59 protein-coding genes and 1 pseudogene (1 of these 60 running past the window's edge) are annotated in these 53858 nt (G+C 70.9%); 24 read left to right on the forward strand and 36 right to left on the reverse strand.

The features are described from left to right. Nucleotides 1–222: 222 nt before the first annotated feature. Nucleotides 223–561, reverse strand: a complete 339-nt coding sequence (locus H8N03_RS12645; protein ID WP_187076553.1) for a hypothetical protein — start codon at nucleotides 559–561, stop codon at nucleotides 223–225. Nucleotides 562–1538: 977 nt separating this feature from the next. Between H8N03_RS12645 and H8N03_RS12650 the strand changes: the two genes are divergently transcribed. Beyond that, entirely contained in the window at nucleotides 1539–1979 is a 441-nt protein-coding gene (locus tag H8N03_RS12650) for a hemerythrin domain-containing protein (protein ID WP_187076554.1), read from the forward strand. A gap of 29 nt (nucleotides 1980–2008) precedes the next feature. On the opposite strand, the gene trhA is transcribed toward H8N03_RS12650, so the two are convergent. The 3 genes from trhA to H8N03_RS12665 form a co-directional block, all read right to left on the reverse strand. Continuing rightward, nucleotides 2009–2656, reverse strand: coding sequence for a PAQR family membrane homeostasis protein TrhA (gene trhA, locus H8N03_RS12655; RefSeq protein ID WP_187076555.1), 648 nt, complete (start codon nucleotides 2654–2656; stop codon nucleotides 2009–2011). A 113-nt stretch (nucleotides 2657–2769) separates the two neighbouring features. After that, nucleotides 2770–3417: an RraA family protein gene (locus tag H8N03_RS12660; protein WP_187076556.1), complete on the reverse strand. Its 648-nt coding sequence runs from the start codon at nucleotides 3415–3417 to the stop codon at nucleotides 2770–2772. A gap of 18 nt (nucleotides 3418–3435) precedes the next feature. Beyond that, complete coding sequence (locus tag H8N03_RS12665) at nucleotides 3436–4524, reverse strand: mandelate racemase/muconate lactonizing enzyme family protein (protein WP_187076557.1); 1089 nt, start codon at nucleotides 4522–4524, stop codon at nucleotides 3436–3438. A 65-nt stretch (nucleotides 4525–4589) separates the two neighbouring features. Here H8N03_RS12665 and H8N03_RS12670 point away from each other — a divergent pair, with 65 nt between their 5' ends. Together H8N03_RS12670 and H8N03_RS12675 are read left to right on the forward strand one after the other, a co-directional pair. Further along, complete coding sequence (locus H8N03_RS12670; RefSeq protein ID WP_187076558.1) at nucleotides 4590–5420, forward strand: aldo/keto reductase; 831 nt, start codon at nucleotides 4590–4592, stop codon at nucleotides 5418–5420. A 110-nt stretch (nucleotides 5421–5530) separates the two neighbouring features. Then, the gene (locus tag H8N03_RS12675; protein ID WP_187076559.1) at nucleotides 5531–6220 is read left to right on the forward strand and encodes a hypothetical protein; all 690 of its coding nucleotides are present in this window, start codon (nucleotides 5531–5533) and stop codon (nucleotides 6218–6220) included. Between the two features lies 1 nt (nucleotide 6221). Here the strand turns inward: H8N03_RS12675 and H8N03_RS12680 are convergent, their stop codons facing one another. Beyond that, a complete protein-coding gene (locus H8N03_RS12680) occupies nucleotides 6222–6689 on the reverse strand; it encodes a DUF3237 domain-containing protein (protein ID WP_187076560.1) in 468 nt (155 codons plus the stop codon). 16 nt (nucleotides 6690–6705) lie between these two features. Between H8N03_RS12680 and H8N03_RS12685 the strand changes: the two genes are divergently transcribed. The 3 genes from H8N03_RS12685 (at nucleotide 6706) to H8N03_RS12695 (ending at nucleotide 8434) form a co-directional block, all read left to right on the forward strand. Continuing rightward, nucleotides 6706–7305 carry a M15 family metallopeptidase gene (locus H8N03_RS12685; RefSeq protein WP_187076561.1) on the forward strand — a complete coding sequence of 200 codons (600 nt, stop codon included), beginning with the start codon at nucleotides 6706–6708 and terminating at the stop codon, nucleotides 7303–7305. Between the two features lie 144 nt (nucleotides 7306–7449). Further along, nucleotides 7450–8070, forward strand: a complete 621-nt coding sequence (locus H8N03_RS12690; protein WP_187076562.1) for a DUF938 domain-containing protein — start codon at nucleotides 7450–7452, stop codon at nucleotides 8068–8070. Nucleotides 8071–8257: 187 nt separating this feature from the next. After that, nucleotides 8258–8434 carry a hypothetical protein gene (locus tag H8N03_RS12695; protein WP_187076563.1) on the forward strand — a complete coding sequence of 59 codons (177 nt, stop codon included), beginning with the start codon at nucleotides 8258–8260 and terminating at the stop codon, nucleotides 8432–8434. On the opposite strand, the gene H8N03_RS12700 is transcribed toward H8N03_RS12695, so the two are convergent. From H8N03_RS12700 to H8N03_RS12710, 3 genes are all read right to left on the reverse strand, one after another. After that, nucleotides 8431–8949, reverse strand: a complete 519-nt coding sequence (locus tag H8N03_RS12700) for a hypothetical protein (RefSeq protein WP_187076564.1) — start codon at nucleotides 8947–8949, stop codon at nucleotides 8431–8433. The genes H8N03_RS12695 and H8N03_RS12700 overlap by 4 nt on opposite strands. 154 nt (nucleotides 8950–9103) lie before the next feature. After that, entirely contained in the window at nucleotides 9104–9757 is a 654-nt protein-coding gene (locus H8N03_RS12705) for a 3-oxoacid CoA-transferase subunit B (protein ID WP_187076565.1), read from the reverse strand. Nucleotides 9758–9759: 2 nt separating this feature from the next. Further along, nucleotides 9760–10407 carry a CoA transferase subunit A gene (locus H8N03_RS12710; RefSeq protein WP_187076566.1) on the reverse strand — a complete coding sequence of 216 codons (648 nt, stop codon included), beginning with the start codon at nucleotides 10405–10407 and terminating at the stop codon, nucleotides 9760–9762. A gap of 93 nt (nucleotides 10408–10500) precedes the next feature. Here H8N03_RS12710 and H8N03_RS12715 point away from each other — a divergent pair. From H8N03_RS12715 to H8N03_RS12725, 3 genes and pseudogenes are all read left to right on the forward strand, one after another. Next, nucleotides 10501–11609: pseudogene (locus H8N03_RS12715) on the forward strand (NADH:flavin oxidoreductase/NADH oxidase). A 6-nt stretch (nucleotides 11610–11615) separates the two neighbouring features. After that, complete coding sequence (locus H8N03_RS12720) at nucleotides 11616–12035, forward strand: hypothetical protein (protein WP_187076567.1); 420 nt, start codon at nucleotides 11616–11618, stop codon at nucleotides 12033–12035. Between the two features lie 20 nt (nucleotides 12036–12055). Beyond that, nucleotides 12056–12796 (forward strand): GNAT family N-acetyltransferase, encoded by a 741-nt coding sequence (locus tag H8N03_RS12725; RefSeq protein WP_187076568.1) that lies wholly within the window; start codon nucleotides 12056–12058, stop codon nucleotides 12794–12796. A 139-nt stretch (nucleotides 12797–12935) separates the two neighbouring features. Here H8N03_RS12725 and H8N03_RS12730 read toward each other — a convergent pair whose 3' ends face one another. From H8N03_RS12730 to H8N03_RS12740, 3 genes are all read right to left on the reverse strand, one after another. Further along, nucleotides 12936–13436 carry a nucleoside 2-deoxyribosyltransferase gene (locus tag H8N03_RS12730; protein WP_187076569.1) on the reverse strand — a complete coding sequence of 167 codons (501 nt, stop codon included), beginning with the start codon at nucleotides 13434–13436 and terminating at the stop codon, nucleotides 12936–12938. 28 nt (nucleotides 13437–13464) lie between these two features. Next, nucleotides 13465–14538 (reverse strand): AI-2E family transporter YdiK, encoded by a 1074-nt coding sequence (gene ydiK / locus H8N03_RS12735; protein WP_187076570.1) that lies wholly within the window; start codon nucleotides 14536–14538, stop codon nucleotides 13465–13467. Nucleotides 14539–14653: 115 nt separating this feature from the next. Then, on the reverse strand, nucleotides 14654–15142 hold the full coding sequence (locus H8N03_RS12740; protein WP_187076571.1) for a hypothetical protein: 489 nt from the start codon (nucleotides 15140–15142) through the stop codon (nucleotides 14654–14656). A 141-nt stretch (nucleotides 15143–15283) separates the two neighbouring features. Between H8N03_RS12740 and H8N03_RS12745 the strand changes: the two genes are divergently transcribed. The 3 genes from H8N03_RS12745 (at nucleotide 15284) to H8N03_RS12755 (ending at nucleotide 19098) form a co-directional block, all read left to right on the forward strand. After that, nucleotides 15284–17026, forward strand: coding sequence for an ATP-binding cassette domain-containing protein (locus H8N03_RS12745; protein WP_354005117.1), 1743 nt, complete (start codon nucleotides 15284–15286; stop codon nucleotides 17024–17026). Then, nucleotides 17016–18821 (forward strand): ABC transporter ATP-binding protein, encoded by a 1806-nt coding sequence (locus H8N03_RS12750; RefSeq protein WP_187076572.1) that lies wholly within the window; start codon nucleotides 17016–17018, stop codon nucleotides 18819–18821. Before H8N03_RS12745 ends, H8N03_RS12750 begins: the two co-directional genes overlap by 11 nt. A gap of 79 nt (nucleotides 18822–18900) precedes the next feature. Continuing rightward, a complete protein-coding gene (locus H8N03_RS12755) occupies nucleotides 18901–19098 on the forward strand; it encodes a hypothetical protein (RefSeq protein ID WP_187076573.1) in 198 nt (65 codons plus the stop codon). 58 nt (nucleotides 19099–19156) lie between these two features. On the opposite strand, the gene H8N03_RS12760 is transcribed toward H8N03_RS12755, so the two are convergent. Next, a complete protein-coding gene (locus tag H8N03_RS12760; RefSeq protein WP_187076574.1) occupies nucleotides 19157–19744 on the reverse strand; it encodes a flavin reductase family protein in 588 nt (195 codons plus the stop codon). Further along, on the reverse strand, nucleotides 19741–20196 hold the full coding sequence (locus H8N03_RS12765) for a MarR family winged helix-turn-helix transcriptional regulator (RefSeq protein WP_187076575.1): 456 nt from the start codon (nucleotides 20194–20196) through the stop codon (nucleotides 19741–19743). Before H8N03_RS12765 ends, H8N03_RS12760 begins: the two co-directional genes overlap by 4 nt. 52 nt (nucleotides 20197–20248) lie before the next feature. Here H8N03_RS12765 and H8N03_RS12770 point away from each other — a divergent pair, with 52 nt between their 5' ends. Next, entirely contained in the window at nucleotides 20249–20986 is a 738-nt protein-coding gene (locus H8N03_RS12770; RefSeq protein ID WP_187076576.1) for a siderophore-interacting protein, read from the forward strand. A 97-nt stretch (nucleotides 20987–21083) separates the two neighbouring features. Here H8N03_RS12770 and H8N03_RS12775 read toward each other — a convergent pair whose 3' ends face one another. Next, entirely contained in the window at nucleotides 21084–22067 is a 984-nt protein-coding gene (locus H8N03_RS12775) for a Bug family tripartite tricarboxylate transporter substrate binding protein (RefSeq protein ID WP_187076577.1), read from the reverse strand. An 81-nt stretch (nucleotides 22068–22148) separates the two neighbouring features. Between H8N03_RS12775 and H8N03_RS12780 the strand changes: the two genes are divergently transcribed. Beyond that, a complete protein-coding gene (locus H8N03_RS12780) occupies nucleotides 22149–24857 on the forward strand; it encodes a response regulator (protein WP_187076578.1) in 2709 nt (902 codons plus the stop codon). Nucleotides 24858–25060: 203 nt separating this feature from the next. Then, entirely contained in the window at nucleotides 25061–26644 is a 1584-nt protein-coding gene (locus H8N03_RS12785; RefSeq protein ID WP_354005118.1) for a phospholipase D family protein, read from the forward strand. A gap of 6 nt (nucleotides 26645–26650) precedes the next feature. Here the strand turns inward: H8N03_RS12785 and H8N03_RS12790 are convergent, their stop codons facing one another. The 3 genes from H8N03_RS12790 to H8N03_RS12800 form a co-directional block, all read right to left on the reverse strand. Further along, nucleotides 26651–27037: a hypothetical protein gene (locus tag H8N03_RS12790; protein ID WP_435531666.1), complete on the reverse strand. Its 387-nt coding sequence runs from the start codon at nucleotides 27035–27037 to the stop codon at nucleotides 26651–26653. Between the two features lie 76 nt (nucleotides 27038–27113). After that, nucleotides 27114–27491 carry a response regulator transcription factor gene (locus H8N03_RS12795; RefSeq protein WP_187076579.1) on the reverse strand — a complete coding sequence of 126 codons (378 nt, stop codon included), beginning with the start codon at nucleotides 27489–27491 and terminating at the stop codon, nucleotides 27114–27116. An 80-nt stretch (nucleotides 27492–27571) separates the two neighbouring features. Next, a complete protein-coding gene (locus tag H8N03_RS12800) occupies nucleotides 27572–28252 on the reverse strand; it encodes a response regulator transcription factor (RefSeq protein ID WP_187076580.1) in 681 nt (226 codons plus the stop codon). 219 nt (nucleotides 28253–28471) lie between these two features. On the opposite strand from H8N03_RS12800, the gene H8N03_RS12805 reads away from it, so the two are divergent. Further along, nucleotides 28472–30553 carry an MASE1 domain-containing protein gene (locus tag H8N03_RS12805; RefSeq protein WP_187076581.1) on the forward strand — a complete coding sequence of 694 codons (2082 nt, stop codon included), beginning with the start codon at nucleotides 28472–28474 and terminating at the stop codon, nucleotides 30551–30553. Between the two features lie 12 nt (nucleotides 30554–30565). On the opposite strand, the gene H8N03_RS12810 is transcribed toward H8N03_RS12805, so the two are convergent. Together H8N03_RS12810 and H8N03_RS12815 are read right to left on the reverse strand one after the other, a co-directional pair. Beyond that, nucleotides 30566–31492, reverse strand: coding sequence for an HAD family hydrolase (locus H8N03_RS12810; protein WP_187076582.1), 927 nt, complete (start codon nucleotides 31490–31492; stop codon nucleotides 30566–30568). A 19-nt stretch (nucleotides 31493–31511) separates the two neighbouring features. Then, the gene (locus H8N03_RS12815) at nucleotides 31512–32747 is read right to left on the reverse strand and encodes a hypothetical protein (RefSeq protein ID WP_187076583.1); all 1236 of its coding nucleotides are present in this window, start codon (nucleotides 32745–32747) and stop codon (nucleotides 31512–31514) included. A 111-nt stretch (nucleotides 32748–32858) separates the two neighbouring features. On the opposite strand from H8N03_RS12815, the gene H8N03_RS12820 reads away from it, so the two are divergent. Genes H8N03_RS12820 through H8N03_RS12840 form a run of 5 tightly spaced genes read left to right on the forward strand, consistent with a single transcriptional unit; the run spans nucleotide 32859 to nucleotide 37955 of the window. Continuing rightward, the gene (locus H8N03_RS12820; protein WP_187076584.1) at nucleotides 32859–33737 is read left to right on the forward strand and encodes a sensor histidine kinase; all 879 of its coding nucleotides are present in this window, start codon (nucleotides 32859–32861) and stop codon (nucleotides 33735–33737) included. Then, a complete protein-coding gene (locus H8N03_RS12825) occupies nucleotides 33734–34360 on the forward strand; it encodes a response regulator transcription factor (protein WP_187076585.1) in 627 nt (208 codons plus the stop codon). The genes H8N03_RS12820 and H8N03_RS12825 overlap by 4 nt, the downstream gene beginning before the upstream one ends. A 12-nt stretch (nucleotides 34361–34372) precedes the next feature. Then, a complete protein-coding gene (locus H8N03_RS12830; RefSeq protein WP_187076586.1) occupies nucleotides 34373–35137 on the forward strand; it encodes a DUF2092 domain-containing protein in 765 nt (254 codons plus the stop codon). 19 nt (nucleotides 35138–35156) lie between these two features. Continuing rightward, nucleotides 35157–35714 (forward strand): lipid-binding SYLF domain-containing protein, encoded by a 558-nt coding sequence (locus H8N03_RS12835; protein ID WP_187076587.1) that lies wholly within the window; start codon nucleotides 35157–35159, stop codon nucleotides 35712–35714. Nucleotides 35715–35723: 9 nt separating this feature from the next. Then, nucleotides 35724–37955, forward strand: a complete 2232-nt coding sequence (locus H8N03_RS12840) for a patatin-like phospholipase family protein (RefSeq protein WP_187076588.1) — start codon at nucleotides 35724–35726, stop codon at nucleotides 37953–37955. Here H8N03_RS12840 and H8N03_RS12845 read toward each other — a convergent pair. The 4 genes from H8N03_RS12845 to H8N03_RS12860 are packed head-to-tail and all read right to left on the reverse strand — an operon-like array spanning nucleotide 37931 to nucleotide 41011. After that, on the reverse strand, nucleotides 37931–39289 hold the full coding sequence (locus tag H8N03_RS12845; protein ID WP_187076589.1) for a hypothetical protein: 1359 nt from the start codon (nucleotides 39287–39289) through the stop codon (nucleotides 37931–37933). The genes H8N03_RS12840 and H8N03_RS12845 overlap by 25 nt on opposite strands. Then, nucleotides 39286–39696: a PAS domain-containing protein gene (locus H8N03_RS12850; RefSeq protein WP_187076590.1), complete on the reverse strand. Its 411-nt coding sequence runs from the start codon at nucleotides 39694–39696 to the stop codon at nucleotides 39286–39288. Before H8N03_RS12850 ends, H8N03_RS12845 begins: the two co-directional genes overlap by 4 nt. After that, on the reverse strand, nucleotides 39693–40742 hold the full coding sequence (locus tag H8N03_RS12855; protein WP_187076591.1) for a tellurite resistance/C4-dicarboxylate transporter family protein: 1050 nt from the start codon (nucleotides 40740–40742) through the stop codon (nucleotides 39693–39695). The genes H8N03_RS12850 and H8N03_RS12855 overlap by 4 nt, the downstream gene beginning before the upstream one ends. Before the next feature lie 35 nt (nucleotides 40743–40777). Further along, complete coding sequence (locus H8N03_RS12860; RefSeq protein ID WP_187076592.1) at nucleotides 40778–41011, reverse strand: hypothetical protein; 234 nt, start codon at nucleotides 41009–41011, stop codon at nucleotides 40778–40780. A 245-nt stretch (nucleotides 41012–41256) separates the two neighbouring features. Between H8N03_RS12860 and H8N03_RS12865 the strand changes: the two genes are divergently transcribed. Then, nucleotides 41257–41454, forward strand: a complete 198-nt coding sequence (locus tag H8N03_RS12865; RefSeq protein ID WP_187076593.1) for a hypothetical protein — start codon at nucleotides 41257–41259, stop codon at nucleotides 41452–41454. A gap of 19 nt (nucleotides 41455–41473) precedes the next feature. Here H8N03_RS12865 and H8N03_RS12870 read toward each other — a convergent pair whose 3' ends face one another. The 13 genes from H8N03_RS12870 to H8N03_RS12930 form a co-directional block, all read right to left on the reverse strand. Continuing rightward, nucleotides 41474–42445 (reverse strand): Bug family tripartite tricarboxylate transporter substrate binding protein, encoded by a 972-nt coding sequence (locus H8N03_RS12870; RefSeq protein WP_187076594.1) that lies wholly within the window; start codon nucleotides 42443–42445, stop codon nucleotides 41474–41476. 84 nt (nucleotides 42446–42529) lie between these two features. Then, complete coding sequence (locus H8N03_RS12875) at nucleotides 42530–43648, reverse strand: YeeE/YedE family protein (RefSeq protein WP_187076595.1); 1119 nt, start codon at nucleotides 43646–43648, stop codon at nucleotides 42530–42532. 217 nt (nucleotides 43649–43865) lie between these two features. Then, on the reverse strand, nucleotides 43866–45602 hold the full coding sequence (gene soxB / locus H8N03_RS12880; RefSeq protein WP_187076596.1) for a thiosulfohydrolase SoxB: 1737 nt from the start codon (nucleotides 45600–45602) through the stop codon (nucleotides 43866–43868). Between the two features lie 76 nt (nucleotides 45603–45678). Next, the gene (gene soxX / locus H8N03_RS12885; protein WP_187076597.1) at nucleotides 45679–46335 is read right to left on the reverse strand and encodes a sulfur oxidation c-type cytochrome SoxX; all 657 of its coding nucleotides are present in this window, start codon (nucleotides 46333–46335) and stop codon (nucleotides 45679–45681) included. 13 nt (nucleotides 46336–46348) lie between these two features. Further along, nucleotides 46349–47149 carry a sulfur oxidation c-type cytochrome SoxA gene (gene soxA / locus H8N03_RS12890; protein WP_187076598.1) on the reverse strand — a complete coding sequence of 267 codons (801 nt, stop codon included), beginning with the start codon at nucleotides 47147–47149 and terminating at the stop codon, nucleotides 46349–46351. A 49-nt stretch (nucleotides 47150–47198) separates the two neighbouring features. Next, nucleotides 47199–47510 carry a thiosulfate oxidation carrier complex protein SoxZ gene (gene soxZ / locus H8N03_RS12895; protein WP_187076599.1) on the reverse strand — a complete coding sequence of 104 codons (312 nt, stop codon included), beginning with the start codon at nucleotides 47508–47510 and terminating at the stop codon, nucleotides 47199–47201. 24 nt (nucleotides 47511–47534) lie between these two features. Further along, nucleotides 47535–47990: a thiosulfate oxidation carrier protein SoxY gene (gene soxY / locus H8N03_RS12900; RefSeq protein ID WP_187076600.1), complete on the reverse strand. Its 456-nt coding sequence runs from the start codon at nucleotides 47988–47990 to the stop codon at nucleotides 47535–47537. A gap of 72 nt (nucleotides 47991–48062) precedes the next feature. Continuing rightward, on the reverse strand, nucleotides 48063–49130 hold the full coding sequence (locus H8N03_RS12905) for a c-type cytochrome (RefSeq protein ID WP_187076601.1): 1068 nt from the start codon (nucleotides 49128–49130) through the stop codon (nucleotides 48063–48065). Then, nucleotides 49114–50466: a sulfite dehydrogenase gene (soxC, locus tag H8N03_RS12910; protein ID WP_354005129.1), complete on the reverse strand. Its 1353-nt coding sequence runs from the start codon at nucleotides 50464–50466 to the stop codon at nucleotides 49114–49116. Before soxC ends, H8N03_RS12905 begins: the two co-directional genes overlap by 17 nt. 93 nt (nucleotides 50467–50559) lie before the next feature. After that, nucleotides 50560–51024 carry a thioredoxin domain-containing protein gene (locus H8N03_RS12915; RefSeq protein ID WP_187076603.1) on the reverse strand — a complete coding sequence of 155 codons (465 nt, stop codon included), beginning with the start codon at nucleotides 51022–51024 and terminating at the stop codon, nucleotides 50560–50562. Then, a complete protein-coding gene (locus H8N03_RS12920) occupies nucleotides 51021–51971 on the reverse strand; it encodes an MBL fold metallo-hydrolase (RefSeq protein WP_187076604.1) in 951 nt (316 codons plus the stop codon). Before H8N03_RS12920 ends, H8N03_RS12915 begins: the two co-directional genes overlap by 4 nt. 61 nt (nucleotides 51972–52032) lie before the next feature. After that, nucleotides 52033–52374 (reverse strand): ArsR/SmtB family transcription factor, encoded by a 342-nt coding sequence (locus tag H8N03_RS12925; protein ID WP_187076605.1) that lies wholly within the window; start codon nucleotides 52372–52374, stop codon nucleotides 52033–52035. 33 nt (nucleotides 52375–52407) lie between these two features. Then, nucleotides 52408–52836 (reverse strand): DsrE family protein, encoded by a 429-nt coding sequence (locus H8N03_RS12930; protein ID WP_187076606.1) that lies wholly within the window; start codon nucleotides 52834–52836, stop codon nucleotides 52408–52410. Between the two features lie 97 nt (nucleotides 52837–52933). Between H8N03_RS12930 and H8N03_RS12935 the strand changes: the two genes are divergently transcribed. Together H8N03_RS12935 and H8N03_RS12940 are read left to right on the forward strand one after the other, a co-directional pair. Then, entirely contained in the window at nucleotides 52934–53746 is an 813-nt protein-coding gene (locus tag H8N03_RS12935; protein ID WP_187076607.1) for a phosphate/phosphite/phosphonate ABC transporter substrate-binding protein, read from the forward strand. A gap of 72 nt (nucleotides 53747–53818) precedes the next feature. Further along, nucleotides 53819–53858, forward strand: the start of a protein-coding gene (locus H8N03_RS12940; protein WP_187076608.1) for a YeeE/YedE family protein. The gene runs 1022 nt beyond the window's last position; 40 of the gene's 1062 nt are visible here — the first part of the coding sequence; the start codon lies at nucleotides 53819–53821; its stop codon lies beyond the right edge, outside the window.

The raw sequence follows: 53858 nt of genomic DNA on the forward strand, positions 1-53858 counted from the left end.
CCAGTCGTACTGCTCCTTCTCCACTGGGTCAGATGACCAGCCGCGAGCCCAACACTCCGCCAAGTACTCAAGCGGCCTTCCGAGCTCCTTGTACCGATGGTAGGTGTTCATGCCGTCTAACGTAAAGGTGACCGGCACGTTGCAGCAATGCGCCGCGAGGTGCAGGATAGCCAACGGCGCCTCGCGGCGCATTGCTGCAACGTGTCCGAGTCGACCGACCTGTTAGACCGCACTTGCCTCCCGATACCCAAATGAGACGAATACAGGAGTGTCGCGGTCGTGCTGCCCACGCGCAAGCACCCAATATCCGGAACCATGCGGCCATGCAGCGAGCTCGGTGGCTTCGAGGTACAGGTCGGCCGCCAGCTGCTGGTCAGAAATGCGGGTGAACAACGGCGGGCCAAGCTTCTCGCTCAATGTGCCAAGCCACTTCTGGAAATGCGCAGAGAACTCCGAGTGCGCCCGTTCGATTTCCTCGGGAGCGACTCCCGCCATCCACCCTGTTTCCTCGAGGAACACCTCGCTGCTACGGGCGGAATCCAAGAGCGTTTCAACATCCACGACGTTTCGTGCGGTCTAACGTAAAGGTGACCGGCACGTTGCGGCAAGGGGCCGCACGGTGCACGATTCCCAACGGCGCCGTGCGGCCCCTTGCCGCAACGTGTCCGAGTCGACCGACCTGTTAAGTCGCAGCGCGCGCACTTTCCGCCCCCTTCCGACTCCAGACCATGCCGCCAAAGAGCGAGCCTCCCACTAGGACGAGCAGGCCGAGGTAGTTGTACCAGGTGGAGGGCTCGCCTGAGCGAACCATCAGCAGGATGCCGACGACCCCAAGGATGCAAGCACTCGCGAGGGCGACGACGTTGGCCGAGCTTCGGGCCATCGCTGTCCCCGCCCAAGCGGCGACAGCCACGAGGACGAAGCGACTAAGAAGATCGGAGACAACAAACGCAGTCGATGAGCCGCCGCGCTCTCCGAAGGCTGGAAGCGCCAACCCGGCGAGTACCGCCTGGAGAAAGGTGGCGGCGCCGACCAAGACCAGTACAAGAACGGTTGCCGAGGCGATCTTGGGAAGGGAGGTTGGGCGAGACATCGGTTCTGCGATTTAACTGTAATTTCGAGCGCACGCACCCGCGCCATAAAACCTGCAAACCTGCGCCATAAGATCAACCGTGCGCCATAAGCTGGCATCGCAGTCGCCCGCAAGTTCCTGCCCCGATTGCTGCTTTTGCATGGGACGCGATTATTCAGGTCGAAAAGCGCACGTGCAAGCCAGGCATGGTTGAAGCGCAACACGCGCCCCACCCGCGGCCCCGCGCCTCCTTTGCCGCAAGGTTCCTCCACGGGGAAATATCACCACCCCAGGGGCTGCAATCCGTCCCTTGCCCCAGGCGGCAGTGCACGCCACAGGAGCTCAGCGGCCGCGGCCCCCCTCGCACGTAGGCCACCAACTACACCAACCCTCTCACAACCTTTCTCCCCCCGCACCCTCCCCCTTGCTACCTTCGTCCCATCACCGAAATGCAAGGAGAAAACCCATGGCTCAACAAGATGCGACCGTACTGCTCGACGAAGACCACAACGAAGTGATCCGCATGTTCGAGCAGTACAAGGCTGCGCACGATGCACGGCGCCAGCAGGTGCTGGCGTCCGAGATCTGCCAGTCGCTGCTGGTGCACATGCAGATCGAGGAAGAGATCTTCTATCCGGCCTACCAGCAGGCAACCGGCGACGAAGAGGTGTTGAAGGACTCGCGCAAGGAGCACAAGGAAGCGCGCGAGCTGATCGCCAAGATCGACGCGGACCGCCAGAACGCGAAGCTGATGCTCGATCTCGAGGACGCGATCCTGCACCACGTGAACGACGAGCGCGAGAAGATGTTCCCGAAGGCGCGCGCCGCGCAAGGCATGGACCTCATGCGGCTGGGAGACCAGCTGCAGCTGCGCAAGACCGAACTGATGGAAGCGCACCCCGCCTGAGGTGCGTCACGACGAAAACGCGGCGTCCTTCAGGGTGCCGCGTAGCGCAGCACCGCCACGAAGTGGCAGCCGCTCGCGCCCAGCACCAGCAGGTGCCACACGAAGTGCGCGTACGGCACGCGCTCGTCCAGGTGGAACACGATCGCGCCCAGCGTGTACAGCACGCCACCGCTCACGATCAGCGCCAGGCCTTCCTGCGGCACGGTGCGCAGCAGCGGATCGAGGATGAAGACCGACAACCAGCCCAGCACGAGGTAAGCGGCCGTCGACAGCACCGGATGCGTGAGCCGGTTGGCGCACTTGGCCACCGTGCCCGCCGTGGCGATCAGCCACACGAGCCCCAGCACCCAGTAGCCGCCGTCCTCCGCGAGGCTGCCCAGCATGAAAGGCGTGTAGGTGCCGGCGATGAACAGGAAGATCGCCGCGTGGTCCAGCCGGCGCAGCAGGTCCTTGGTCGCGCCGGGCGGCAGCCAGTGGTAGGCCGCCGAGACCGAGAAGAGGAGGATCATCGACGCGCAGTACACCGCGGCGGCCAGCCCGTGCACCGCGCCCGCGTCCAGCGCATGCTGGATCAGCTGCGGACTGAAGATCGCGGCGAGGACGGCACCCAGCCCGTGGCTGAGCGAGTTCGCAACCTCTTCCTTCGGCGACTGGGCACGGCATGCGGCGGTGGCCATGGAATCTCCCTTCTTGGACTGCATCCTTGCAGCCCCCGGGAGCCCACCTTGTCAGCCGCACGCTGGCAGCCCGCGTCGGAAAGCGGCGGTTGTCGGCGCCAGCCGCCCGCGAACTAGAACTTCCCGAATCGCCTGTACGCCTCCTGCGGATCCACCCCGCCCAGGATGGCCGTGCGAACCTTGTTCTCCGTGGCGATCGCCGCTTCCGCCTTCTCCAGCACGTCCTCCACGATCGCCTTCGGCACGCGCACCAGGCCGTCGCGGTCGCCAAGCAGGTAGTCGCCCGGCGCGACGATCACGTCGCCGATGCGGATGTCGACGTCCACCGCGCGCGGCAGCCAGTAGCCCACGATGTCGCGCGGCGTGAATCCGCGCGACCAGGTCTGGAACCCCATGGCGAGCAGGAAGTCGACGTCGCGCACGTAGCCGTCCGCGACGCAACCGAGCACGCCCTTGTTCTTCAGGGTCTCGGCGGAGAGCTCGCCCATGTGCGCCACCACGCGGTCGTTCGGCTGGCTCACCCACAGGTGGCCGGGCTTCGCTCGCGACAGCAAACCGGTCCAGGCGAGCAGCGTCTCGTGCGCATCGGCGCGCGGGTCCACGCGGCCGTCGATGGTGAAGGCCGGGCCCGCGAGGCGACGCTCCGGAAAGAGCGGTCGCAGTTCGGCGGGCAGCGTGAAGTCGCGCAGCCCCATCGCGCGCATCACGTCGTGCACGACGCCCGTGTAGCACTGGGCCAGGCGTTCGCTCGTTCTGTCCATGGCAGCTTCCTCCTCCATTCAGGCGCGGATCGCCTGCAGCCGTTCCCAGTCGAACGCGATGCCGTGGCCGGGGCGGTCCGGCGCGAGCGCGCAGCCGTCCTCGATGCGCAGCGGCTCCGCGATGTAGGCGTCCAGGCCGAAGCCGTGCGCCTCCAGGAAGTCGCCATTGGGCACCGCGGCCAGCAGGTGCACCGTCACGTCGTGCGCGCCATGCGAGGTGACGGGCAGGTTGTACGCCTCGGCCAGGTGCGCGATCTTCAGGAAGGCGGTGATGCCGCCGCAGTTGGTCACGTCCGGCTCGGGGAAGCTCACGCCGCCTTCCGCGACCAGCTGCTTGAACTCCCACAGCGTGCGCAGGTTCTCGCCGGCCGCGATGGGAATGCCGGCCTCGCGCACCACGCGCACGTGGCCGGCGACATCGTCGGGGACGATCGGCTCCTCCAGCCACGTGAGGTCGTAGGGCTGGAAGGCGCGCGCCGCGCGGATCGCCTGGTCGGCCGTCCACTTCATGTTCGCATCCGCCATCAGCGGAAAGCCGTCCCCGAGATGGCGGCGCATCGAAGCGACGCGCTCCACGTCCTCGGACAGGCGCTCGCGTCCCACCTTCATCTTGATCGCGCGGAAGCCCCGCTCCAGGTTCGCATCGGTCTGGCGCAGCAGCTGGTCCACCGGCAGGTGCAGGTCGATCCCGCCCGCGTAGCAGCGCACGCGAGGCGCGTGTCCGCCCAGCAGCTTCCACAGCGGCTGGCCGAGGCGTCGCGCCTTCAGGTCCCACAAGGCCATGTCCAGCGCCGACAGGGCCAGCACCGTGGGCCCGCCGCGGCCGCCGTAGTGCGAAGCCCACCACAGGCGCTTCCACAGGTGCTCGATGCGGTCCGCGTCCTCGCCGATCGCCACCTCGGGGAAGTCGCGGCGCAGCACCGCGTCGATCGCCGCGCCGTTGCGGCCGCAGGTGAAGGTGTAGCCCACGCCCTGCTCGCCGTCGGCGTCGCGCACCCTCACGGTGTTCAGCTCGAAGGCGCGCATCTCCCCGTGCATCGCGTCGGTGAGCGCCGTGGGCAGCGGCAGGCGGTAATAGCCCGGTTCGATCGCGGTCAGGACGGCCATGGCGCGGTGTATGCCATGGCCCGCGGCCGGGCCATCGTGGTTTTCCTTGAGCGCATACTGCGCGCATGCAACGCATGCTCCCTTGCGGCGAGACGGTGCCCGCCCTCGGCCAGGGCACCTGGAACATCGGCGACGATCCGCGCCTGCGCCGGCAGGAGATCGCTGCCTTGCACCGCGGCCTCGACCTGGGCCTCACCCTGGTGGACACCGCCGAGATGTACGGCGACGGCCGCTCCGAGGAACTCGTGGGCGAGGCGATCGCGGGCCGCCGCGACGAAGTCTTCCTCGTGAGCAAGGTCTACCCGCACAACGCGTCGCGGCGCGCGATGCCGCGCTCCTGCGAGGCGAGCCTGCGGCGGCTGCGCGTGGAGACGATCGATCTCTACCTGCTGCACTGGCCGGGCGCCGTGCCGCTGGCGGAGACGGTGGAGGCCTTCGAGGCCCTGCAGCGCGCGGGCAAGATCCGCCACTGGGGCGTCAGCAACTTCGACACCGACGCGATGCAGGAACTGTGGGACACGCCGGGCGGCAGCGCGGCGCAGGTGAACCAGGTGCTCTACAACCTCGGCGAGCGCGGCATCGAATGGGACCTCCAGCCCTGGATGCGCGAGCGCCGCATGCCGCTGATGGCGTACTCGCCGTTCGACCAGGGCCGGCTGTTGCGCCACCCTGCGCTGCTGCGCTTCGCGCAGGAGCACGGCATGACGCCCGCACGGGTCGCCATCGCCTGGCTGCTGGCGCGCGACGACGTGATCGCGATCCCGAAGGCAAGCGATACGCGCCGCGTGGAGGAGAACGCCGCAGCGCTGGCCCAGCCGTTGTCGGCGCAGCAGCTGCCGACGGCCCGACGCCGCTCGCGATGCTCTGAGCTGCCTCATCCGCCGTGTTGGCGATGAACGGTCGCCATCGATCGTCGATCTGCTGAATATGCACGCATCCCAGGTGAACGCCTGCGCGCCTACGCGGTCTATCGGAGCCGTCCTACAAAACAGGCCCGACCGCAACGATGCAGAGCTTCCGTCCTTCCACCGTCCGTACCGCCGCCGTGATCGCGTTCCTCGGGTGTTCCGCCCTGTCGAGCCATGCGGGCCCGACCATGCAGAAGCACCCGTCCGCGCAACCGGCTGCGAAGGCGGTGGCGGCGATCGCTGCGCGCGCCGCGGGCGCGACGGCGGCCAAGGCGGTCGCGGCGGTGCACGGCCCCAAGGACCTGCACAAGAAGATGCGCTGGGTGCCCGTGCGCCAGGGCGGCAAGACGCTGCGCACGCTGGACGAGGCCTCGCGCCTGATGCTTGCGCGCTCCGCCGCGGACCACGCGGGCCTGGCGAGCGTCGGTCTCATGGGGCGCAACGGCGTCGCCAGCGTCGGCCTGGCGCAGTTCGAACCGGCCACGGCCAAGGGCCTCGGCCTGCAGGATCCCAACGACCCCGTGCAGGCCGTGCACGCCGCCGCCGTCTACATGAAGCATGGCGCCGAGTGGGCGTCGCGCAAGATCGCGCACCTGAAGCTCTCGCCGCAGGAGCGCGCGGCCAAGCTGCGCGAAGGCGTGTCGGTCTACTACAACCTGTCGGTCCGCGGCCGCAACAAGTGGGACGGCATCAACACCGCCTCGCTGCCCGTCGAGACGCAGCGCCACATCGCGAACGTGCGCACCGGCGCGCAGGAGGCCCTGCAGCTCGCCGGCCAGTTCGCCTGATTCAGGCGAGTTCGAAGGCGCTGATCTCCACCCGGTCCGGACGCCGCACGCCCGTGCCCACGAAGATGCGCTCGTTGATCCAGCGCAGCGAAGGCGCTGCCGTCTCGAACGAGGGCACGCAGCGGAAATACACCTGCGACGGATCCACGGGCTCGCCGCGGATCAACTTCGCCGTGACTTCCGCGGACGCGACGCGGATCGCGCTGTTCTGCACGAAGATCAATTCGCCGGCTTCGGTCTCCAGCAGGTACCGCGCGTCCAGCCGGGCGAGCGTTGGTGCGACGATCAGCTGGAAGTCCGCGCCGCCGGGCACGACACGGGCCTTCCAGCCGTCGCCCTGTACTTCGCCTCCGAGGATGGAGATGACGCGGCGGCGGCCGGCGGGCGTGTCGCCCACTTCATGGGGCGCGGCGACCTCGATGGAGAGGTCGGCGAAGAAACGCAGTTCGGGCGAGGACAATCTAGCCATGGCAGGATGATGCCCGATGCGCTGCGAAGACGTTTCCTCCCACCCCGACTTCCGCCACCTGCCCAGCCTCCCGGGCCTGGCCGTCGACCTGCGCTATGCCGGCACCGACAACTTCGTCGGCCGCAACCTGTACGGCGCGCTGGATTGCGCCTACCTCCACCACCTGGCCGCCACCGGCATGCAGCGCGCCGTGGCCGTGCTGGCGCGCGAAGCGCCGGGCTACCGGCTGCTGGTGCTCGACGCCTTGCGGCCGCACCGCGTGCAGATCCAGCTCTGGGACCACCTCGAGGGCACGGACTTGCGCCAGTACGTCGCCGATCCGGCGCGCGGGTCCATCCACTCCTTCGGCATGGCACTCGATGCGACGCTGACCGACGCCCAGGGCCGCGAGCTGGACATGGGCACGGGCTACGACGCGATGACCGAGCTCTCCCACCCCAAGCTGGAAGCGGAGCACCTGGTGAGCGGCCGGCTCAGCCCGCGGCAGGTGGGCAACCGCGAACTCCTGCGCAAGGTGATGTTCGAAGGCGGGTTCCGCGGCATCGACAACGAGTGGTGGCACTTCGAAATGCTGGACCGCGACCACGTCCGCAAGACCTTCCTCCGGGTCGACTGAGCCCCAGCCGAAAAAAAAGCCACCTCGCGGTGGCTTTCAAGTCCTTGGAAGGACGTCGTTGGGAGGGGAGCAGTGTGCCCGGCTTTCGCCCGTTTTGCATCGTCCTTTGGTCCTATTGCCGTCCCACGACGGGGACAATGGGGCATGGCCGACCTCCCCCACAGCCCCGCCGCCGACCGCAACAAGCAACCCATCCTGGACGTGCTGCGCCAGGTGCTGCCCGCCTCGGGCACGGCGCTGGAGATCGCCTCCGGCACCGGGCAGCACGTCGCCTTCTTCGCCGCGGCGTTCCCGGGGTGGTCCTGGCAGCCGACGGATGCGGATGCGTCCATGCTGCCCGCGATAGCCGCCCGCGCGGCGGAGGCCGGCCTCGCCAACGTCCGCCCGCCCGTCCTGCTCGATGTCACCGCGCCCTCCTGGCCGGTCGACGAACGCCTGGACGCGATCTACTGCGCCAACATGCTGCACATCGCGCCGTGGGCGGCCTGCGCGGGCTTGATGGAGGGCGCGGCCCGCCATCTCGCGCTGGGCGGCCTGCTGGTCACCTACGGCCCGTACCTGGAGCGCGAGGTGCCCACCGCGCCCGGCAACGTCGCCTTCGACCAGAGCCTGCGCGACCGCGACCCCGCCTGGGGCCTTCGCGAGCGCGAGGCGGTGGAAGCCGAAGCGCGCCGCTGCGGGCTGCTCCTGCGGGAGCGCTACGCGATGCCGGCGAACAACCTCCTGCTGGTGTTCACCCGCTCCCCGGCGGCGGGCGCCCTGTAGGGTGGCCGGCGCACGCCGGGAAGGTGAACGAAGTGAACCCCACCGAACGGCGCCACCGCCCTCCCGGCAAGTGCGTAGTCGCGCCCTTTCCCCGCCATAGGGGGCACGCTGATGCGGCTTTCCGCCACGTCCTACTGGCGGCCCGACGCCGCGGGGGGATACTGCAGCCCAGCATCCCCGTGGACCCATGACCGACGGCCGGAAACCCAAACCCCCACGCGACAGCAAGTGGGAAGAGTCGCGCCTCCCGGGGGAACGTTCGGGCGAAGGACTGAAGGACCTGTTCGAGCTGTTGGTGCGCGACATCCGGCGGCGCGCCGGGCTGCCGCCCAAGTCGAGCGACGAGAAGCCGGAGAAAGGCTAGCGTTTGCTGTCGGGCGGGACTTCCAGCACCGCCTGGACGCTCGCGCTCCAGCCGGCCTCGGCGGGCCGGCTGTCCTGGGCCTGCGGGCCGAGTTCCAGCAGCTTGATCGCCTCGCGGATGTCGCCCATCACTTCGCCGTGGCGCAGCCCCGAGGAAGCATGGACCCAGAGGCCGCCGAAGTGGCTGACGTCCATCAGCCAGGTGGTTTCCAGCGACTGGCGGGTCTTGGCTTCCAGCAGCGGCAGCGCGACCAGCAGGCGCAGCGTCGTGCGCGCCTCCCACTTCACCAGCCGCACCATGCCCAGGTAGACCTTGCGGCCGTCCTGCATGGTGCCGGCCGAACGCACCTCGACCTCGACGTTCTCCAGCGGCACGCCCAGGCGGACGAGCTGCGCGCGGACGATCTCTTCGTACTCGCGCTCCAGCCCCTCGCCAGCGAGCTGGGAGCTGTAGTGCGTATGGGCGGAGTCGTGCTCCGCCGGCGGTGGGGGTTGCGAACGTTTCGCGAAGATCATCGTGGCGTCGGTTTCCTGCCGTGCTTTTCCGGCAGGGCTCCAGCCCGACTGTATAGCGGGGATCGTTGGCGTGCGAACGATTCGGCCCCCAGCCCGCCCGATGTGTGGCGGCAGGCCGACGACCACCGGCACTTCGCTGCACTGCAGCAGCGCGTCAGGCGATCGGCATGGTCCGCACGTCGGCAGCGACGTCCAGCTTCGCCTCGGTGGCCGCGAGCACCTGCTCCACGGTGACGCCCGGCGCGGTCTCCAGCAGCTTGAGGCGCCCGCCCTGCTGCGCGATGACGGCGAGCTCCGTCACGACCAGGTCCACCGGCCGCGACGACGTGAGCGGCAAGGTGCAGCGCTCGACGATCTTGGGCTTGCCCCTGGCGGTGTGCTGCATGGCGATGACCACGCGGCGCGCGCCGGTCACGAGGTCCATCGCGCCGCCCATGCCGGGGACCATCTTGCCGGGGATCATCCAGTTGGCGAGCCGCCCGCCCGCATCCACCTGCAGCGCGCCGAGCACCGTGATGTCGACGTGGCCGCCGCGGATCAGGCCGAAGGACATCGCGCTGTCGAAGGTGCAGGCGCCGGGAATCGCGGTGACGGGGCGGCCGCCCGCGTCGGTCAGGCGCGGCTGCGCCATGGCCTGCTCGGGGATGGCGCCGGTGCCGATCAGCCCGTTCTCGGACTGGAAGAAGACCGCCAGGCCCGGGGGCACGTAGCCCGCCACCAGCGTCGGGATGCCGATGCCCAGGTTCACGAGCATGCCGTCGTGCAGTTCCAGCGCGATGCGGCGGGCGATGAGCGTCTGTGCATCCATGGTCACGCCCTCGGCACGAGATGGTCCACCAGCACGGCGGGGGTGACCACGTGGTCGGGCGAGATCATGCCGACCGGCACGACCTGCTCCACTTCCGCCACGACCTTGCGGCCCGCCATCGCGATCACCGGATTGAAGTTGCGCGCGGTGAGCGCGTACACCAGGTTGCCCAGGTAGTCCGCCATGAAAGCCTGCACCAGCGCGAAGTCCGCATGCAGCGCCGTTTCCAGCAAGTAAGGCTTGCCGTCCACCTCGATGCGGCGCTTGCCTTCCTCGACGACGGTGCCGACGCCCGTGGGCGTGAGCACGCCGCCCAGGCCGTGCCCCGCGGCGCGGATGCGTTCGATGAGCGTGCCTTGCGGCACGAGCTCCACCTCCAGCGTGCCCGCGATCATCTTCTGCTGCGTCTCGGGATTCAGCCCGATGTGGCTGGCGACCACCTTGCGCAGCACGCCCGCGCTCACCAGCTTGCCGATGCCGGTGCCGGGCACCGCCGTGTCGTTGGCGATGACGGTCAGGTCGCGGCGGCCCTGGCGCACGATCTCGTCGATCACGCGTTCGGGCGAGCCGACGCCCATGAAGCCGCCGATCATGAGCACCGCGCCATCCGGGATGAGGGCGGCCGCTTCTTCCGCCGTGTTCGTTTCCATGGACGCACGATAGGAGCCGCGGCGACCGTGCACGATGGGACCTTGGTGCCATGCCGCTCCCACCGTGGCGCCCGCCGGAGTTACCCTCGCGCCATGAGCCGCCTCTTCACGCCCTGGCAGCTGGGCAGCCTTTCCCTGCCCAACCGCATCGTCGTCGCGCCCATGTGCCAGTACTCCGCGGAGGAAGGCTGCGCGACCGAATGGCACCTCGTGCACCTGGGCCACCTCGCGCTCTCGGGCGCGGGGCTGCTGATCGTCGAAGCGACCGCGGTCTCGCCCGAAGGCCGCCTGCCGACCTGGGCCTGTATTCGGACGCGAACGAGGACGCGCTGGCGCGCGTGCTGAAGTTCGTCCGCGCGCACTCGCCGGTGCGCATGGCCATCCAGATCTCGCATGCGGGCCGCAAGGCGTCGAGCCGGCCGCCCTGGGAAGGCGGCTCGCAGCTGCATCCGCACGAGCCGGGCGGCTGGAAGACGCTCGCGCCCAGCCCCGTGCCGCATTCCGATGGGGAAGACCCGCCGCTCGCGCTCGACGCCGAAGGCCTGCGCAAGGTGCGCGACGACTTCGTGGCGACCGCGCAGCGCGCCGTGCGGCTCGGCTTCGACGGCATCGAGATCCACGGGGCGCACGGCTACCTGCTGCACCAGTTCCTGTCGCCGCTCGCGAACGAGCGGACGGATGCGTACGGCGGCAGCCTCGAGCACCGCATGCGCTTCCCGCTGGAAGTCTTCGACGCGGTCCGTGCGGTGGTGCCGGAGGACATCCCGGTGTGGATGCGCATCTCGGCCACCGACTGGGTGCCGGGCGGCTGGGACATCGAGGGCACGGTGGCACTCTCGCGCGTGCTGAAGGAGCGCGGCTGCGCGGCGATCCACGTCACGACCGGCGGCGTCTCGCCCGCGCAGGCCATCAAGCTCGGGCCCGGCTACCAGGTGCCTTACGCGCAGCGCGTGAAAGCCGAAGTGGGGCTGCCCACCATCGCGGTCGGCCTCATCACCGAGCCGGAGCAGGCGGAGTCCATCCTCGCCGCCGAAGAAGCGGACGCGGTGTCGCTCGCACGGGCGATGCTGTACGACCCGCGCTGGCCCTGGCACGCGGCGGCGAAGCTGGGCGCGCACGTGTTCGGGCCGAAGCAGTACTGGCGCTCGCAGCCGCGGCAATACAAGGACCTGTTCGAGGGCTCGCGCTTCGGGCAGAGATAGAGGGCCATGTCACTCCCACGCTGCCTCGCACCCGCCGTCCTTGCGGTGCTCGTGGCTGGCGCGGCGCACGCGGCCGATTGGCGCGCGGTGCCCGGCGCCCCCGACCTCCAGGTGGACGTCGCGTCGCTGCAGCAGGAGCGCACGCGCGTGACCGCGTGGCTGCGCTGGTGGGGCCGCCCCGCGTGGGTGCCGGAACTCGCGTCGTGGAACGCGCGCGGCGCGCGCATCCACCGCACGGCCTTGCGCACGGAATTCGATTGCAGCCGCCGCACCCTGCGCGTGCTGGCGGCGCATGCGTACGACGGCAGCGGCGCGCCGCTGCTCATGTCCAGCGTGCCGGGGCCCGTCCTTCCCGTGCAGGAGGCGGAGCTCGCCTGGGCCTACGACGCGGTCTGCGAAGCCGCACGCGCAGGCGGTCGCCTCTGACCGCGCGCCACAATGGCGCGATGCAGGACATCGAAGCCATCGAACGCGCCACGCTGGACGCCGTGCCGCCGCGGCGGCTGGTGCAGTGGGGCGACTGGCTGCTGGCGCTGGACGACGGCACCGTGGGGCGCTGCCACAGCGCGGTGCCCCTGGCGCACGGCGGCGCGTCGCCCGGCGTTCTGCCGGAGCTGGAGCGCCGCTACCGCGAAGCGGGCCTGCCGCTGGTGCTGCGCGTCCCGGAGCTTGCCGCCTTCACCCCCTTGCACGAAGCCTTGCGCGCGCAGGGCTACGCGCGCGGCAAGCCGACGCTGGTGCAGACGGGCGAGCTCGCGGCGCTGCTGGCGGCGCGCCCGGCGGAAGGCGAGCTCGCGATCGAGGTTGCACCGGGCGGGGAATGGGAGCAGGTCTTCCTGGGCGAAGGCTTCGACCCCGTCGACGGCGCGAGCCGGCTGGCGATCCTGCGCCGCGGCCGCGACTCGCTGTTCGCGAGCGTGCGCGTGCAGGGCCGCACCGTCGCCGTGGGCTCCGCCTGCACCAGCCACGGCTGGTGCGGCGTGCACGGCATGCGCACGCTGCCGGCGTGGCGCGGCCGGGGTTTCGCCGGCGCGATCCTCGCCGCCCTGGCGCAGGCGGCGCTGGCGCGCGGCGTGCAGCGGTGCTTCCTGCAGGTGGAGGCCGCCAACGCGAACGCACAGGCGCTCTATGCGCGGCGGGGGTTCGCCACGGCGTGGGCGTACGCGTATTGGCAGCGGGCGCGGTAGGCACCCCATCGGTGGGGTTCGCTTCGCTCACCGTCCGCGGCTTCGCCGCGCCACCCTACGAATCCCGACTGCGGAAGTTGTAGGGTGGCCGGCGCCCGCCGGGAAGGTGAGCGAAGCGAACCCCACCGTGCGGCGCCGATCACCCCCGCAGCGCCTCCAGAACCGCCCGCAGGTCCCCCACCACGACCCTCGCCGGCACCGCCAGCATCAGGTTCAACGGCAGCCCGAACTCCTCCAGCTGCCACCCCGCCGCATCGACCAGCCCCGCGCCCACGGCCTGCGGATACCGCTGCCGGATGCGCTCCGCGAAGCTGCCGTCTTCGGGCAGGTAGCCGATCACCGGCTTGCCGCGCGCGACCGCGTAGCCGACCTCGAAGCAGGTGCCGCTGTCCGGCTCCGGGCCGCGGAAGAAGTCGAGATTGGCGACCACCGCGTCGCACGCATCGATGTGCGCCACGTTGGCCTGGTAGATGTGGCGGGCGAGCGCCTGCGGCGACAGGCCGCCCGGCAGCGATTCGGACAGCGGAAAGATCGCGCTGAAGCCGTGCTCGGCGCACAGGGCGACCAGGCGCCGGCCGTGTTCGACGGCGTCGGGCCGGAACACGTCCGGCCCGGCAAGATAGAGGCGGTGGAGGGGCACCCGCGCATTGTGCGCGCGGGCGCGGCGCTCACGGCTTGAGCTCGCGCGTCTCGCTGCGGCCCTTGTCCATCCAGGCGTTGATCAGCGTGTGGCTGACGGCCAGGACCACGGGGCCCACGAAGATGCCGATCAGCCCGAAGGAGACCAGCCCGCCGATCACGCCGACGAAGATCAGCAGCAGCGGCAGGTCGGCGCCCATGCGGATCAGGATCGGACGCAGCACGTTGTCCAGCGTGGCCACCACGAGCGTGACCACGAGCAGGAAGGTCCCCCAGCCCGGCGAGCCGGACCAGTACAGCCAGATCACGGGCCCTGCCATCACCAGCGCGGCGCCGATCTGCGCCACCGCGGCGAGGAACATCACCAGCGCCAGCAGCGCCGCGAACGGAACGCCGGCAATGAGCAGGCCGAGGCTGCCGACGAGCGTCTGCACCAGCGCCGTGACCACCACGCCCATCGCCACGCCGCGGATCGCCTGCCCGGACAGGATGATCGCGTTCTCGCCCGCTTCGCCGCCGAGGCGGCGGCCGAAGCGCAGCGCCCAGGCGGCGGCCGACTCGCCGCTCGCGTAGAGCACGGCGGCCGCGATCACCGTCAGCGTGAACTGGAGGAACAGCGCACCGACGCCGCCCGCCTGCGCGACGAGCCAGCGCGTGAGCGCGCCGGCATAGGGCGTCACCAGCGCCACCATGGCCTGGAAGCCGCCCGTGGCCAGGTCCTGCCAGGTGCTGGCCGCGCGTTCGCCGACCAGGGGCAGGCCGCGCACCCACGCCGGCGGCGGCGGCAGGTGGTAGTCCTGCAGGTTGCGCACCCAGGCCGCGATGGCGTCGGCGTTGGACACCAGCGTGCTGACGGCGGCCGTCAAGGGGACCACCAGCACCAGCAGCAGGAGCAGCGACATGATCGTCGCCGCGACCCAGCGCCGGCCGCCGGCGCGGCGCTGCAGGGCGAGCAGCATCGGCCAGGTGGCCACCACGATCATCACGGCCCAGATCGTCGCGCCCAGGAAGGGCCGCAGGATCCAGAAGGACGCACCGATCAGCCCACCGATGAACAGCACGGTGAGCACGATGCGGGCAAGGTCGTTGCGCGGTTCGGTCATCCCCGCATTGTTTCCTGCCGAGCCAGCCCGCGCGACGGGACCTTGGTCCTAGCCGGCGCGCAGGGCCGTCCGGCTGCGCGGAAGTTGCGGCAAACCGACGCCCGGCCGCTCCGCCTCAGGCCCGCAGGCCTTCCTCGCGCGCCATCGGCTGCGTGGGCGAGAAGTCGTTGCGCGTGCGGATCGCGCCGGGCAGCGGCGCCCAGTCGCTGGCGACGGCAGGCAGCGCCGGGCAGAGGCTCTCGTCCACCGGGTCGAACTTCCAGGTCACGCCGGTGAACCAGCTGGCCGACAGCGGGTCCAGCCGCAGCACCCGGTGGCGGATGGCCCGCTGCAGCGCCACGCAGTAGTCGAGGAAAGGCGGCTGCCACTCGCGCACCACCAGCCGCAGCTGCAGCCCGCGTTCGCGCTGCCGCGTCACCACCGACAGGGTTTCCGGCTGCACCCAGTGCTGCGGAAAGCCGTGCTTGCGCAGCGTCTCGCGCACCGCCACGCTCAGGAGCTCGCGCCGGGCGTCCACCAGGCGCGAGTCCATGCGCGAATCCACCAGCGAGGACGCGCGCGCAGGCTCGCCGGGCGGCCGCGCGCCAAACAGGTTCTTGAACACCCACCGACTCCTTCTTTGTGTCCGATTGTCCCCGCACCCGCTGCGGGAGCACAGGGGACGGCACACTAATCACCCTAGGGCGCGCCCGTAAGCCGTGCGGGCAAGCCGGCGCGGCGCGCGCCTTTGCCACAATCGCGCCCCGTGTCCCTCCACCGCCTGATCGCCGCCTTCGTGCTCCGCCACCGGGCGGCCTATGCCTCGTCGGCGGTGATGCTGGTGCTGATCGCGCTGATGCTCGTGTGGATCCCGCGCCAGGTCGGGCACGTGGTCGACGGCCTGGTGGCACGGCGCTGGACCGACTCGCAGCTCTGGATGGAGCTCGGCGCGCTGCTCGCCGCCGGCACCGCCATCTACTTCCTGCGCGTGGGCTGGCGCCTGAAGCTCTACGCCGCTGCCTACCGCCTCGGCGTCGAACTGCGCGAACGCCTCTACGCGCGCCTCACCCTGCAGGGCGCCGCCTTCTACCAGGACCGCCGCACCGGCAACCTCATGGCGCTGGCCACCAACGACGTCGACGCGGTGGAGATGGCCGCGGGCGAAGCCCTGCTGGCCGGATTCGACGGCACGCTCACGCTGCTGCTCGTGCTGGGCATGATGTCGCTCGGCGTCGACTGGCGGCTGGCCGCCTGCGCGGTGCTGCCCTTCCCGCTGATGGCGCTGGGCTTCTGGCGCATCTCGCGCCACGTGCACGAAGCCTCGCGCCTGTCGCTGGACCGTTTCGCGGCGCTGAACGACCAAGTGCAGGAGACGCTCGCGGGCGTGCGCACCGTGCGCGCCATCGGCCTGCAGGCCCGCAGCGAGGCGCAGTTCGGCCAGCTCGCGGGCGGCGCGGCCCAGGCCAGCCTGGATGCGCAGCGCTGGGAAGCCGCGTACGAACCTGCGGTGGGCTGCACCTTCGCGGCGGCGACGGCGCTGGTGCTCGGTGCCGGCAGCTGGCTCGTGTGGCAGGGGGAGCTCACCGTGGGGCAGCTCACGAGCTTCAGCCTCTACCTGGGGCAGCTCGTGTGGCCGATGTTCGCGGCGGGCTGGGTGCTGTCGCTGATCGAGCGCGGCAGGGCCGCGTGGGCGCGGCTGCAGCCGGTGCTGGACGCGCCGCCCGCGATCGAGGACCACGGCACGGTGGCCACGGTGCAACCCGGGCCGCTCGTGGCGGAAGACCTGACCTTCTCGTATGCGGAGTCCGCCCGTCCGGCGCTCGCCGGCGTGTCGCTCACCCTGCCGCCGGGACGCACGCTGGGGCTCGTCGGCCCCACCGGCTCGGGCAAGTCGACGCTGTTGCGGATGCTGCTGCGCCACTACCTGCCCCAGCAAGGGCGGCTGCTCTGGAACGGCGTGGACCTGCAGGACTACACGCTGGCCGCGCTGCGGGCCGCCGTGGCCTGGGTCCCGCAGGAAGCCTTCCTCTTCTCCGCCTCGGTGGCGGAGAACATCGCGCTCGCGCGGCCGCAGGCCACGCGTGCCGAGATCGAGGAGGCCGCGCGCCTCGCCGCCGTGCACGACGACATCCTGCGCCTGCCCCGCGGCTACGACACGCCGGTGGGCGAGCGCGGCGTCACGCTGTCCGGCGGGCAGCGGCAGCGGGTCGCCATCGCGCGCGCCCTGCTCGCGGATGCGCCGCTGCTGCTGCTCGACGACGCACTGTCCGCGGTCGACACGGAAACGGAAACGCGCATCCTCGGCCACCTGCGCGAGGCGCGCATCGGCCGCACCGTGGTGATCGCGAGCCACCGGCTCAGCGCCGTCCTCGACGCCGACCACATCCTCGTGCTGCGCGAAGGCCACGTCGCCGAGGAGGGCACGCATGCCCAGCTCGCCGCCGCGCACGGCTGGTATGCGCGCCAGTGGCAGTACCAGCAACTGCAAGCGAGCCTCGATGCCGCCTGAAGCCGTCCAGCCCCGCACCTTGCCGGCGCCGCCGGTGCAGCGCCGCCGCATCGTCGGCGACGCCGCCGCCCTGCTGCTGCGCGCCGCCTCCCCCGAGCGCCGTCACCTGGCCATCGGAACGCTGTGGCTGCTGCTCGCAGCCGGCCTGGAAGCGCTGGGCCCGCTCGCGGGCAAGGTGCTGATCGACCAGTACCTGCTGCCGCGGGACGCGGACCTGCCCCGCATGGCGGCGCTGCTGGTGGGCGCACTGGTGGCCGGCATCGTGGCGAGCTGGTTGCGCTACCGCCAGCTCGTGCGGCTCGCGGGCGTGGCGATGCGCTCGGTGCAGCGCATCCGCGAAACCGTCTACGGGCACGTGCTGCGCCTGCCCATGGCCTTCTTCGACCACGCGATCATCGGCCAGCTGGTGAGCCGCGTCACGAACGACACCGAGGCGGTGAAAGGCCTCTACGTGCAGGTGCTGTTCGTCATCCTGGACAGCCTGATCATCCTCACCGGCGCGATGCTGGCCATGCTGTGGCTGGACTGGCGGCTGATGCTGATCGTCGCGGCGCTCGTGCCGGCGGTGGCGCTCATCGTCTACCTGTACCAGCGCCTGTCCGCGCCCGCGGTCACGCGCACGCGCGAGCTGCGCAGCGAGCTGAACGCGCAGGTGGCGGAGTCGATCGCGGGCATGCCGGTGCTGCAGGCGGCGAACGCGACGCAGCGTTTCCGCGACCGGTTCGCCACGCTGAACGAAGGCCACTATCGCTCGCGCCGGCGCGAGCTGCGCGCCAACGCGTGGCTGCTGCGCCCCGTGCTGGACTTCCTCAACGTGCTGCTGCTGGCCATCGTGCTGGCGGTGTTCGGCTTCCGTGCCGGCGGGCAGGCGCTGAGCACGGTGGAGGTCGGCATCCTGTACGCCTTCATCAGCTACATCTCGCGCGTGATCGAGCCCCTGGTGCAGATCACGATGCAGTTCTCGCAGCTGCAGCAGGCGCTGGTGAGCGCCTCGCGCGTGCATGCGCTGCTGGCGGAAGCAGAGACGCCGGTGGCCGGCGACCGCGGCCGCGTGGGTGCCGGCGCGATCGCGATCGAGCGGCTGACCTTCGCCTACCAGCCGGGCCGCCCGGTGCTGCACGACATCACGCTGGAGCTGCCCGCCGGCAGCTTCCACGGCATCGTGGGCCATACCGGCAGCGGCAAGAGCACGCTGCTGTCGCTGTTGCTGCGCTTCTACGCAGCGCCTGCCGGCAGCGTGCGCATCGACGGCGTTCCGCTGGAAGGGATCCCGGAGGAGAGCTTCCGCGCCAGCGTGGGGCTGGTGCCGCAGGAGCCTTTCCTGCTCGCGGCCACCGCGCGCGAGAACATCGCCGTGGGGCGGCCGCTGAGCGATGCGCAGGTCGAGGCGGCCGCGCGTGCCGCGCACGCGGACGGCTTCATCCGCGCCCTGGCGCAGGGCTACGACACCTTCCTCGGCGAAGGCGGCGCGCGGCTGTCGACGGGGCAGAAGCAGCTGCTCGCCATCGCGCGCGCGCTCGCGGGCGAGCCGCGCATCCTGCTGCTGGACGAGGCGACGGCGCACGTCGATTCGGAAACCGAGCAGGTGGTGCAGCGCGCGTTGGCCGCGCTGCGTGGACGCGTCACGGTCGTCGCCATCGCGCACCGGCTCTCCACCGTGCGCGATGCGGACCGCATCGTGGTGCTGAACCACGGCCGCATCGCGGAGCTGGGGACGCATGCGCAGCTGATGGAGATCCCGGATGGCCTCTACCAGAGGCTCGTGCAGCTCCAGCAGCTCGAAGAGGAAGAGTAGGCCTTCCTACGCGGGCGCCCAAGCGGCGACTACAAACGGCACGCGCGCTCCGGCACCCAATGGTGGAAGGGAGCAACGCATGGCAAAGCACGACACCCAGCAGAAGCAACGCGCCGGCACGGACCGCACCCAGGGCGGCAGGCTGCGCAGCCAGCCCGCCGAAGGCTCTCCGTCCCCGATGGCCAGCACCGGCGACCTGGCGACGAAGAGCAACACGCGCAGCGCGATGAACAGCCGCAGCAGCAACAGCGGGCGGCAGGCACGAAAGAGCAAGTAAGAGACCTTGTCATCCCGGGCTTGACCCCGGGATCCATGGGCGCCTCATGGATTGCGGGTCAAGCCCGCAATGACATGCTTCGCGCTTGCACGACCTTCCCTCCGCAGACGAAATTCCCCCCACCGAGATGGTGGATCGTTTGCAGTTCCGCATTCCCCGCGTCGTACCGCCAGTGCCCGTTCGCGAAGATGCGCGCGTCCGCCGCGGCCGCCACCACTTCCGCGAAGCAGGTGTCGTAGGCGTCCTCGGCGTGCCGCTCCGGGATCAGCCTGCACTCGAGCCACGCGGCGCATCCTTGCTCGAGCAGCGGAACCCCCAGCACCGGCCCCGTCCGCGCCTGCAGCCCGTGCCGCGCGAACTTGTCCTCGTCGCGGCCGCTCGTGCTGCCCACCGCGTACGTGAGGTCCACGAGCCCCGCGCCCGGGATGCAGATGCCGAAGGCGCCGCTGGCGGCGGCCAGCTCGCGCGTGTACGTCTTCTTGTCGATCACCACCGCGATGCGCGGCGGCGTGAACTCGACCGGCATGGACCAGGCCGCCGCCATGATGTTGCGGCGGCCGCCGTGCGCGGTCGTGACCAGCACGGTCGGTCCATGGTTGATGAGGCGGCTGGCATGGTGCAGCGCGACTTCGGCAAAGTGACTCATGGCTGTTCCTCGTCCAGGTTGGCGCGCAGGCGCGCCAGCAGCGACTGCAACTGCGCCTTCTCCGCATCGCTCAGTCCCTTGACCGCGACGGTCGACAGCTTGCGCGCCTGCCGCCGCAGCGCCTGGTGCGCCTCGCTGCCCGCGCCGGTGAGGTGCAGCCGCTGGTTGCGGCGGTCGGCCTCGTCCACGCGCGCTTCCAGCAGGCCGCGCTCGCGCAGGCCGGCGACCAGCCGGGCCAGCTGGCCCTTGTCCCGGCCGGAGTGCGCGACGAGCTCGCTGAGCGTCCCGCCGGGGTTGCGGCCGAAGAAGCCGAGCACGCGGCTCTCCATGTGGGTGAGCTCCTGGCCGGATTCGCGCAGGGCGCGGAACTGCCGCGCCCGCACGAGGTGCATGAGCCCGTGCACCTGCTCCAGCACGTCGTCCGTGCCAGGCTCGCGGGCTTTAGTTGACATATTCAACCGATCTGCGCATGATGGATGACATTATCAACGAACAACGACCGCCATGGAATCCCCCGCCCCCACCCGCCGCGTCGAGCGCGTCCGCCACGAACTGCGGCGCCGCGCGCTGGAGGTCGTCCGCACCGAGCGGCTCGGCCCCGGCTTCGTGAGCATCACCTTCGGCGGCGAGGAGCTGGACGGCTTCGTCTCCGCCTCCTTCGACGACCACGTCAAGTTCATGCTGGGCGAAGGCACCGACGACCCGGTGCGCCGCGACTACACGCCCCGCCGCTACGATGCGGCCGCACGCGAACTGACCATCGAATTCGCCGTGCATGCCCACGGCCGCACTTCCGACTGGGCGCGCCAGGCCCGCGTGGGCGACCGCGTGCTGGTGGGCGGCCCGCGCGGCTCCTTCATCGTGCCGCTGGACTACGACTGGCACCTGCTGGCGGGCGACGCGACGGCCTTGCCCGCCATCCGGCGCCGGCTGGAAGAATTGCCGGCAGGCGCCCGCGCGATCGTGCTCGCGCAGGTCGAGCCCGGCGACCGCGTTCCTTTCGTGACGCAGGCGAAGGTGGACGTGTACTGGGTGGACACGCCGGAGGCCTTGCTCGACGCCGTGTCCGGCCTGGAGCTGCCGCAAGGCGAAGGCTTCGCGTGGGCCGGCGGCGAGGCCGCGGTGATGGCGGCACTGCGCGGGATCCTGCGCGAGCAGCACGGGCTCGCGAAGGAACAGATGCGGATCGCGGCGTACTGGAAGCGGGGCGCCTCGGCGCACCACGAGAACCTGGAAGACTGAGAAGCCCCTTGTCATTGCGGGCTTGACCCGCAATCCATGAGGCGTCCGCACGAGGCGCCTCATGGATCCCGGGTCAAGCCCGGGATGACATGCAGGGTCAGTCCAGGTGGATGCGCGCCGACTTCACCACCTTGTCCCAGCGCGGGATCTCGCGGGCGATCAGCTCGCCGAAGGCCTGCGGCGTGGCGGGCGTGGGCTCGGCGCCTTCCGCGGCGAGGCGCGTGCGTACCTCTTCGGAGCCCAGCGCCTTGTTGATGTCCTGGTTCAGGCGCGCGACGACGTCCGCCGGCGTCCCGGCCGGCGCGACGATGCCGTACCACTGGTCCGCCTCGAAGCCCTTCGTGCCGGGCAGGCCGCTCTCGGCGACGGTGGGCACGTCGGGCAGCACGGCCAGCCGCTTCGGGCTGGAGACGGCGAGCGCGCGCATCTTCCCCGCCCGGATGTGCGGCAGCAGCGCGGGCACGCCCGTGAAGAGTGCCTGCACCTGGCCGGCGAGCAGGTCCGTCACCGAAGGCGCCGTGCCGCGGTACGGGATGTGCAGCAGCGAGATGCCGGCCTGCAGCTTGAGGTACTCCATCGTGGTGTGCGCGGCGCTGCCGTTGCCGCCGGAGCCGTAGGCCAGCTTGCCGGGCTGCGACCTGGCGAGTGCGACGAACTCCTTCAGGTCCTTTGCCGGCACGGAGGCGTTCACGACGAGGATGTTCGGCACGCGCGCCACCCACGCCACCGGCGCGAAGCTCTTCACCGGGTCGTACCCGAGCTTCGGATACAGCGCTGGGTTCACCGCCAGCGTGCCGATGTGCCCCATCAGCAGCGTGTAGCCGTCGGCGGGCGAACGCGCCACCTTCTCGGCGCCCAGCGAGCCGCCGGCGCCCGGCACGTTCTCGATCACGACCGGCTGCCCCAGCGAGCGCCCGAGGTCCGTGCCGATCGCGCGCGCGAGCACGTCGCTGGAGCCGCCGGGTGTGAAGGGGACCACGATGCGCACCGGCCGGGACGGGTAGCCGCCCTGGGCGAGGGCGCCGGAGAGCGCCAGCGGTCCGGCGACGAGGCCGGCGAGCGCCTGTCTCCTGTCGATCATGCGAAGTGCCTTTCGGATGTTGTTCTTGCGAAGCGGACCGCTGTTATATGCGAACGCCGCAGGCCCTACACTGTCGCGCATATGCGCGGCAGCCGGTTGCTCGTCCTCTTCGTCGCCTGGTGGCTGGCGCTCGCCGCCACCGCGGCGCTGGGCCAGCCCTCGCCCAGCGCGAGCGCCGGGCGCCTGGTGCTGCCCGAGGTCCCGCAGCACCCCGTCCCCTTGCGCGGCGACTGGGGCTTCGCCTGGCACCGCTACGTGGACCCGGGCTGGCAGCAGCTGCCCACGCAGGCGTTCGCGCCCGTGCCCCGCAACTGGAACGAACTCGCGGCGGACGGCAAGCCGCCGGGCGAGAACGGCTGGGGCAGCTACGTGCTGCAGGTCGACTGTCCGCGCGGCGAGTCGCTGGCCCTGGAGGCACTCGGCCAGCGGACCGCCTCGCGCACCTACGTCAACGGCACGCTCGTCGCCCAGCACGGCACGCCAGGCCAGTCCGCCGCCGACACCTGGGCCGCGATCCACAACCGCATGCCCCTCACGCGCGAGTTCGCGTGCCCCTTGCGCATCACGGTGCACGTGGCCAACTTCGCCCACCGCGCCGGCGGTTTCGTGCGGCCGATGGCCGTGGGCACGCCGGAAGCGCTCGCCAGGCAGCGCGAGTCGCAGGTGATCTACGCGGCGGTGCTGCTCACCGGCTACCTGCTGGTGGGCCTCGTGTCGCTGATCTTCTTCGCCGTGCGGCACCGCGAGCGCGTGCCGCTGGTGTTCGGGCTCTTCTGCCTGGCGATGGCGGTGTACACCGACATGATCGGCGAGCGCCTGTTCCTGCGCGGGCTGCCGGCGCAGATCGACTGGGCGCACTACATGTGGGTCGAGTACCTGTCGTGGGTTGCCGCGATGGCCTTGTTCTTCCTGACGCTGCGTGGCCTCTTCCCGCAGGAGATCCACCGCCGCATGGTGCAGGCCGTGCTCGGCGCCCTGGCGGTCGCCGCGGTCGCCGTGCTCCTCCTGCCGCCGGGTGTCTATTCCTACGTGGCCGTGCCCGGACAGGCCATCGCCGTCCTCGTCGCCGTGTACGTGGCGGCGGCCATGCTGCGCGCGCAGCGCCGCACGCCCATCGATGCCGGCGTGCTGCTCGCCGGCCTGCTGGCGGTGCTCGTCACCTTCGCGATCGACCTGCTGCTGATCGACGCGCCGCGCCCGGACAAGAAGTTCGCGCCCATCGGCTTCGCGCTGTTCATGCTGTCGCCGGCCGTGGTGATCGCGCGCCGCCTCAGCCACGCCCTGAACGCCGAGGAGCGCAGCCGCACGCTGGAGGAGAACGCCCGCCTGCGCGAGGACGTCGAGCGCATGTCGCGCCACGACCTGAAGACGCCCTTGAACAGCATCCTGGGCGCAAGCCGGCTGCTGCGCGACGACCCGCGCCTGAACGCGGAGCAGCGCGAACTCGCCGACGTCCTGCAGCACGCCGGGCGGCGCATGCTGGAGATGGTGAACCTGTCGCTGGGCCTGTTCCGCATGGAGACGGGCACCTACGATTTCCGTCCGCAAGCGGTGGACCTGCGCGAGGTGGTCAACCGCGTGCTGGTGGACCTGCGTTCCTACGCCGAGGCAAACCAGGTCGCGCTGCACCTGCAGGGCTCGGACCGCGCGCCCGTGGTGGTGCGCGCGGAGGAGCCCCTGTGCTACTCCATCGTCGCCAACCTGGTGAAGAACGCGATCGAGGCGGCCGGCCCGCTGGAACGCGTCACGCTCGCGCTCCTGCCGGGGCATCCCGTGGTGCTGTCGGTGCACAACCCCGGCGAGGTGCCGCCGGAAGTCGGCGGGCGCTTCTTCGAAAAGTACGTCACCAGCCGCAAGAGCGGCGGCACGGGGCTGGGGACCTACTCCGCGCGGCTGATGGCCCGCGCGCAGCAGGGCGACCTGCAGATGCATACCAGCGCGGGCGACGGCACCACGCTGACGCTCACGCTCCCGGCGCAGCGCGGCGAGCTGCCGCAGCCGCGCACCGAGCCGCAGGACGAACGCGCCGTGCTGCGCGCGGTGGGCGCCCTGCCCGCGTGCGACGTGCTCGTGGTGGACGACGACGAGTTCACGAGGCTCGTCACCCGCCGCCTGCTGCCGCAACCGCCCTTCCGCGTCGAGACGGCGCCGCACGGGCTGGCCGCCGCCGAAGCCATGGAGCGCCACTGGCCGCAGTACGTGCTGCTGGACATGGAGATGCCCCACCGCAACGGCCTCGACACGGTGCGCTGGATCCGCGAACAGGAAGCCACGCGCGGGCGTCCGCGCTGCCGCGTGGTCATGCTGTCGGGCAACGACGATCCGCAGACGCCGGCGCGCGCGCTCGCCGCGGGAGCGGACCGGTTCCTCGCCAAGCCGGCCAGCCGCGAGCGCCTGCTGGCCGCGATCCTGGAACTGCAGGACGGGCTGCCGCCGGCGGCGCCGTCCCCCGCCCCCGCGCCGGCAGCGCCGTCCGCCACGGCCCCGGCCGCCGCGGAGGAGATCCTGGTCGTGGATCCCGAATGGGCGGAGGCCTTTCCGGGCTTCCTGCAAGGCTACCGTGCCACGGTGGAAGGCATGGCCCAGGCGCTCGCCGCGGGCGACCGCGAAGACCTGCACTTCCTCGCGCACCGGCTGGCCGGCGGCCTGTCGGCGATGGGCCTGCACTGGGGATCGGAGCAGGCCCGCGCCATCGAGCGCACCGCCGCGGAAGGGGCTCGCGACGCGCTCGATGCGCGCATCCGCGGCCTGCGCGAGCACCTCGCGCGTGTCCGCATCGAAACCGCGTGACACGAAAAAAACCCGCCGGCCGCGAACGGCCGGCGGGCCACTCCACGCCATCTTGGGCCTGCCGAAGGGGAGACACTTCCAGACAGGCCCGGCGGGACACCTCGCAACCGGACTCGCTGCAGGATCGTCGATGCGGCACTGCAAAAAAATGGGACTTTGGGCCTACTAGCCCTCGCAGGCACGCGTATGGTGCAGTCACTGTCGTGCTCGCTTCCTTCCTGACCCGCGCGATGCGCGCCCTGGCCGCCTCGCTGTTCCTGGCGCTGGCCGGTTGCGCGACGCTGCCTGCCACGCCGCCGGCCGACCGCGTGGAGAGCCGGGCGCCCACGGACACCGGCGACACGCGCATCGGCCGCGGGGCCACGCGGCTGGCCGCGCCGCACGCCGGCCTGAACGGCGTGCGCGCGCTGCTCGACGCGCGCGAAGCCTTCGTCGCGCGCTACCTGCTCGCGCTCGGCGCGGACCGCAGCATCGACGTGCAGACCTACATCTGGCGATCGGACACCAGCGGCAACCTGCTGGCGGAGGCGCTGTGGGACGCTGCCGAGCGCGGCGTGCGCGTGCGCGTGCTGCTGGACGACGCCAACACCTCCGGGCTCGACGACATGATCGCGGCACTGGACGCGCACCCCCACATCGAGGTGCGCCTGTTCAATCCCTTCGCCAACCGCACCTGGCGCCTCGGCGACCTCGCGGTAGACTTCGGTCGCGTGAACCGGCGCATGCACAACAAGGCCTTCGTGGTCGACAACCAGGCGGCGGTGGTCGGCGGGCGCAACGTCGGCGACGAGTACCTGGGCGCGGACACGCCCGTGGCCTTCACGGACCTGGACGTGATGGCGATCGGCCCCGTCGTGCCCGAGGTCTCCTCGGTGTTCGACCGCTACTGGAACAGCGCCTCCGCGTGGCCCGCCGCGGCGCTGCTGGCGCCGCCGCCCCAGGGCACGCTGGAGGCGACGCGGCGCCGCTGGGCCGAGCACCGCCAGCGTGCCGAAGCGGTGCGCTACCTCGAGGCCGTGCGCAAGCTCCCGCTGCTCGCGCAGATGATGGCCGGCACGCTGCCGCTCGACTGGGTGGCCGCGCGCGTGGTGAGCGACGATCCCGCCAAGGTGCTGCAGGCCGGCGGCCGGCACGGCTCCCCGCTGCTGCCGGCGCTGGAAGAGGCGTTCGGCAACGCGCGCCACGAACTGCAGCTCGTGTCACCCTATTTCGTCCCCGGCCGTGGCGGCACCGACAAGCTGCTGGCCATCACGGCGCGCGGCGTGGAAGTCTCGGTGCTCACCAACTCCCTCGCCGCCACCGACGTCGGCCCGGTGTATTCGGGCTACGCACGCTACCGGCAGGAGCTGCTGCGGGGCGGCGTGCGCATCTTCGAGCTGAAACCCGCCGCCGCGCCGCCAGGCACCGACGACGACGACGTCCGCCGCGGCAGCTTCGGCGGGAGCACGGGCGGCAGTTCGTCCGCCAGCCTGCACGCCAAGACCTTCGCCGCCGACCGCAGCCGCGTCTTCGTGGGTTCGTTCAACATCGACCCGCGCTCCATCGCGCTCAACACCGAGATGGGGCTGGTGCTGGAAAGCCCCGCGCTGGCAGGCCTGCTGGCGGACGCCTTCCGCGACACGATCCCGCGCGACGCCTACGAGGTGCGGCTGGAAGGTTCGCAGGTGGTGTGGATGGACCGGACGGCGCAGGGCGAGCTGCGCCACACGAGGACGCCGGAAACCGGCGTCCTGCGCACGCTCTGGATGGGCCTGCTGTCGCTGCTGCCGATCGAGTGGCTGCTGTGAGCCGCGCTACTTGACGGTGTAGCCGCGGCCTTCCATGCAGGCCGCGTAGGCGCGCGCATTGTCGCTGGCGGCGGCGCCGGCCTGCGCGTTCTTCTGCCGCGCGCCGCGCACCCCGCCGACGATGGCCCCGGCACCCGCGCCCTTGCCCGTGTCGCCGTCGGCCACGCCGGCGATGACCGCGCCGCCCACCGCACCACGCGCCGCGCCGCGTGCCACCTGTCCCTGCTGCGGCGGCGGCGCGGTGGACGCCTGGCCCGCGGCCCAGGACTGGCATTCGGACTGGTCTTTCTGCTGCTGGCCGGCGCTCTGGCCCTTGGCGGGATACACGACCTGCGCCTGGGCGACGGAAGCCGCGAGCAGGACCACGGCGGCGAGGGTGAGGCGGTATTGCACGGAGATCTCCTCGGATGGATGCGGAGATTTCACCGGACGCCCGCGGCCGGCGCCATGGGACCAAAGGGCCAAGACGCTAGGTCCGCTCCTGGATGGCGCCCTGGATCGCCTCGATCAGCATCGCGTCGTCCACCGGCTTGCGCAGGTAGGCGCGCGCCCCCTGGCGCAGCGTGCGCTCGCGGGTCTGCGGGGAGTCGTCGCCGGTGATGATGATCACCGGCACGCGCGTGCCGCTGCGGACCATCGCGCTCTGCACTTCCAGGCCGCTCACCATAGGCATGCGCAGGTCCAGCACGACGCAATCGGGCTGGTGGCGCTGCAGCGATTGCATGAACTCGACGCCGGACGCGAAAGTCTCGACGCCGAACCCCGCGGAGCGGATCAGCCGGCCGAGGGCGCGGCGAACCGACTCTTCGTCGTCGACGACGGCGACCAGGCAGGCATCTCTGTGCATCGCCCCAAAGCTACGCCTCCGTGGAGTGCGGGCCAATGAGACCTTGGTCGTAGGTAAAGTGAGACGCTTGTTGCAGGCCGCTAACCGAGCCAGGGAAGCGAGAACCGCGCCCGCTCCACCATGCGCACCAGTTCCGCGACGGAGCGCACGTGCATCTTCTCCATCGCGCGCGCGCGATGCACCTTGACGGTCTTTTCGGCGGTGCCCAGGTCCGACGCGATCTGCTTGTTCAGGCGACCGTTCATGACGTGATCGAGCACTTCGCGCTCGCGCGGCGTCAGCGAGTGCAGGCGCGACTCCGTCGCGTCCTGGTGCCGGCGCGCCATGCGCCGCACCGCGTCGTGCTGCAAGGCTGTAGTGATCGCGCGAACGAGTTCCTCCTCGTCCACGGGCTTGGTCAGGAAGTCGACCGCGCCGTTGCGCATGGCTTCGGCGCACAGCGGCACGTCCGCGGAGCCGGTGAGGAAGATGACCGGCAGGAGCTCGCCGTCTTCCTGCAACCGGCGCTGCAGGCCGGGGCCGTCCAGGCCCGGCATGCTCACGTCCAGGAGGATGCAGCCGTGCGAATCCGGATCGTGCGTGTCCAGGAAATCCTGCGCGCTGGGATGGTCCATCGTCTCGTAGCCGCGGCTGCGCAGCAGGCGGGCCAGGGCGGCGCGGACGGCCGGATCGTCGTCGACGATGTGTACCAATGCGGGTTCGGCGCCGGCCGGAAAGTCGGCCTGGCTCGGCAAGGCCGGTCGGGTGCTGATGTAGTCCATGTCGTTCCCCTTCTCCAGTTCTGGCTACCCCAACGCGGCTGTAAGAATTTTGAATCTAGTGTAGAAGCACAATCTGCGTCGTCAAGTGGCGATGTCTTTATCCAATGTTTGACTTCCGGCTCCGTCCGGAGCCTGATGTACGTCAAACAGGTGCAGGTTCGCAGGACGACCAACCCGGTACGGGGGAGCCCCGTGCCGACACCTTGCAGAAGGGGAGCGATGCGCGAAGCACTGGAGATGCGCCCGACGGGATGGCCCGATCCGGCCTGGGCGCTGCTGCGCGTCGCTGTCCTGGTGGGGGTGGGCTACTACGTGGGAGCCCGCATCGGGCTCGCCCTGACCTTCGAGCCGATGCCGGTGGCGGTGCTGTGGCCGCCCAATTCCCTGCTGCTCGCGGCACTGATCCTCACGCCCAGGCGCTGGTGGTGGGCGGCGATCGCCGGGGCGCTGCCCGCGCACCTCCTGGCGGAACTGCAGGGTGGCGTTCCCCTCGCCATGGTGCTGGGCTGGTTCGCGAGCAATGTGCTGGAGGCCGCGATCGGTGCCGCCATCGTGCTCCGCTTCTCCGAGGCGCGGGGCCTGCGCACGCTGCGCTCCGTGGTCGCCTTCTGCTGCGCCGCCCTGCTGGCCCCCTTCCTGAGCTCCTTCGTGGATGCCGGCCTGGTGCTGGCGATCGGCTGGGGCGAGGCCGAGTTCGCCACCCTGTGGCAGATGCGCTTCTACTCCAACGTGCTCGCCATCCTGATCTTCGTGCCCGTCTTCCTGGCCTGGAGCGCCGGGGAGCCGGTGCCGCTGCGCCAGGGCTCGCGCGGGCAGATCGCCGAAATCGCGGTGCTCGTCGCCGGCCTCTTCGCCGTGAGCCTCGCCGTGTTCGACTCGCGCCTGGCGCCGGGCGCCACCGCGCCGTCGCTGCTGTACCTGCCCGTGCCCTTCCTGATCTGGGCGGCGCTGCGCTTCGGCCCCGCCCTCACCAGCGCGGCCTACGCCATCGTGGCCTTTCTCGTGATCTGGGGCGCGGCGCACGGGCGGGGGCCGTTCCACGCCGCGGCGCTGGTGTACGACGCCCTGCCGATCCAGCTGTTCCTCGCCAGCCTGGCCGTGCCGCTCCTGCTGCTCGCCGCGGTCGTCGAGGAAAGGCGCGAAGCCGAACGCCGGCTGCGCGCGTCCGAGGAACTGTTCGCCACCGCGTTCCGCCAGGGTCCCGACGCCATCGCGCTGAGCCGCGCGGCCGACGGCCTCGTCATCGAGGCCAACGACCGCTGGCTGGAGCTCCTCGGCTATCCGCTGGGCACGCGGCCGGACGCCGTCGCGCCCTTCCGCGACCACCTGGACGACGCGAGCCGCCGCCGCCTGCAGGCCATGGCCGCCGCCCCGCAGCAGGGCGCCGACCTCGAAGTCGCCATGCGCGACTGCTTCGGGCGCCAGCATGCGGTGCTGGTCGCGATGGCGCACGTGCAGGTCGCCGGCGAGCCCTGCAGCATCACCATCCTGCGCGACATCACGCAGCAGCGGCAGGCCGAGAAGGACGCGCGCGACCAGCGCCGGCAGCTCACGCACCTCACGCGCGTGGCCTCGCTGTCGGACTTCTCCAGCACCATCGCGCACGAACTGAACCAGCCGCTGACCGCCATCCTCGCCAATGCGCAGGCGGCGCTGCGCTTCCTGCAGCGCGACCCGCCCAACGTGGCGGAGATCCGCGCCATCCTCGACGAGATCGCCGACGCGGACAAGCGCGCCGGCCTGCTGATCCACCACCTGCGCCTCCTGATGAAGAAGGGCGAGGAGGAGTTCGTGCAGGTCGACCTCAATCCGCTGGTGCGCGACGTGCTGGACTTCATCCGCGGCGAGTTCCTGCTGCGCGGCGTCGACGTGAAGACCGCCTACGGCAGCGACCTGCCGCAGGTGCGCGGCGACCGCGTGCAGCTGCAGCAGGTCGTGCTGAACCTCGTGTGCAACGCCTGCGACGCTATGCAGGGCCAGACGCAGCGCCGCGTGGTGACCCTCACGACGGCGCAGAACGCCGAAGGCGGGGTGGAGCTCACCGTGAGCGACACCGGCCCGGGCATTTCCGCCAACCAGATGGAACGCGTGTTCGAGCCGTTCTACACCACCAAGGAAAGCGGCCTCGGCATGGGCCTGGCGATCTGCCGCCGCATCGCCGCCGCGCACGGTGGCACGCTCTCGGTCCAGAGCCGCCCCGGCGAAGGCGCCACCTTCCGTTTCGTGCTGCCCGCTGTGGTTGCTGCCGCCAGCGCCTTGCGTCCGGAAGACGGTTCCAGGCGCTCCATCGCGGCCCCCTGAAACGCAGCGTCCTCAGGCGGGGCCGAACACCGTGCGCCAGTCCCTGCGCATGCTCACGACCTGCAAGCCGAGGGACGCGGCGCGTTCCAGCGCCTCGTCCAGCGGGTTGAGCGCGAAGCCGCTGTCGTAGGCGAACTCGCGCTGGGCGTCGTCGTGGTGCAGCAGCAGCGCCAGCCGCGGCCCCGCGCCCGCCGCCACGTAGCGCAGCATGGCCAGGTCGCGGTCGGCGTTGCCGAAGGCGAGCAGCGGCCGCACGCCGATGTGGCGGGCGATGCTGCGCACCTTCTCCTCGCCTTCCACGTGGCGCTCTTCCTGCGCCAGCTTCACGAGCTGCGCCACGCCGTCGACGTCCTCGATGCGCGTGCGCGCGCAGGTGCCGATCACCTGGTGCGGCGGGATGCCGTAGACCCGGTGCGCGATCGCGCGCACGACGCCCGAATCGCCCGCGGTCACGATGAAGGGCGTGAAGCCGTGCGCGCGCAGGAAGGCGAGCAGTTCGAGCTGCGGCAGGTAGCAGCAACTCGCGAGCGGCCGGCCGAGCCACGGATGCGCCGCCGCCGCCAGCCACGCGGCGCAGCGCTCGGCGAAGTCGTCCAGCGGCAGGCCCGCGTGCACCACCAGCCCGAGCTGCACGATGCCGCGCCAGCCCAGCCCGTGCACGCGCGGCAGGTCCTCGCGCAGGAAGGCACTGAAGGGATGCAGGTCGCGCAAGGTGGGCCGGCGCGCGGCCAGCTGCTCCAGCCGCGTGCCGATGAAGAGCGCGTGCACGGGCAGCGGAAACTCGCAGCACAGCGTGCCGTCGTGCGCGAACACGGCGACGCGTTCGTGCGGCGGCACGTAGTACGGCCCATGCTCGTCGCACACGGCCGCCACCAGCCGCAGCAGCGCGGAGCGCGCTGCGCCGTCGTTCCAGGAAGGCAGGACGGGGGCCTGGAGCATCCGGGCGTGCGGCCGGCCTTCAGATCAGCAGGCCCAGGACCGTCTTGAACACGGTCTCGAAGGGCACGGCCAGCAGCGCCACGGGCACGAAGGGGACGAGCGTGGCGCCGGCGAGCATCAGGATGTTCGTGCGGTCCAGCGGCACGAAGCGCATCTCCTTCACGCGGTCCACCACCTGGTACAGGTCGGTCGCCGCGGAGAAATCGCCGCGATCGAGCACCTCGCGCTCGACGTTGCGCCCGGGCGCGAACCATTCCTGCGCGAAGCGCAGGCCGAAGGAAGTGGAGAGCTGGCCGAACGAGCGCATGCCGCGCCGCCGCTCGGCCGCGAGCCGCGGGGCGAACACGAAGAGCGGCGCGCAGAACAGCACGACGCAGGCCGCCGCCGTGCCCGCCAGCAGGTAGCGCATGCTGGTGAAGGGCAGGCCGTTGTGGAGGACCTGGTTGGCGACGGCCCCCGCGACGATGGCGCCGAAGGCCGCGGCCACGAAGGCGAAGCCGCGCACCGAGTAGCCGAGGAAGCCCATGCCGCCGGCGCGATCCGGGTGCTCGGGCACGATGGGCAGTTCCAGGCGCGCGACGAGGAAGAGGAAGCGCGTCCACAGCAGCAGGCGCCACAGCCAGCCCACGACCAGCACCAGCAGCAGCGGCAGGCTCACCATCGAATACCACCAGCCGGCGGCCGACAGCCGTTCCGGGTTCGCCGTGCTCCGATGCCACAGCGGCAGCTGCGACAGCGACAGCCCGTTGACCATGGTGACCACGAGCACCAGCACGGTGGCCGCCACGGCCAGCTCCAGCAGCGCGCCGTCGCGCAGGCGCCGCGTGGATTCCACGATGCGCGCGAAGCCCTCGCGCGCCGTCGACATCTCGCACATCCAGCCGAAGCGGCCCGCGATGCGGCTCAGCTCGCGCGCGGCGTAGACGTCCGCGAACAGCAGCAGCGGCCCCGCCACCCACGAGCGCGCGAACGCGCCCATGTCGGCGAGGAAGCCGATGCCGTCCGCGCGCGGCAGCAGCGTGCCGTCGATCGCGGTCAGCACGCACAGGGGCGCCCAGGTGAGGAGGACGAACACGATGCAGCGGCGCGCCGTGTGCATGCGGCCCGGCCGCAGCAGGCCCAGCCGTGCCTCCACCAGCATGGGGGGCCCCTCCATGAAGAGGTCCTCCGCCTGCGGCAGCGTCGCGACGGGGCCCTGCGGCACGGCTGCCCCGGTGTCGGCCGCGGCTTCGCGCGCGGTGTTCACGGTCGTCATGGGGAGCGCCACGTCTTGTCCACGGCGGCAGGATCGCAAGGCGGCCCTGCGCGGCCTATTGGACTTTTGTCCAACTGGCCGCGGCACGCGGCCGGGCCGAACATGCCCGGCATGCAAGTCGCCGTGCTCTGGTCCGTCATCGCCGCCCTCGTGCTCGCCGGCGCCGCCGCGCTGCTGCGCCTGTGGCAGCTGCTGCGGGCGGCACGCGAACGCGAGGGCCAGCTCGATCGCCAGCTCGCCCACGCATGCGGCTTCGCGCTGGCGGGTCCCCTCGGCAGCTCCGGCCTGCAGGAACTCGCGCAGGCGCTGGACGCCCTGGGCGAGCGCACCGCCGCTGCGCAGTCGCTCTGCGCGCAGGGGCGGCTCGACGCGCTGCAGGAGGCGCTGCCGGAGCTCGGGGAGCGCACGGCGCAGGCGCGCGAGAACGTGCACGCGCTGCTCGCCCTCCTGCAGCCGCGGGATCGCAGCCGCGAGACCTTCGACGCCAACGACATGGCGGCGGAGGCGGTGCACCTGATCACGCCCGAAGCGAAGCGCCGCGGCATGGAGCTCGTGGTGCTGCCCTGCCCGGGCAGCGCGCTCGTGGCCGGGGAGCGTTCCGAGCTGCACCTGGTGCTGCTGCAGCTCGTGGCCAATGCGCTCGACGCGATGCAGGACACGCCCGCCGCCTTCCGGCGCGTGCTGGTCGCCACGCACGCGAGCCCCGGCGGCGTGGAGCTGCAGGTGAGCGACCGCGGCCACGGCTTCGGCGCGCGCCGGCCCGACACGCTCTTCTCCCCGTACTACACCACGCGCCAGGGCCACATGGGCCTGGGCCTCGCCGTCGCCCGCCGCGTCGTCGAGGCGCACGGCGGCCGCATCGAAGCGCGCAGGCGCGCCGGGGGCGGCGCCGTCTTCACCGTCACCCTGCCCCGCGCGGCCGCGGCGCCCCTCGCGCCGGCTCCCGCCCGGCCCCCTTCCCTCAACCCGTCCTGCGTGGTGCAGCCATGACCGGAACCATCCACATCATCGACGACGACACCGCCGTGCGCGGCGCGCTGCAACGCGTGCTCGCTGCCGCGGGCTATGCGACGAAGTGCTATGCCGCCGCGGGCGACTACCTGCTGCCGCCCCCGGACCCGTCGCCCGGCTGCCTGCTGCTGGACGTGCAGCTCCCCGGCTTCAGCGGCCTCGACCTGCAGGACGCGCTGCCGCGGCATCCGGGCTACGAGCACCCCATCGTGTTCCTGAGCGGCGCCGACGACATCCGCGCGAGCGTGCAGGCCATGCGCGCCGGCGCGCGCGAGTTCCTCACGAAACCGGTCGACCAGGACGTGCTGGTCGCGGCCGTGGCCGATGCCGTGCAGCACGACGTGCGCATGCGCGCGCTGCGCCACGAGACCGAGGTCGCGCGCGCCCGCATCGCAGCGCTGGGCCAGCGCGAGCACCTCGTGCTCGAAGGCATTGCCTCGGGCCGCCTGCACAAGCAGCTCGCCTCCGACCTCGGCGTGAGCGAGCGCACGATCAAGGCCGACCGCGCCCGCATCATGCGCACGCTGGAGGTCGACACGCTGCCCGCGCTGCTCAAGACGCTGCGCCACGCGCAGGACGCGCACCTGTCGCACGCCCACTGAGCCGGAGCCTCCATGCGCCTTGCCCTCGCCACCGCCGCTGCCTCGCTCCTCCTCTCCGCCGCGCCCGCCTTCGCGCAGGCAGACACCGGGGGCCCTGCCATCGAACCCGAAGCGATGGCCGCGCTCACGCGCATGGGCCGCTACCTGCAGACGCTCAAGACCTTCAGCGTCAAGGGCGCCACCAGTTCGGAGGAAGTCCTGCCGCAAGGCCTGAAGGTGCGGTACGACCTGGTTTCCAGCATGGAAGTCTCGCGGCCCGACCACGTGCGCGCCGAGCAGACCAGCGACCGGCGCCACCGCCAGATCGTCTACGACGGCGGCACCTTCAGCGTCTACAGCAAGTCCAGCGGCTACTACGCGCAGGCGCCGGCCACCGGCACCATCCACGAGCTGGGGAAGAAGCTGCAGGCGGACTACGCCGTGGAACTGCCGCTGCTCGACCTCTTCGTGTGGGCCGACGAGAAGGCCGAGAAACCGGCGCTGCAGGTGGCGCGCGTGGTCGGCCTGTCCACCATCCGCGGCGTCGCCTGCGACCAGTACGCGTTCCGCCAGGGCGACCGCGACTGGCAGGTGTGGATCCAGCGCGGCGCGCAGCCGCTGCCGCGCCGCATCGTGGTGACGGCCACGGCCAACCCGGCGCGCCCGCAGGCGATGGCCGACTACGACTGGACGCTCAACCCGCCGCTGGCCGCCGGCACCTTCAAGTTCACGCCGCCGCCGGGGGCCGTCTCGGTGCCCCTGCAGCGCGTGAAGGAGATCGCCGTGCCGAAGCGATGAGAACCAGGAAGGAAACCCCATGATCGCAAGAAGACTCCTCCTCCTCGCCGGCGCCGCCACCGCGGTCGCCGGCTGCGCCACGAAGCCCGACGCCGCGCAGGCGGCCGCCAGGCGCAGCGACATCGACCGCCAGGTCGACGCCGCGCTGGCCGACCTCTACGCCAATGCGCCCGGCGCGCGAGCGGTCGCCGCCAACGCTCAGGCCATGCTCGTCTTCCCCGAAGTGTTCACCGCCGGCTTCCTGGTCGGCGGCTCGCACGGCTACGGCGCCCTGCGCCGCGGCAACACCAGCACCGGCTACTACTCGCTGAACAGCGGCTCCGTGGGCCTGCTGGCCGGCGCGCAGACGCGCACCATGTTCATCTTCTTCATGACGCAGGACGCGCTGAACCGCTTCCTGCAAAGCGACGGATGGACGGTGGGCGGCGATGCGTCCGTGGTGCTGGTCGACGCGGGCGGCATGGCGCGCCTCGACAAGGGCAACAGCCCGGCGATCCTCGGCCTGGTGCGCAACCAGCAGGGCTTCATGGCCAACGTCAGCCTGGACGGCACCAAGATCGGCCGCCTGCAGATCTGAGCGCGGCGGGTGGACCGCCGCGTCGTTCCCCTTCGCGCCTTCCTGTGCATCGCGGCCCTCGCGGTGCTGCCGCTCGCCGCCACCGCGCAGGCGCCGGCCGCGCCTGCGGCCACGAGCGACCGGCCCAAGGTGTGCCTCGTGCTCTCCGGCGGCGGCGCGCGCGGCGCCGCCCACGTCGGCGTGCTCAAGGTGCTGGAGGAAATGCGCGTGCCCGTCGACTGCATCGTCGGCACGAGCATGGGCTCCATCGTCGGGGCGGCCTATGCCTCGGGCGCCACCGTGCAGGAGATGGAGGAGGTGCTGCGCCGGCTGAACACGCGCCTGCTGTTCAAGGAGCTGCCGCCCCGCGAGGAACGCGCGGTGCGCCTCAAGCGCGACGACGCGCGCAACCTGGCCGCGCCGGAGATCGGCCTGGGCAGCGACGGGCTGCTGCTGCCCAAGGGCCTGGTCTCCGGCGTGCAGCTCGAAGCGGTGCTGCGCGAGCTGAGCAAGACGCGCGGCTTCCGCAATTTCGACCACCTGCCCATCCCGTTCCGCGCGGTCGCCACCGACCTGGCGAGCGGCAAGGCCGTCGTGCTGCGCGAGGGCGAGCTCGCCACCGCGATGCGCGCCAGCATGTCCGTGCCCGGCGCGATCGAGCCACTGAAGGTGGGCGGACGGCTGCTGGTGGACGGCGGCCTCACGAACAACCTGCCGGTGGACGTGGCGCGCGCGATGGGCGCGCAGGTCGTCATCGCCGTGAACCTGGGCACCCCGCTGCTGAAGCCCGAGCAGCTCGACTCCATCCTGGGCGTCACCGCGCAGATGGTGAACATCCTGACGGAGCAGAACGTCCAGGCCTCGCTCGCCAGCCTGCAGCCCACGGACATCCTGATCCTGCCGGACCTGCAGGGCTTCTCGGCGAGCGACTTCGACCGCCTGCCCGATGCCGTGGGACCGGGCGAGGCCGCCACCCGCGCCGTGGCTTCGCAGCTCGCGCCGCTGGCGATGGCGCCGCTGGCCTATGCCCGCTGGAGCGGCCGCCGCCAGGCCGTGCCGTCGCAGGAAGCCCTGGTGGTCGACGAGATCCGCTTCAACGCGATGCAGCGCGTGAACCCGGAGATCGCGCGCCACTCGCTCGAGACGCGCGAAGGCGCGGCGATCGACCAGAAGGTGCTGGACCGCGACATGCAGCGCCTCTTCGGCACGGGCGACTTCGAGCACGTGAGCTACTCGCTGCTGGAGGAGCCGGGCAAGCGCATCCTGAACGTCGATGCGGTGGAAAAGAGCTGGGGGCCGAACTACCTGCGCTTCGGCCTCGGCCTCTCCAGCGACTTCAGCGGCGACGCCTACTTCAACCTCCTGGGCAGCTACCGCCGGACCTGGCTGAACGCGCTGGGGGCGGAGTGGCGCATCGACGCCCAGCTGGGCCGCAGCAGCCGGCTCTCGACGGAGTTCTACCAGCCGCTGCAGCGCGGCCCCGGCCTGTTCGTCTCGCCGCACGCCGCGATCGAGCGCCGCAGCACCGACGTGTTCCGCGGCGACCAGCGCATCGCGATCTTCGACGGCCGCGAGTCGGTCGTCGGCATCGACCTCGGCGCGCAGCTGACGCGCTACGGAGAGGTGCGCCTGGGCGTCGAGGGCTCGCGGCACCGCAGTTCGGTGGACACGGGCCCGGCGGTCATCGACACCTCGCGCGGCCACCTGGACAGCACGCGCTTCACGGTGCGTGCCTTGCTCGACCAGCTGGACAGCCTGAATTTCCCGCGGGCGGGGTATGCGGCCAGCTTCGATTTCGCCAGCGCCCGCAAGTCGCTCGGCAGCGACGCGAACTACGCGCGGCTGGAGGCCTCGGGCAGCTACGTGCACTCCGTCGGCGAGCACACGTTCAGCTTCAGCGCGAAGCTGGGGCGCCGCGTGGGCAGCGACCCGCTGCCGCCGCCGGAGATGTTCCAGTGGGGCGGCTTCCTGCAGGTGTCGGGCCTGCCCACGGGAGCGCTGATCGGCGAGGACCTGCGCTTCGCGCGCGTCGTCTACTACAACCGCGTGCAGCGCTGGAGCCTGCTGGACGGCGTGTATGCCGGCGCCTCGCTGGAGATCGGCCGCATGAACCGCTCGCTGCTGCCCGGCAACGACCTCGGCACGCTGCGCGCGGGCGCCTTGCTGCTGGGAGTGGACACGCCGATCGGTCCCTTGTACCTGGGCTACGGCCGCGCGAGCAAGGGCTACGACAGCTTCTACGTGTTCCTCGGCCGGCCCTGAGCCCCGGGCACGCCGAAGGCTTCGGCGGCGGCCGCGAGCAGGTCCGCGGGATGCAGCATGGCCTCGCGCGCGCGGCGTGCGGTGTCGTCCTGGAGCAGCACCGGGCGCAGGCGCCGCTCGCGGGCGAGCGCCTCGAAGACGGGCTGCAGTTGCTCCGGTGCCGGCTGCGTGCCTTGCGCGAGCTCGCGCGCGAAGGCGATGCACGCGCGCTCCTGCAGCAGCAGGGCGCGGGCGGCCGCGGAAAGCAGCGGCACGCGCTGTTCCTCCACGCAGCACGCGTAGAACACCTGCGGGGGAATGGCACCATCGCGCGGAGCGAGTGCGCGCAAGGAGGCGCCGTGCACGCGCAAGCGCTCGGTGCCGGCGGCGAAGAGGACGTCTTCGTCCGGTGCCGCCTGCGCGAGGTGCGCCAGTCCCCCCAGGAGGCGCGGCCAGTCGCTCGCGGCGGCCGCAGGCGCTGCCTTGCATTCGGCGAGGAGCAGGAGCTCGCAGGCGCCCGCCGCATCGTCCCGCAGCAGGGCGACGTCCCATTCGTCCTTGGCACCGTGCGGCGCGGGCGGGAAGCCGCCGGCGGGGCGCAGCCCTTGCGCGGCACGATGGCGGCGCGCATGCGGTGCGTCCATCCAGCCCGCGATCGTGGCGAACGCCTGCAACACCTGCGCCTCGACGGCGTCGCCCGCACGCGCCGCTTCGCGCCCGCGCTGCGCGGCGGCTTCCGTGCCCGCCAGCGGCCCTTGCGCGGCGAGCAGTGCGAGGTAGCGCTGCACGGCAGGCGCCTGGCGCAGGCCGGCTGCACGCAGCAGGCGGGCGAGCGCCGGGTCGGCGAGGACCGTGGCGAGCTGGGCGCGCAGTGCATCGTCCGCATCGCCGCCTGCGAGCGATCGCGCCTGCGTGCGCAAGGCCTGCCACTCGCCTGCGCGCGCCAGCGCGTGCAAGGCTGCGAGCCCCTCTCCCGGCGCATCCGGCGCACGCCCGCGCAGCTTGCCCGGGTGCGCGAACGCGTCGACGAGCGAAGCCACGCGCCTGCGGTCGGCGGCTTCGCCTGCCGCGAGTTCCACGAACGTGGCCACCTGTGCGTCCTGCTCGCGCAGCACCAGCGCCTGGAAGGCCGCGTCGCCGGCCAGGGCCTGCGTGACGAGCCGCGCGAGCGAGCGCGTGAACAGCTCGCGCTCCTGCGTTGCCGCGTTTCCCATGCGTACCGCTTCGATCGCGAAGGCGAGGGCGGCGTCGGTGCCGGCGGCCGCGGCGGCGTCCGCATCCGCCGGCAGCGGCGGCATGCGGTAGCGGCGCGCGGCGCGCTCCAGTGCGCGGGCGAGGACTTCCTCCGGGCTCACTGCGCGGGCGGCGCGGGGCTGGCCGCGGATCGCTCGCGCTGCACGCGCTCGGTGACGTCGCGCGCGATCGCGACGGATCCCACGACCGCGCCCGCGTCGTCGCGCACCACGGCGAAGGTCATCTCGACGTAGATCCTGCCGCCGTCCTTGCGCACGGCGCGCGTCACGGCGGGACGACCCGCGAGCCGCGTGCGGCCGGACGCCATCGCGGCGTCGTAGCCTTTCCAGTGCGCCGCGCGCAGGTGTTCCGGGATGATGAGGTCCAGGCTCCGGCCGATGGCCTCTTCGGCCGAATGGCCGAAGAGCGCCGCCGCCGCCGCGTTCCAGCGCGCGATGTTGCCGTCGCGGCCCGCGTAGATGACCGCATCGGTGGTCTGTTCGAGGATCCAGTCCGCCAGTCCGTTCACGTCGCCCTCCTCTCGTTCGCCCGCAGCCACTGCCGCACGAGCCCCGCGGCGGTGAGCAGCCAGGCCGCCACCGCGAGGAAGAAGAACCCGCGCGCCACCGGCAGGAGGAAGCGCACGCCCAGCGCCTGCGCCATCTGCTGCGTCGCGGCCGAATACATGCCGAGCGGGAACACCACGCCCCAGTAGCCCACTTCGTAGCGCAGGGGATAGCGGCGGTGCACGTAGCGCCACAGCGCCAGGCCCGCGAGCAGCGGGATCCACCAGGTGCCGACCGCCCAGTACAGCACGGTGCCGCCCTGCAGCACCGGCAGCAGCGAGGAGAGGAAAGGCGCGCCCGGTGCGTTCAGCACCAGCTGCGCGCCGGCCAGCGCCGAGATCGCCATCGCCCCCATGTTGATCCAGGAGGTGGGCGCCAGGTCCTCGGGGCCGAAGCGGAAGAAGGCGAGGCGGTAGAAGATCAGCGAGATCAGCCACACGTACACCATGCCGCCGCAGAACCACATGGCGAGCGCGAGGAAATTCAGCATCAGGCGCGCGGGCTGCTGCGCGTGCGCGGCGAGGAGCACGGCCAGGATGGCAATCGATTGCATGGCTACGACGACGAGCAGCCAGGCGCCGCTGATCGCGTCCGCGAGCGCAGGCTTGTCGCGCTGCAGCGTGAGCGCGATGAGGATGCCGTAGGTGAGGACGAGCCACAGCGCGAGCGCGAGGGCGCAGAGGAGTGCGCTGGCCTGGACGGGCAGGCCGAGCACCAGCCACAGGCTGCCGAGCACGGACGTGCCGGCGACGGTGGTGAGGAAGCCGGGTGCGCGCTGGTGGCTGCGCAGGTCCGCCAGCAGGTGCTCGCGGTGCCAGAGCAGGCGGCCCGTGCTCATCGCGGCGAGGGCCAGCCACGCCACCAGGGCAATGGCGAGCAGCACCTCGCCGAGGACGTCGTAGCCTTGCTGCTGGGCATCCACGCCGATCACGCCGGTCGCCATGACGATGGCGAAATTGGCGGGCGAGAGCCCGGCGACGGGCGCGGCGAAAGTCCTGGCGGCGCGCATCGGGCAACTATAGGCCCGATCCGCGCGCGTGCCGCTCAGTGCAGTGGCGGGGCCGCGAGGCCGAGGCGGCGGCGCAGGCTGTCCTCGTACTCCCAGTCGGCGGCGCAGTCGCTGTCGCAGAACAGGCGATCGGCGATGCCTTCCTCGTTGCCGCAGTGGTGGCAGGCGCCCACGGCGCGCAAGGCGCCGCCACGCGAACGCTGCGCGGCGAGCGCATGCGTCAGGTGGCGCTGCTCGGAATCGAATGCGAGATCTGCTTCGTCGGCCATGGAATGCTCCCTGTCACTGCCCCGCATTCTTCGGGCGGCGGCGGCGGCGCGTGCTGCCCGGGCGGCCCATGTTGCTGTAGGACGCCTTTAGCCCTTCCGGACGGCTGGGGCGCCACGCGCATACGCCGAAAGGATGAAAGGGCCGCGCCGGGCGTTGCGCGGACGCGCCGCCGCCCCGCGGGCGAGGGCTGTTTCGGATGCCATGGCCGCGCTGCCCGCGCAGAATGGCGGCACACGCGGACGACATGGTTTTGGACGAACACAAGGAATTCCGGCCGGGAGACACGGTGCGCCTGCTGCGCGGCAGCCCGGCGCACCTCATGACCGTGCGCGCCGCTTCGGCCACCACCGTCCTGTGCGCATCCGTCGGCCCGGACGGCCGCACCCAGAACGAACCGTATCCGCCGGAGGACCTGGAACTGGTGGCCCGGGAGGGCCGCTAGCAGCGCCAGGCCCGGCCGCTCACTCCATCCTGATGTTGCCCGCCTTGATCACGCGGGCCCACTTCTCCACCTCGGACTTCTGGAAGGCCGCGAGCTCCGCGGGCGACATGCCGCCCGGCTCGATGCCTTGCGCGACCAGCTTCGCCTTGATCTCCGGGTCGTTGACGGCCTTGATCATCTCGCCGGCCAGCTTGTCCACCACGGGCTTCGGCACGCCGGCGGGCGCGAAGATCGCCTGCCACGACACGATGTCGAAGCCGGGCAGCACCTCGGCGATCGCCGGCACCTCCGGCAGGCTGGAGGAGCGCTTCGCCGAGGTCACGCCCAGCGCGCGCAGCTTGCCGGCCTGGATGTGCGGCAGCGCCGGCGCGAGGTTCTCGAAGATGATGTCCGCGCCCTGGCCGGACATCAGCGCGGTGAGCGACTCGGCGCTGCTCTTGTAGGGCACGTGCACCATCTTGCCGCCCGTGAGCTGCTCGAAGAACACGCCCGAGAGGTGCTGCGACGTGCCGTTGCCGGACGACGCGAAGTTGATCGTGCCCGGCTTCGCCTTCGCCGCGGCGATCACGTCCTGCACGCTCCTGTACGGGCTGTCGGCCCGCACGACGAGGATGTTCGGCATGGAGCCGATCATGGTGATCGGCGTGAAGTTCTTGACGGGGTCGTAAGGCAGCTTGGGATACAGGCTCACGTTGATCGCGTGCGAGCTGATCGTGCCGCCCTGGATGGTGTAGCCGTCCGGTGCCGCCTTCGCGGTGAAGTCCGAGCCCATGCCGCCGCCCGCGCCCGGCTTGTTCTCGATCACGAAGCTGGTGCCCAGCGCGGGCCCGGCCTTCTGCGTCACCAGGCGCGCGAGCACGTCGGTGGTGCCGCCGGCGCCGAAGGGGACGATGTAGGTGATCGGCTTGGCCGGCCACTGGGCCTGCGCGTGGACGGCGGTGCCGGCGGCGAGCAGCGTGGCGAAGGCGCCCAGCAGGATGCGACGGTGCATGGAATGTCTCCTTTGTTCGTAATGCCACCCCGCGCGGCGGGGCCGGTCCATGCTAGCGAAGGAGACGCGGATCGTGTGTGCTCGTTAGCCCGTGTCGCGCTCGAGGCGCCACATCTGGTACTTCACGCCCGCCACGGCGCCGGAGACCATCGCCGCGGCGGCGACGAGGCTGGTGAGGCTCAAGGTGGAGAGGCCCGTCACGCCTTGCCCGATGCTGCAGCCGAGCGCGGTTACGCCGCCGATGCCCATGAACACGCCGCCGGCGAGGTGGTGGCCGAGGTCGGGCGTGTTGGCGAAGCCTTCCCAGCGGAAGCGGCGGCGTGCGAGCGCCACGACGGCCGAACCGGCAACGACGCCCAGCACCGACACGATGCCGACCGTGAGGCGCTTGCTCGCGTCGCTGAAGAAGATCAACCAGTCGAGGGCGAACGCGGTCGGCGACACGAAGCTGAGGCCTTCGGCGCGGCGCGAATTGGTCGCGAGCCAGGCTTCTTCCAGCGTCTCGGGATGCTCCGCGAGGTGGCCGAGCGAGCCCGTCACCCACCACATGGCGAGCACCAGCGCGCCGACGCCCGCCCCGGCGAGCAGGTTGTGCGGCCGGCGCGCCTCGCGCGTGGCGAGCGCGAAGGCGAGCAGCGCGCCGCCCACCAGTGCCGCCCCCGCGAGGGCGGCACCCGTCGATCCCATGCCCGTCGCGCGCGCGAGCAGCGTCGCGAGGTCCGCGTTCGCCCCGAAGTCCACGGCGACGCGGTCGACCGTGTTCACGCGCCAGACCGCCGTGAGGCCGCGCAGCGTGGCGAATGCCGCGATCGCAGCCACGAGCACCACGACGAGCGACTTGAGGCTGCCTCCGCCCACGCGCACCAGCGTCTTGCTGACGCAGCCCGAGGACAGCACCATGCCGAAGCCGAACAATGCGCCGCCGAACAGCGCCGAGAGCCACAGCCAGCGCGTCGAGGCATAGAGCGTCTGCGGCGGCAAGAGGATGCCGCCCGCGGCGAGCGCGGCGAAGCCGAAGGTGGCGACGGCAGCGGCCAGCGCCCACTGGCGCAGGCGCGTGTACTCGCCCATCGCGACGGCATCGCTCACGGCGCCCATCGTGCAGAAGCCGGTGCGCTGCACCAGCGCGCCGAAGGCGAAGGCGACGCCGAACGCCGCCCACAGCACCTGCTGGTTCAGGGCTTGGAGCTCGGCGGGGGTCATGCGGGGATTCTAGGAGCGACGGCGAGGGCCGCGAAAAAGGCGGACAGCCGAACGCAGAGGTCGCAGAGGTCGCAGAGGTCGCAGAGGATTCGCAGAGGTCGCAGAGGAAATCCTTCTAGGTCTTTCCTTGTCTTCTCTGCGACCTCTGCGTCATCTTTGCGACCTCTGCGTTCGGCTGTCCGTTCCCGCTCCCTTCGGCCCGCCCCCCGCCGCCGCGTCACCCCTCGGCCAACCCCGGATTCGGCACCGCGCCCGCGAGCTTCGGCACGTTGACCTTGCGCGCCGTGACCTTGCCGCCGCGCGCCTTCAGCCATTGCTCGACGAGTTCCCACACGGGCTTGTTGCCCGCCTTGGCAGCGTCTTCGGCGACCGGCGCCCAGCCCGCGACCTTGTAGTTGCGCGAGGCTTCGATGGGCTTGCCGCCCAGGCGCATGTCGGTGATGCGGCGGCCCATCGCGGCCGTGGGATCGATCGTGTACTGCAGCCCGCCCACGCGCACCATGTCGCCGCCCTGCTGGTAGTACGGGTCGGGGTTGAACAGGTTGTCGGCCACGTCTTCCAGGATGGTCTTGAGCATCTCGCCGCTGATGGGCGCGACCGTGGCGTACGAGTACGTCGTGGCCGTCATGTCCATCAGCCACTCGCGCGTGAGCGCCTGCCCCGGCAGCAGCGAAGTGCCCCAGCGGAAGCCGGGCGAGAACGCGATCTCGGCGCCCTGCACGTCCATCAGCGCGTCCAGCAGCAGCTGGTCGCCCGAGCCGTTGAAGTTGCCGCGACGGTACAGCGTGCCTTCGGTCACCGCGAGCTGCTCGGCGAGCTTCGCCTCGTAGGGCGCGCGGATCTTCGTGATGAGCGACTGCATCTGCGCATCGGCCGGCAGCATGTTCGCGAACACGGGCAGCAGGCGGTAGCGGAAGTCCGCGACCTTGCCGCCCTTCACGTCGAAGTCCAGCACGCCGAGGAACTTGCCGTTGGAGCCGGCGTTGGTGACGATGGTCTTGCCACCCTTGTTCTCCACCAGCGTGGCGACGGGCATGCCGTCGTGCGTGTGGCCGCCGAGGATGGCATCGACGCCGGTCACGCGGCTCGCCATCTTGAGGTCCACGTCCATGCCGTTGTGGCTCAGGACGACGACCACCTTCGCGCCCTTGGCGCGCGCCTCGTCCACCTGCTTCTGCAGGTTCTCGTCCTGGATGCCGAACTCCCAGTCGGCGACGAAATAGCGCGGGTTCGCGATCGGGGTGTACGGGAAGGCCTGGCCGATGATGGCGACGGGCACGCCATTCATCTCGCGGATCACGTAGGGCTTGAAGACGGGGTCACCGAAGTCCGTCGTCTTGACGTTCTGCGCGACGAAGTCGACCTTGCCGGCGAAGTCCTTCTCGACGATCTCCTTCACGCGGTCCATGCCCAGCGTGAACTCCCAGTGGCCCGTCATGATGTCCACGCCGAGCAGCTTGGCGGCGTCGACCATGTCCTGGCCCTTCGTCCACAACGCGGTGGCGGAGCCCTGCCAAGTGTCGCCGCCATCGAGCAGCAGCGCGCCGGGGCGGCTCGCCTTCATGCGCTTGACGAGCGTCGCGAGGTGCGCGAAGCCGCCCACCTTGCCGTAGCGGCGCGCCGCCGTCTCGAAGTCGAGGTACGTGAGCGCATGCGCTTCCGCCGAGCCCGCAGGCACCTTCGCCGCCTTCAGCAGCTGCTCGCCGACCAGGTGCGGCAGCCGGCCGTGCATGCCGGCGACACCGAGGTTCACGCTCGGCTCGCGGAAGTAGACGGGGTTCAGCTGCGCATGGCAGTCCGTCATGTGCAGGAAGGACACGTTGCCGAAGCGCGGCACGTCGTACAGCGCGTTCGCCGCCACCTGGGCATCGGCGTTCGCCCAGCGTCCCAGGCCCATGCCGGCGACCGAGGCCGCGCCCATCACCTGCAGGAACTCGCGCTTGGACAGGTTCATGATTCCGTGTCGACTGATATTTGAAGGAAAAAAAGGCCCGGGTCGCGCCCGGGCCCGTGGTGCGGCGGGCCGCGCCTTACTTGTTGACGGGCGAGGCCGGGTCCAGCAGCAGCGCCATGATGTGGCGCACCTGCGTCTCGGTCAGGTTGCCCATGTGGCCGGAGCGCGGCATGTTGGAGCAGGCGTTGTACGCCTTCGCGTTCCAGATCTTGCCCCAGGTGTATTCCACGATCGGCTTCGCCGCGGCGCTGTTCGGGTCGCTCACGCCGCGCAGCTTGCCGTAGTGGTAGAGGCTGGGGCCGATGGTGCCGAAGGAGATCTCCTCCTTGGAGATCTGGTGGCAGTTGTAGCAGTTGCCGCCGTTGGCCGCGTTCGCGCCATCGGTCCAGGTCTGGCCGCGGCCGCTCTGCGCGATCTGCTCGCCCTGCTTCCAGTCGCCGAGGAACTTGCCGTCGCTCGGCCACTTGATCGTCTTCAGGTTCGCTTCCTCGATGCGCTTGGCGACTTCGGGAGCGAGCGGCTTGCCGGCGGCGTCGGCCGCGCTGCAAAGCTGCAGCGTCTCGTCGGTCTGCGTCACGCGCTCGACCTTCGCGATGCCTTCGCTGCGGAAGCCGGTGCGCACCATCTCCTGCGTCAGCTTGTCGGCGTCGATGCCGCCCATGGGGAGGGAGTTGCAGCCCACGACGGCGGCTGCGAGCGCCAGCGCGCCCAGGGTCCAGAGGGTCTTCTTCATCCTGCGGTCCTCTTCAGCGCTTGATCGACGGCGCGGACGACTTGGCGCCGTGCGCGTTCACGCCCAGGTAGGTGGAGATCGCGGTGAGCGCGTCGGCGCCGAACTCCGGATACGGGAAGCGCTGCTGGCGCAGGCAGTCGTTCAGGCGCAGCTGCATGCTCCACATCTGCCCGTTCGACACGCGGTAGGCGGGCCAGGCCGCGAAGCCGACGCCGTCGCCCGGGTTCTTGGTGAGGTTCGGCAGGTCCTGCAGGCGGATGCGCTTGCCGTCCTCGCCGTGGCAGGAGGCGCACGCGAAGTCGTGCGTGCCGCCGCGCATGAAGAACAGGCGCTTGCCGGCCTCGTAGAAGGCCTTCTCCTGCGGGTGCGACTGCGGCACGGCGAAGGGCATGTCGCGCGACGCCGCCGCGACGTACGTGGCGAGCGCCGTGACGTTGGCCATCTCGCCCTTGCCGAACGGCGTCTTCGCGATTTCCGCGCCGTTGAAGCCCTGCAGGCGTTCCATGCAGGTGACGAGGCGCGTCTCGAGGTCCTGCACCTTGCCCGTGTCCGCGAAGTAGCGGGGCAACTCGACGAACGCGCCCTTCACGACGCCCGGGCCCTTGCCCAGGTCGCACGCTTCGAGCGAGGCGTTCTTCGGGCCGCGCTTCTTCTTCCACAGCTCCTCGCCCTTCATCTCGAAGAGGTCCGCGGGGTTGCCGTCGGCGAGCATGGCACGGTATTCGTCGATGGCCTGCGTGGCGCTCTTCTGCGCGGCCGCACCACCGGCGGCCAGCGCGAGCGCCACCGCGGCGAGGCTGGGGATCATGCGCATCGGGGTCTCCTTCTCTCTCGTTCTGTACTGCCTGGCGCGCGCAGCGTGGTCAGCTGACGGTGGCTTCGTCGGTGCGGGTGTCGCCGCGGTTGTCCTTCCACGTGACCGCCACCTTGTCGCCGGCCTTGGCACCCTTGATGGTGAACTGCAGGAAGGGGTTCTTCGCGACGGCGGGGCCCCACTCGGCGGACAGCACCGGCTTGCCGTTGTGGGTGGCCGTGACTTCGCTGATGTGCCAGGCGGGGATGACCTTGCCGCTCGCGTCCTTGCGCTGGCCGGTTTCCATCTCGTGGCTCATGAGGACGCGGACGACGGCCTTGTCGCCTTGCGCCTGGGCGCGGATGCGCATCGGATCTGCCATGGGAATCTCCTGTGTTCTCTTCGATCAGCCGCCGCAGCCGCCGAGGGTGACCTTGACTTCCTTCTTCGCGAAGAAGGCCTTGTTGTCCTTGGTGATGGCGACCGCGTACACGTCGGAGGTCTGGCCCATCTTGGCGCGCGTGGAGAAGTTCGGCTCCACCGCGTCGGACACGTCGAACTTGGCGACCAGCGCGCTGGGGTTCTTCTCCACCAGCACCAGCAGGTGCTTCAGGTTGGGCAGCGACGAGGCCACGGCCATCGGCACCACGGCGCCGTTCTCGGCGATGTCGGGAGCCGTCAGCGTGACGTCCTTGCTCTCGGCGGGCGCGGCGCCGCCATAGGCCTTCACGGCATCGGCGATGCTCTTGGCGTCGAACGCCGTCTTGTTGAAGGCGAACGCGAACTGCGGGAACAGTCCGGTGGCGCCCAGCAGGCCGGCGACCGCCAGCGACTGGCGCAGGGTCTCACGTCGATTCTGCATTGCTGCTCTCCAGATGATAGTTAAGCCGATGCTAATTTGTTCGGCGGGGGTCTCGATTAGGGGATATCCCTCTCAGGGCGCGGCGCCGCCGGCCAGCCATTGCGCGATGCGACCTGCGTCGTCCGCGGAAATCGTCTGCGGCGGCATCGGGATCTGGCCCCAGGTGCCGGAACCGCCAGTGCGGATTTTGCCTGCAATGTAGTCGGTCTTTCCGGCATGCTTTTTCGCTACGTCGTTCCAGCTCGGTCCCACCAGCTTGCGGTCGGGCGCGTGGCAGGCGGTGCAGCTGTTCTTCTGCAACAGGTCCACCGGCATCTGCGACGGCCCCGCGGCGGCGACCTTCGTCGCGGCGGAGGGTGCCATGCCCTGCGCAGGGGCTCCCCCCTCGGCGCGGGTGGTATCCACGCCACGCTGCGCGCCCACGAGCCGGTTCTGCTCCGCGAGGTTGCCGTGCGCGTTGCGCGCGAAGGCGGGCAGCTGCGAGGTGAGCTTGCCTTCCACGGGGCAGTCCTTCATGCAGGCCTGTGCCAGCACGTCGGGCTTCGCGGCGCCGGCAGGTTGCCTGCCCGGCCACATCGCGTGCGCGGTCGTCATGCCGTTCCGGTTCGGCATGCGCTTCTGCACCTGGTCGATGTTCGCGTCGCTCAGGACGAAGTCGTCCGGCACGATGCGACCGAGGTTCAACATGTACGCCGTCACGGCGTAGACCTCGTCCACCGACAGCGACTTGGGCTGGTTCCAGGGCATCGCGCGGTTGATGTAGTCCCACAAGGTCGAGACGGTGGAGACCTTCATCAGCGTGGTGCGGCCCGGATAGTCGTTGCGCGTGAGGTTCGCGACGCGGCCGGTCCTGATGTCCTCCTCGGTCGTGCCGCCCACGAGCGGGTTGAACACCTCGTTGGATTCGCCGAACACGCCGTGGCAGCTCGCGCAGCGCGCCTCCCACACGTCCTGGCCCTTGGCGACGGAGCCGGAGCCCTTGGGCAGGCCCTGGAAGTCCGGGCGCACGTCGATGTCCCAGGCCTTCACTTCCGCCGGCGTGGCGGCGCGGCCGATGCCGGGGAAGCGCTCCTGCGCCTGCGCACCGATCGCGGCGAGCACGAGGACGGCGGCGAGCAGGGGCTTACGAGACATGGACATTCTTCACCTCCCCGCTCTCGGTCACCAGCCACGACTGGATGGCGTTGTTGTGATAGATCGAGCGCGTGCCGCGCACGCCGCGCAGCTGGCGCTGCGTGGGCTGCACGTAGCCGGTCTCGTCGGTCGCGCGGCTCTGGATGATCGTGGGCTTGCCGTCCCACACCCAGTCGAGGCTGAAGCGCGTGAGGCACTTGCTCATGACGGGGTCCTGCAGGCGTGCCTGGCGCCAGTTGCGGCCGCCGTCGACGGACACGTCCACCTTGCGCACCTTGCCGCGGCCCGACCACGCGAGGCCGGTGATGTTGTAGAAGCCCTTGTCCAGCAGCACCTGGCCGCCCGAGGGCGTGGTCACCACGCTCTTGCACTCCTGGATGCTGGTGTACTGGCGGTGCTTGCCATCGGGCATCAGGTCCACGTAGTGCACGGTCTCGTCCTTCGTGGCCCAGGGCTGGTCGCCCACTTCCACGCGACGCAGGTACTTCACCCAGCTCACGCCCTGGACGCCCGGCACGACCAGGCGCAGCGGATAGCCGTTCTCCGGGCGCAGCATCTCGCCGTTCTGGCCGTACGCGAGGAGCACCTCGCCCGACTCGATCAGCTCCATCGGGATGGTGCGCGTCATCGAGGAGCCGTCCGCGCCCTCGGCAAGCAGGAAGCGGCCCTTCTTCAGGTCCGCGCCCACCATCTGCAGCACCGTGATCAGCGGCACGCCGGTGAACTCGCTGCACGAGAGCATGCCGTGCGTGTACTGGCAGGTCGGCACGGCGACGTTGCCCCACTCCATGCCGGTGTTGGCGCCGCACTCGATGAAGTGGAAGCGCGACACCGCCGGCAGGCGCATCAGTTCGTCCATGGTGAACACCTTGGGCGTCTTCACCAGGCCGTTGACCATGAAGCGGTGCTTCGAGGGATCGATGTCCCACCAGCCCTGGTGGTGGCGCTCGAAGTGCAGGCCGCTCGGCGTGACGATGCCGAACAGCGACTGCAGCGGCGCGAAGGAGACCGAGGCCTGCGCGGTCTGCGTGAGCCCCGGACTCTGGCGGCGCTGGACGTTGCGCTCGTACTTCGAGGGCTTGCCGTAGCCGTCGGTCACGACGGCCTGGCCCAGGCCCTTCGAGTGTTCCGGCAGCTCCAGGATGTTCGGGTCGCCGTCGGCCGGCGCCGTGGCCGCACGCGCGCCGGCGGTGGCGGTGGCGAGGCCCGCGGCGGCGGCCGCGAAGGCGCCGCGCAGGAAATCGCGCCGGCCTTCCTTGGCCTCCGCGAAGACCTGCTTCACGCCGGCGGGATCGATGAAGTGTTCCGGTGCCTTGAGGAGGCGTCCGGCGGCTGGTGGGATGGTCAAGTCGGCTCCCGCATCGAACTGCATTGTTCGCCGGAGTCTAATATAAGAAATCGCTGATTTAAAGGAATGCGCCGCTCGGGGAAATCCCTAGGCGGCGGCGCGATTGGCCGCATCCACCCGCTGCTGCAGGTACGCGCCATAGAAGTCGACGGAAGCGACGCCGGTGAGGCGCTGCGCCACCTCGCGTCCGCCGCGGCCGAGCAAGAGCACCGTCGGCGCGACACGGATGCGCAGCGCCTGCGCGAGCTGCGCGGGGCTCGTCGCCGCGCCGTCGAAACCCGCGATGCCGCCGCGGTCCTGCAGGTCGAGCTCGATGACGGGCTGCCCTTCCGCGAGCAGCGGGACGAGATAGGACTCGCGCACCAGCTTGCACCAGGGACAGCCGGGCAGGCTCACGAGCACCACCAGCGCGCGCCGGCGCGCGAGGGCAGCCTCCAGGGTCGAAGCGAGAGAGCCTGGCCGGGGCAGCAGCGGCTGCGCCGCGCGCACGCGGGGAAGCGCCGCCGCGAAGGCGGCGGCTGCCAGCAGGTCGCGGCGCGGGATGCCCTTCACTTCAGCTGCCTCTCCATGAGCAGGTAGGTGTTGTACGCGTTCATGCGGTTGGCCGCCTTGAACAGCGGCAGGTGCTCGAAGCGGGACCAGTCCGCGCGCGCATACGCATCCTCGAACGGCTCCATGTCGCGCGCCGCGGTGCCCATCGCCTCGCGCAGGTACACGAGGTAGTCGCGGGTGAGCTCCAGGTCCTCGCGCGCCGTGGTGGACATGGCGCCGTGGCCGGGCACGACGATGCGCGCATCCATCTTCAGCAGCTCGTCGAGCGCGGCGATCCAGTGGCGGCTGTCCGCCTGCCCCACGTAAGGGATGCGCCCGCGGAACACGAGGTCGCCGGCGAACAGCACGCGCTCCGACGGCAGCAGCACCACCTGGTCCTCCGGCGTGTGCGCGGGCCCGACGGGGCGCAGCAGCAGGCGCACGCCGCCCACCACCAGCTCGCCAGGGCCGTCGAGCCACTGGTCGGGCACGACCAGCTCCGTCTTGTCGTCGATCCACGGCGCGAGATCCACGCGCGACGCGGCCAGCCGCGAGGAAGCGGTCTCGGAGTTCAGGTACTCCAGCGCGCCGCGCTGCGCGACGATCTTCGCGCCCCGCTTGCGGAATTCCTGCAGGCCGTACACGTGGTCGGCGTGGTAGTGGGTGACCACCACGTGCGTGACCGGCTGCGGCGTGATGCGCGCGATGGCGGCGAGCAGCTCGCGCGCGAGCTGCGGCGAGCCGAGCGCATCGATGACGACCACGCCCGCGGGCGTGACGACGAAGCCCGCGTTGGAGATGAAGTTGCGGTTGGCGGGCGTGCCCAGCGCCGCTTCGCCCTGCACGAACCAGGCGGACGGGGAGACCTGCTGCGGCACCACGGGGCGCGGCGCCTGCTGGGCGGCGGCACTGCCGATGGCGAAGGCCGCGGCGAGCGCGAACAGGACTTTCCAGGAAGGGCGCGGCATGGCGACGGGCTCGATAAATAAGCGGTGGCTGATTATGCGCGCCGCGCCCCCGCCCCGCCCGTCAGGACTTCATGTCCGATTCGATCGCGATCTGGGTGCACACGGCCCGGCAGAGGGTCACCACGCGGTCGTTGATGATGCGGTAGAAGATCTGCACGCCCTCGCGCCGCTTGCCGATCACGCCCGCCTGGTACAGCGTGTTGAGGTGCTGCGACATGTTGGGCTGCGTGGTGGCGATCTCCTCCAGCAGCTGGCTGACGTTCTTCTCGCCGTTGCACAGGGAGCTGATGATCTTCAGCCGCATGGGCGCCGACATGACGCGGAACACCTCGGCGGCCATCTCGAACACCTCGTCCGATTCGGCGCTGCCCGCCTCCTCCACCACTGCCTGCCGTCTTGCCATGCTGGACCTCGCTGCGCGTGATGGTAGCAAGCGCTAGGGCTTGATGTAGGCATACCCTTCGCGGGTCTGCAGCTGGCCGATGCGCACCACGCCGGAGGGCGTGAACTCCGCGTCCATGATGAACTGGTCCTTCTTGATGTTGCGGTTGCGCAGGGTGATCTCGCAGACCTCGAAGCGCACGCCGCGTGCCTTGAGCGCGCTCACGAGCGAGGGGTAGTCGATGTTGGGGTTCTTCTTGTCCTTGGCCCCTTCCATCAGGAAGTCGATGCCTTCGGCGTGCGTCACCACGACGATCTTCGTGTCCGGCGCCACGTCGAGGTGGTTGCGGATGTTGCGCAGCCCCTTGGTCGCCTGGGCCTCGGCGTTGTCGATGTGGTAGACGACCTTGTCCTGCGCGAGGGCGGACAGGGCGAACAGCCACAGGAAGGCGAAGGTGGCGAAGAGGCGGCCGGCACGGGTCATGGTTGCTCCGGAAAGGGACGCTTAAGAATATCACTGCTTGCTTCTATCCTGATGGGCTGGCACGCTCGTCCGCCGGACGTTGGGAGAGGAAGAAGAGATGAAGAAGGTGTGGCTGCTGGCGGCGGCACTGTGCTGCGCGCTGCCTGCATGGGCGGCGCAGGACCTGGTGATGGGCGTGAGCGAAGGCACGTCGGGCGGGCTGGACCACGCCCAGGTGATCATCAAGTACCAGGGGCTCGCGGACGTGATCGGCCGCAGCATCAAGCGCAAGGTGAACGTCGTCTTCGCGCGCGAGTTCGCGCAGCTGGAAGACGGCATGAAGACGCACCGCTTCGATTTCGTGATCGCGCGGCCCAGCGACTACCCCGCCCGCGGGCTGCTGCAGTACGGCTACAAGTTCCTCGCGAGCGCGAAGCCGGACGGCCAGTGCATCATCATCGCCCGCAAGGATTCCGGGATCCGCACCGTGGCGGACCTGAAGGGCAAGCGCTTCGTGATGCCCGAGCCCGCCGCGTACATGACCAAGTTCTGCCGCGCGGAGCTGCGCGACCTGGGCGTGGACCTGGCCAGGGAGAACGTGCAGTACGTGCGCGAGCAGGGTGCCGTCGCCTTCTACCTGGACAACAAGTTCGGCGACGTGGGCGGCGTGGCCTCCTATTCCGGCGTCTCGAAGAAGTGGATCAAGGACGGCCTGCCGGTGGTGCACCGGAGCCGCACGCAGCCCTACTTCCCGCTGATCGCGGGCCCGGACATCACCGAGCCGCAGCGCGCCGAGATCCGCAAGGCGCTGGCCGCCATGACCGAATCGCCGGCGGACCAGGCCGTGCTGAAGACGGTGGGCATCGAGGCATTCGACACCGAGAGCGAGCCCCGCCTGCGGGCGCTGCTGGACTGGCTGGGCGCGCCCTGACGCTTGCTTGATCCGGCGCAAGCCGCGCCGGCCGGTCGGGCTGGAAGATAAGCCAAAGCTTATTTTCCAGCCATGGACCTCGCGACCCTCCTCGAACGCCTCGGCGAACCCG

Source organism: Ramlibacter cellulosilyticus (assembly GCF_014297465.1).
Classification (GTDB): Bacteria; Pseudomonadota; Gammaproteobacteria; order Burkholderiales; family Burkholderiaceae_C; genus Ramlibacter; species Ramlibacter cellulosilyticus.

Coding starts and splice junctions, on each gene's coding strand:
- H8N03_RS12650 (WP_187076554.1), top strand. CDS start 1,539: ATGGCTCAACAAGATGCGACCGTACTGCTCGACGAAGACCACAACGAA.
- trhA (WP_187076555.1), bottom strand. CDS start 2,656: ATGGCCACCGCCGCATGCCGTGCCCAGTCGCCGAAGGAAGAGGTTGCG.
- H8N03_RS12660 (WP_187076556.1), bottom strand. CDS start 3,417: ATGGACAGAACGAGCGAACGCCTGGCCCAGTGCTACACGGGCGTCGTG.
- H8N03_RS12665 (WP_187076557.1), bottom strand. CDS start 4,524: ATGGCCGTCCTGACCGCGATCGAACCGGGCTATTACCGCCTGCCGCTG.
- H8N03_RS12670 (WP_187076558.1), top strand. CDS start 4,590: ATGCAACGCATGCTCCCTTGCGGCGAGACGGTGCCCGCCCTCGGCCAG.
- H8N03_RS12675 (WP_187076559.1), top strand. CDS start 5,531: ATGCAGAGCTTCCGTCCTTCCACCGTCCGTACCGCCGCCGTGATCGCG.
- H8N03_RS12680 (WP_187076560.1), bottom strand. CDS start 6,689: ATGGCTAGATTGTCCTCGCCCGAACTGCGTTTCTTCGCCGACCTCTCC.
- H8N03_RS12685 (WP_187076561.1), top strand. CDS start 6,706: ATGCGCTGCGAAGACGTTTCCTCCCACCCCGACTTCCGCCACCTGCCC.
- H8N03_RS12690 (WP_187076562.1), top strand. CDS start 7,450: ATGGCCGACCTCCCCCACAGCCCCGCCGCCGACCGCAACAAGCAACCC.
- H8N03_RS12695 (WP_187076563.1), top strand. CDS start 8,258: ATGACCGACGGCCGGAAACCCAAACCCCCACGCGACAGCAAGTGGGAA.
- H8N03_RS12700 (WP_187076564.1), bottom strand. CDS start 8,949: ATGATCTTCGCGAAACGTTCGCAACCCCCACCGCCGGCGGAGCACGAC.
- H8N03_RS12705 (WP_187076565.1), bottom strand. CDS start 9,757: ATGGATGCACAGACGCTCATCGCCCGCCGCATCGCGCTGGAACTGCAC.
- H8N03_RS12710 (WP_187076566.1), bottom strand. CDS start 10,407: ATGGAAACGAACACGGCGGAAGAAGCGGCCGCCCTCATCCCGGATGGC.
- H8N03_RS12720 (WP_187076567.1), top strand. CDS start 11,616: ATGTCACTCCCACGCTGCCTCGCACCCGCCGTCCTTGCGGTGCTCGTG.
- H8N03_RS12725 (WP_187076568.1), top strand. CDS start 12,056: ATGCAGGACATCGAAGCCATCGAACGCGCCACGCTGGACGCCGTGCCG.
- ydiK (WP_187076570.1), bottom strand. CDS start 14,538: ATGACCGAACCGCGCAACGACCTTGCCCGCATCGTGCTCACCGTGCTG.
- H8N03_RS12750 (WP_187076572.1), top strand. CDS start 17,016: ATGCCGCCTGAAGCCGTCCAGCCCCGCACCTTGCCGGCGCCGCCGGTG.
- H8N03_RS12755 (WP_187076573.1), top strand. CDS start 18,901: ATGGCAAAGCACGACACCCAGCAGAAGCAACGCGCCGGCACGGACCGC.
- H8N03_RS12760 (WP_187076574.1), bottom strand. CDS start 19,744: ATGAGTCACTTTGCCGAAGTCGCGCTGCACCATGCCAGCCGCCTCATC.
- H8N03_RS12765 (WP_187076575.1), bottom strand. CDS start 20,196: ATGTCAACTAAAGCCCGCGAGCCTGGCACGGACGACGTGCTGGAGCAG.
- H8N03_RS12770 (WP_187076576.1), top strand. CDS start 20,249: ATGGAATCCCCCGCCCCCACCCGCCGCGTCGAGCGCGTCCGCCACGAA.
- H8N03_RS12775 (WP_187076577.1), bottom strand. CDS start 22,067: ATGATCGACAGGAGACAGGCGCTCGCCGGCCTCGTCGCCGGACCGCTG.
- H8N03_RS12780 (WP_187076578.1), top strand. CDS start 22,149: ATGCGCGGCAGCCGGTTGCTCGTCCTCTTCGTCGCCTGGTGGCTGGCG.
- H8N03_RS12795 (WP_187076579.1), bottom strand. CDS start 27,491: ATGCACAGAGATGCCTGCCTGGTCGCCGTCGTCGACGACGAAGAGTCG.
- H8N03_RS12800 (WP_187076580.1), bottom strand. CDS start 28,252: ATGGACTACATCAGCACCCGACCGGCCTTGCCGAGCCAGGCCGACTTT.
- H8N03_RS12805 (WP_187076581.1), top strand. CDS start 28,472: ATGCGCGAAGCACTGGAGATGCGCCCGACGGGATGGCCCGATCCGGCC.
- H8N03_RS12810 (WP_187076582.1), bottom strand. CDS start 31,492: ATGCTCCAGGCCCCCGTCCTGCCTTCCTGGAACGACGGCGCAGCGCGC.
- H8N03_RS12815 (WP_187076583.1), bottom strand. CDS start 32,747: ATGACGACCGTGAACACCGCGCGCGAAGCCGCGGCCGACACCGGGGCA.
- H8N03_RS12820 (WP_187076584.1), top strand. CDS start 32,859: ATGCAAGTCGCCGTGCTCTGGTCCGTCATCGCCGCCCTCGTGCTCGCC.
- H8N03_RS12825 (WP_187076585.1), top strand. CDS start 33,734: ATGACCGGAACCATCCACATCATCGACGACGACACCGCCGTGCGCGGC.
- H8N03_RS12830 (WP_187076586.1), top strand. CDS start 34,373: ATGCGCCTTGCCCTCGCCACCGCCGCTGCCTCGCTCCTCCTCTCCGCC.
- H8N03_RS12835 (WP_187076587.1), top strand. CDS start 35,157: ATGATCGCAAGAAGACTCCTCCTCCTCGCCGGCGCCGCCACCGCGGTC.
- H8N03_RS12855 (WP_187076591.1), bottom strand. CDS start 40,742: ATGCGCGCCGCCAGGACTTTCGCCGCGCCCGTCGCCGGGCTCTCGCCC.
- H8N03_RS12860 (WP_187076592.1), bottom strand. CDS start 41,011: ATGGCCGACGAAGCAGATCTCGCATTCGATTCCGAGCAGCGCCACCTG.
- H8N03_RS12865 (WP_187076593.1), top strand. CDS start 41,257: ATGGTTTTGGACGAACACAAGGAATTCCGGCCGGGAGACACGGTGCGC.
- H8N03_RS12870 (WP_187076594.1), bottom strand. CDS start 42,445: ATGCACCGTCGCATCCTGCTGGGCGCCTTCGCCACGCTGCTCGCCGCC.
- H8N03_RS12875 (WP_187076595.1), bottom strand. CDS start 43,648: ATGACCCCCGCCGAGCTCCAAGCCCTGAACCAGCAGGTGCTGTGGGCG.
- soxB (WP_187076596.1), bottom strand. CDS start 45,602: ATGAACCTGTCCAAGCGCGAGTTCCTGCAGGTGATGGGCGCGGCCTCG.
- soxX (WP_187076597.1), bottom strand. CDS start 46,335: ATGAAGAAGACCCTCTGGACCCTGGGCGCGCTGGCGCTCGCAGCCGCC.
- soxA (WP_187076598.1), bottom strand. CDS start 47,149: ATGCGCATGATCCCCAGCCTCGCCGCGGTGGCGCTCGCGCTGGCCGCC.
- soxZ (WP_187076599.1), bottom strand. CDS start 47,510: ATGGCAGATCCGATGCGCATCCGCGCCCAGGCGCAAGGCGACAAGGCC.
- soxY (WP_187076600.1), bottom strand. CDS start 47,990: ATGCAGAATCGACGTGAGACCCTGCGCCAGTCGCTGGCGGTCGCCGGC.
- H8N03_RS12905 (WP_187076601.1), bottom strand. CDS start 49,130: ATGTCCATGTCTCGTAAGCCCCTGCTCGCCGCCGTCCTCGTGCTCGCC.
- H8N03_RS12920 (WP_187076604.1), bottom strand. CDS start 51,971: ATGCCGCGCCCTTCCTGGAAAGTCCTGTTCGCGCTCGCCGCGGCCTTC.
- H8N03_RS12925 (WP_187076605.1), bottom strand. CDS start 52,374: ATGGCAAGACGGCAGGCAGTGGTGGAGGAGGCGGGCAGCGCCGAATCG.
- H8N03_RS12930 (WP_187076606.1), bottom strand. CDS start 52,836: ATGACCCGTGCCGGCCGCCTCTTCGCCACCTTCGCCTTCCTGTGGCTG.
- H8N03_RS12935 (WP_187076607.1), top strand. CDS start 52,934: ATGAAGAAGGTGTGGCTGCTGGCGGCGGCACTGTGCTGCGCGCTGCCT.